Genomic DNA, 41903 nt, shown 5'->3' on the forward strand with positions numbered 1-41903 from the left:
GCCGCCGCCGGGGCTCCGCCCCGGACCCCGCGCCTCAAACGCCGGCGAGGCTGGAAATGCCCCCGCCGAGGCCGAAGCTGCCCCCGGCACGGCAGGGAGCGCCATGGCTCCGGGTGGAGGGGCAGCGGGTGCCGGGGCCGAGGCCAGGGCTGGGGCCGGGTGTGCCCCCGGCGAGGCTGAGTGTGGGGTCATGCGGTCGCCTCCGGGACGGGGGCCCAGGTGGGGGTGGTCCAGTGGCCGGGGACCCGCGCCTCCGGCGGCTGGGCGAAGGGGATCTCCCCGTCCGGCCGGGCGGATCCGCGGGCCAGCAGCCGCAGGTAGATCTCCTGGAAGGCGGCCACGTTCTGCTCGACGGTGAACAGCTCCAGCGCCCTGGCACGGGCGGCGGCGCCCAGCCGCTGGGCGCGCTCGGGGTCGCCCAGCAGCGAGAGGCAGGCCTCGGCGAGGGCCCGCGGGTTGCGCGGCGGGACCACGAGCCCCGTGCCCCCGATGACCTCGACCACCGCACCGACATCCGTGGACACGGTGGCCCGGCCGCAGAACATCGCCTCGGCCAGGGTGATCGGGAAGCCCTCGATCACGGAGGACAGGACGACGACCCGCCCGGACCCGTACGCCTCCGCCGAGGACGGCGCGTCGGGTCCGCCGATCTCCTCGAAGGTGACGGGGTTCTCCCCGACCGTGACGGCGTCGGCGGCCTCGTCGGGGAACAGCTGCGCCGCCAGGGACTTGCAGTCGGCGAGGTAGTCGGCCGCCACCGCCGTGGCGAAGATCCGCAGCCGGGTCTGCGGCGCGGCCCTGCGCACCTCCGCGAAGGCGTGCAGCAGGGCGATGAGGTCCTTGGCGGGCTCTATCCGGCCGACCCACACGAGGGTGTCGGGGTCCCCGCAGTCCGCGGCCTCCCCGACGGTGGCGAATCGGTCCGCCTCCATCCCGGGGTACACCGTCCGCACCCGGTCCCGGGTGGCCCCGCACCGCTCCTGCCAGCGCCGCGCGTGCGCGTTGCCTGGGGTCAGCAGGTCGGCCCGGTCGTAGATCTCGCCGGCCAGCCGGATGTGGAAGGCGGCGAGCAGGGCCCGTACGGCCGGCCGCGCGTCGGGCCGGTGGTCCAGGTAGTGGGCCCGCAGCTGGACCCCGTACTCGGTGACCAGCAGCGGGACCCCGAAGAAGCGTTTGGCCAGGAGTCCGGGGAGCGCCGCGACCCCGCCCGCGGCCGCGTGGCAGATGTCGGCCGCGCCGAGGCTGCCGGGCTCCTCGTACCAGTCGAGGGACAACGGCCGCAGCATCCGCTCCAGTTCGTCCACGAACTCCAGCAGGTCCGGCACCTGCGCCGCCTGCACGCCGCGGCCCGCGCCCGGCGCCCGGCAGGCGGATTCCAGCAGCCGCACCGCGGATTCGGAGCGCAGGGCCGCGTACAGCCCGCCCTGTTCGCAGGCGAGTTCGGCGAGGCCGTAGAGCCCCGACGCGAAGGATCCGGGCTCACCGGCACAGATCCCGTGGACCAGCTCCCTGAAACAGTCGGCGAACCGCCGGCGTTCGCGCCGGGAGTACGTCCGCCCGTCGTCGGCCGGGGCCCACAGCGGGGCGGTCCGGACCTGGGTGACGTGCTCGGGCAGCGGCACCCTTGTGCGTTCCTGCTCGGCGCTGCGGCTCAGTGCGTAGAGCTCGAACTCGTGCTGCGGGAGCCCGCGCACGAGCCGGTCGCACCACAGCCTCGCCTCTCCCGTGGCAAACGGATAACCACCTTCCGTGAGCAGTCCGATCCGCACGAGTGGCACCCCCGATCTCCCGTTCAGGGCGGTCGCCGTCGGTCCGGCGACCCGCCGCGGAAGAACTCAAGCGGATATGCCGAAGGCGCGACGGACGGTTGTCCGTCGCGCCACCGGAAGGGGTGAAGAGTCGTAACTTTCCCGTACGGTTCGCGTTCGAGCACGCTAAGAAGGCGTACTGGGAAGGCGTTACGCGAACACCTCCTGCCGCGACGTGCGGCGCTCGGCGGCCAGCCCGGGGTCCAGCACCGGTACGGCGGCCAGCAGCTGCCGGGTATACGGGTGGGCCGGACGGTCGTAGACCTCGTCCACCGGACCCTCCTCCACGATCTCGCCGCCCCGCATGACGGCGACGCGGTCGCTGACCTGCCGGACCACCGCGAGGTCGTGGGCGATGAAGACCAGCGCGATGCCGAGTTCCCGCTGGAGCTCGGCCAGCAGGGCGGTGACCTGCGCCTGCGTGGTCACGTCGAGGGCGGACACCGGCTCGTCGCAGACGATGAGCCGGGGGCGGGGCGCGAGCGCCCGCGCGATCCCGACCCGCTGGCGCTGGCCGCCGCTGAACTCATGCGGGTAGCGGTCGTAGTGCCCGGCCTCCAGCCCGACGCGGAGCAGCAGCTCCCCGACCCGGGCCCGGATGCCGGCCTCGTCCCGCTCCCCCGCGGCGCGCAGCGGGTCGGCGATGGACTCGCCGATGGAGCGCCGCGGGTTGAGGGAGGAGACGGGGTCCTGGAACACCATCTGCACGCCGTCCGCGATTCCGGTGACCTCGACGCCCGCGTGCCGCACCTGCCCGGCCGTCGGCTCCAGCAGCCCGACGAGCATCCGCCCGAGCGTGCTCTTGCCGCTGCCGCTCTCCCCGACGATCCCGAGCGTCTCCCCGGCCCGCACCGCCACCGACACCCCGCCAACGGCGACGACCCGCTTCTTCCCCCGCCCGAACTCCCGCCGCAGCCCAAACCCTTCGACGACGGGCACATCCAGCCCCGCCTGGGGGCCCCTCCCAGCGGTAGCTGGGGGAGTTTGAGGCGCGGGGTCCGGGGCGGAGCCCCGATCTTTGAGCCCCGCCGGCGTTTGAGGCGCGGGTCCGGGCAGAGCCCGGGAACCCCGCGGCGCGTCGAGCCTCGGCACCGCAGCCAGCAGGGCCTTGGTGTAGGGATCGGCCGGGGCGGACAGGACCCGGCCCACCGCCCCCCGCTCCACGGCGGAGCCGCCCCGCATGACCAGCAGCTCCTCCACGCTCTCCGCCGCCACCCCCACATCGTGGGTGACCAGCAGCAGCCCCAGCCCCCGCTCCTCCCGCAGCCCGTGCAGCAGGTCCAGGATCTGGGCCTGGACGGTGACGTCCAGCGCGGTGGTCGGCTCGTCGGCGATCAGCAGCCGCGGCTCGCAGGCCAACGCCATGGCGATCAGGGCCCGTTGCCGCATGCCGCCGCTGAACTCGTGCGGCCGCGCCCGTGAGCGGCGTACCGCGTCCGGGATGCCCACCCGGTCCAGCACCTCGACGGCCCGGGCCCGCGCGGCCCGCCGGGAGGCGTCCGTGTGGACCCGGTAGACCTCGGCGATCTGGTCGCCGATGGCGTAGTAGGGGTCCAGGGAGCTCAGCGGGTCCTGGAAGACCATGGCCGCGGTCCCGCCCCGCAGCCGGCGCAGCTGCGCCGCCGTGGCCGAGGCCACGTCGGTGCCGCCCACCCGGACGGTGCCGGCCAGCCGCGCGCCCGTTCCGTGGTGCAGCCCGAGCAGAGCCGCCGCCACCGTGGACTTTCCGCTTCCGGATTCGCCGACGATGCCCAGCGCGCGGCCCGCCTCCAGGGTGAAGGAGACCCCGTCCACGGCCCGTACGTACTCGCCCGGCCCGCCGACCGGGAAGTCGACCACCAGGCCGGTCACGTCCACCAGCGACTCGGTCATGCGAGGGCCACCCTTCGGTCCGCCACGGCGTACAGCACGTCGGCGATCGCGCCCGCGAGGACCACGGCCGCGCCGATGGACAGGACGATGCCCACGACGACCGGCAGGTCCACGATCTTCACGCCGTCCATCAGCGTCTTGCCGAGCCCGGGAATCCCGAACAGCGACTCCGTCAGCACCGCGCCGCCGATCATCGTGCCGAAGTCCACGGCGCTGAGCGCGATCACGGGGGCGACCGCCCCGCGCACCGCGTGCCGGGTGACGACGGCCCGCTCCCCCACCCCGTAGGCGCGGAAGGTCCGGATGTGGTCCTCGGCGAGCGTCTCCAGGGTCGAACTCCGCGTGAGCCGCGCGTACTTGGCGCTCTCGAAGAGGCCGAGCGTCACCCACGGCAGCAGCAGGTTCCAGGCCCACTGCTCGGGGTCCTTGCTCAGCGGCACGTACGTCGGGAACGGCAGCCACTGCAAGTACGCGCAAGCCCCCATGAGCAGCAGCAGGCCGAGGATGAAGACGGGGGTGCCGGTCCCGGCGAGGGTCAGGACGGTCAGCGCCCGCTCGGTGATTCCGCCGCGCCGCAGCGCGGAGAGCAGCCCGGTGCCGACCCCGATGACCAGCCAGATCACCAGCGCGCCCAGCGCGAGCGACAGGGTGGCGGGCAGCCGGTCCAGGATCAGCGCGGTGACCTGCTGGTCGTTGCGGTACGAGAAGCCGAGGCAGGGCGCGTCGCAGTGCAGTACGAGCCCGGCGCCGCCGGAGTGGTCGCGGCCCAGCAGCAGTCCCTGGAGGAAGTGCAGGTACTGCATGACCAGGGGTTCGTTGAGCCCGATCCGTTCCCGCACCTGGGCGATCTGCTGCGGGTTGCAGCGCTCTCCGCAGGCGAGGCGCGCGGGGTCGCCGGGGGCGACGTAGAAGAGGGCGTAGACGACGACGGACAGGGCGAGGAGCACGAGCAGTGCCCCGCCGAGCCGTTTGAGCACGAAGCGGGTCACGCCGTGCGCTCCTTTCTGGTGCCGACCCGCAGGCGCGAGCCTTCGCGCGGGTCGAGTGCCGTGCGTACCGCGTCGCCGAGCACGGTGAAGGCGAGCACGGTGGCGAAGAGCAGCCCGGCGGGGAGCAGGACGTACATGGGGTCGGCGCGGAACCAAGTCTGGGCGCTGGACAGCATCTGCCCCCAGGAGGGAGTGGGCGGCTTCACGCCGACCCCGAGGAAGGAGAGCGAGGCCTCGGCCACCATGGCGGTGGGCACCTTGATCGCGGCGAAGGTGATGACCGGCGCGGCCAGCGAGGGCAGCAGTTCCCGGCGGGCGATCCGCACCGTCCCGTTCCCAGCCAGCCGGGCGGCGTCCACGAAGTCCAGGCCGCGCAGGGCGAGGGTCTGGGCGCGCACCATCCGCGCGATGCCGCCCCAGTCGAGCAGTCCGATGATCAGGATCAGCAGCAGCGGGCGCGGGAAGTCGGGCGGTACGACGGCGGTGAGGGCGATCCCGAGCACCAGCATGGGCAGCGCGATCATCACATCGGTCAACCGGCCGATGACCTGGCCCACGAAGCGGTTGCCGAGCGCGGCGGCGAGTCCCGCGACCACCCCGACGAAGACCTGCACGGCGGTGGCGCCGAGGGCAACGAGCAGGGAGATCCGCGCGCCGTACACGAGCCGGGTGAACAGGTCGCGGCCGGTGCCGGGCTCGACGCCGAGCCAGTGGTCGGCGGAGATCCCGCCGAAAGAGCCGAACGGGACCCCGCCGCGCGCCGAGTCCACGAGCTCGTCGTGGTACGCGTTCGGGTCCTGTCCGCTGAGCTGGGCGAGCAGGGGCGCCGCGAGGGCGAGGAGGACGAGCAGCGCCAGGACGCCGGCGGCCAGGGCGGCCGAGGGGCGGCGGCGCAGGCGGCGCCAGACCTGGCGCGCGGAGCCCGCGCCCGGGGTGCCGATCCCGGGCGCGGTCACCGACTGCCTGACGGTGATGCTCACTTGACCGCGACCTGCGAGATGTCGAGGACGCCGGTCCAGTCGCTGATGACGACGTTCTTGACGTCCTTGCCGACGAGCCGCTTGTAGACCGGGTGGAAGAGCGGCACGTCCAGGGCCTGCTCGCCGATCTTCTTGTCGAGGGCGCCCCAGCGCTTGGCGGCCGCTGCGGTGTCGGTCAGCTTGGCGATCTCGTCGATCTCGGCGTTCACGGCCGGGTCGTTCAGCTGCGCGTGGTTGTAGTTGGAGCCGTTGGCGACGATCTGCCGGCCGTCGAAGATCGGCGCGAGGAAGGGGCCGCCGGAGGGCCAGTCGGCGCCCCACCGGGAGAGGAAGAAGCCGGGCGTGTTCTTGGCGTCCCAGCGCCGCTCGTTGAAGGCGTTGTTCTCCAGGCCCTCCAGCTTGACCGTGATCCCGGCGGCGGCGAGCGCCTGCTGCACGGCGGTGGCGACCTCGGGGCTGGTCTGCCGGTTCTGCGCGTTGGAGTGGGTCAGGGTGATGGTGAGGCCGTCGGGGTAGCCCGCCTCCTTCAGCACCTCCTTGGCCTTGGCCGGGTCGCCGGTCTTGCCCGCCGGGAAGTGGTCGTAGGGCGCGAAGCCAAAGGCCTCGTGCTCGGGCAGGAAGGTGGTGGCCGGCTCGGCCAGCGCGGAGCCGCCCGCGGCGTTGATCACGCTGGTGCGGTTGATGGCGTAGGAGATGGCCTGGCGGACCTTCGGGTTGTCGAAGGGGGCCACCTTCGGGTTGAAGGCCAGGTAGTTGATGTAGCCGAAGTGGCCGGTGCCGACGCGGGAGGAGAGCTCCTTGTTGTCGCCGATCTGGGCGAGCTCGGCCGGGCCGAGGTTGGTGTCGGTGGTGATGGCGGCCGCGTCGGGGCCGGAGCTGGTGGTCAGGCGCTGGTTGACGACCGCGGCGTCGAGGCCGGCGCGGACGTCGATGGCGTCCGGGTAGGCCTTGCGCTCCTCGTCGGTCTTCGGGTCCCAGTGCTCGTTGCGCTCCAGGGTGAGGTGCTCGCCGTCGTTCTCGTTCTTGACGACCTTGTACGGGCCGGAGGAGATCGGGTGCTCCTCGTACTTCACGCCGGTGTCCTTGGCCTTGGGCACGGGCGCGAACTGCGTCTGCGTGGCGACGAAGGGGAAATCGCCCTCGGGCTTGCGCAGTTTGAAGACGATCGTCTTCGTGTCGGGCACGACGATGGAGTCGAGCCCCTTGCCGCCGTCCTTGTACGGGCCCTCGTAGGTCTCCCCGCCGACCAGCCAGTCCCGCAGGTAGGGGGCGCCGCCCGACAGCTCGGCGGCGAAGGACCGCTCGATGCCGTACTTGATGTCGGCGGTGGTGATCGGGCTGCCGTCCTCGTACTTCAGCCCGTCCTTGAGGGTGAAGGTCCATTCGGTGGCGTCGGCGTTGGGCTTGCCGATGTCGGTCGCGAGGTCGGGCACGACCTTCGCGCCGGCCGCGCCGCCTTCGCGGTTGCGGGTGGTCAGCGTACGGAAGACCAGCGAGGGGACGTTTCCGCCGCCCGAGGTGTAGAGCCGGGCCGGGTCGAAGTCCTCCTGCGGCTCGGTGTTGAGGACGGTGAGGGTGCCGCCCTTCTGCGGCGCACCCCCGGCTGCCCCCGCCTTGTCGCCGGCACCGGCCTGGTCCGCGCCGTCCTTGGGCCCGCAGGCCGCGGCGCCCCCGGCCAGGACGAGGCTGACGGCGACCGCGGCCACGCGGCGCGATATGTGGGACTGACGGAACTTCGGACGGGACATGGGAAGGACTGACCTCTCGGCGTGAAGGAAGGAAGGAAGTGCCACGCGAGGGGCAGCGGTCAGCGGTCGGAGCCGAAAAGAGGGAGCCGAACGGAAGAAGCCGCGCCCGCGGGCATACGTACACCCGGGCGCGGCGGAAGAAGGGAAAGGTCGCGGCGCAGACGGGCAGGCGTCAGCGACAGAAGATGTCGGCCACGCTGTGCGCGGTCACACCAAGCAGCGCCAGCTCAATGGCGGCGCTCGCGGTCATGGTGTGGTGGTGCGACATGCGGAGAACCATTGCCGATGATCGGACACGTTGTCAACGCCGATCCGGTCCGTCCGTCAACTGCCCGGAAACACCCACGGGTTGGGCTTGCACTGGATGCCGTCGACATCGAGAGACTTGGTCTGCTGCTGCATGATCGGGGCGAGCGCGCCGGGTGTGCGGCAGCTGACGTGGCCGTGTCCGAGGCGGTGGCCGACCTCGTGGTTGATGAGCATCTGGCGGTAGGCGAACATCTGGTCCGGGCCGTACGTCGGCGAGCCCTGCGCCCAGCGGAACGCGTTGATCATCACGCGGTCGGTGGACGCGGAGTCGCAGGAGACGTTGTCGACGGTGGTGTCGAGCCCGGACTTGGCGCACCAGGCCCCGGTGGTCCCCGGGCTGGCCAGGGTGATCACGAAGTCGGCCTCGCCGCCCGGCACCCGCTCGAAGGTCTTCGTCCCGCCGTGGCCCCAGCTGCGGTCGTCGTTGAGGGTGCGGTGGACGGCCTCGGCGAAGAGCTGCGCGTCCAGGCCCAGCCCCTGCTCGACGTCGACCCGGTAGCGCACGAGCTTGCCCTTGCCGGGGGCCTTGGCCACGCCGGGCACGGTGTCGAAGGTCCCGGGCCCGGTGAGCTTCGCGTCGATCGGCAGCTGCTGGGCCATCTTCTGCTCGTACGTCGGCTCCTGCGCGGGAGCGGGCGCGGAGGCCGGCGCGGACACCGAGGGCGCCGCGGCGGCCCCGTCCGGCGTCGGTGTGCCGTCGGGGCGGTGCGCCGCGGCGTCGGCCCGGCCGTCGTCCTTGGCGGCGAGCGTGCCGTGCGGGGCACCGTCCCGGTCGTTGACCACCTGGACGGCGACGACGACGGCGAGGACGGTGGTGACGGCCGCGGCGGCCATGCCGGTGTAGGTGCGGACCTTCGAGCCGCGCCCGGAGCCCGGGGGCTCCGCCACCGGCTGGGCGGCATCGGCCGGCTTGCGCGGCCCGGGCACCCGGCGGTGCGAGCCGGTGGAGGTGACGGCGTCGGGCGCGGGCCGGCCGACCCGCCGGGGCGCCGGCGGGATGTAAGCGGGGGTGGGCGCGGGCGGGTCCAGGGTGATCTGCGGGAATCCCACCGCGGGGGTGCCGAAGGCGGGGGTATCGGTGTCCAGGACGGGGGCGGTGGCGGCCGGGTGCGCGCCGCGCGTGCGCGGGACCCCGCGCCAGTCCCCGTACACGGAGTCGGCGCCGGTCCCCCAGGCGCCGCCGGGCTCGTACTGCTCGGGGTGGCCGCCGGGAAGGAACGGGTCCTGGGCCACGTACCCCTGGTGGGTGACGGTGGGTTCCGGCCAGGACCGGACGCGCGGTTCCCCGTACGGCTCGTACCGCTCGTACGGCTCGAACGCCTCGAACCGTTCGTACGGCTCGTACGCCTCGAACCGTTCGTACGGAAGGGGGTCGGGCTCCGCCGGAGCCGGCTCGGGCGCGGGCCGGGCGGGAGCCGGGGCAGGGGCGGGGTCCTTGCGACTATGTCGTCCCACGGTCCTCAGCCTCTGCCGTCTTCGTCGGTATCTCGCAGCAGCTCCCGGAAGGCCGCGGCCACCACCTCGGGGTACTCCATCATCGCCACGTGCCCGGCCTCGGGCAGGCTCAGCAGCCGCGAACCCCGGAAGGCCGCGGCGGCCTTGCGCGCCATACGGTACGAGACGAGCTGGTCCCTGCCACCGTAGACGAGCAGGGTCGGCGCGAGGACGCGCTGTGCCTGGCGCCACAGCCCGTGCTGCCCGCCCAGGGTGTAGGCGTCGACGATGCCGCGCGAGGAGCGGGTCATGGCGTCCCAGAAGTACGGCAGGGACATCCGCCGCTCCATCTCCTCCACGGCGTGGCGGAAGCCGTCCGGTGTCACCCGGGCGGGGTCTCCGTAACAGAGGTCCGTCACTCCTCTGGTGCGCTGTTCGGCGGTCAGGCCGCGCGTCAACCGGCCGAAGAGCGCCGCCACTCCGGGCACGGCGAGCAGCGCGGTCGGCACGGCCGACTTCTGCACGCGCAGCTCGGGCAGGGCCGGCGAGACCAGCGTCAGGGTGCGGACGAGGTCGGGGCGGACGGCGGCGACGCGGGTGGAGACGGCGCCGCCGAGGGAGTTCCCGAACAGGTGGACCGGGCCGCGCCCGGCGGCGTCGAGGTGCCGGATGACGGCGCGGGCGAAGGCGGTGACGGAGTAGTCCCGGTCGGCGGGCGGCGGGGACCAGCCGAAGCCCGGCAGGTCGACGGCCTCGCCGTCGACGGTGTCCGCGAGCTGCGCCATCAGGTCGGACCAGTTCTGCGAGGAACCGCCGAGTCCGTGGACGAACAGCGCGGGCGGCAGGCCGGTACGGACGGGCGGGCGCACCCGGACCGCGAGTTCCAGCCCGGGCAGCGCGGCGGTGCGCAGCTGCTCCCCATCGGCCACCCGGACCGCCCCCACCAGGGAGGACAGCTCGGTGGTGGACCGTACACCCGGCAGCTCGGTCGAAGACATGCGGGCAATGTTACGAGAGGATCACGTCGGTCTTCTTGTGTTCGCGGTCACAGACGCATACGGATCCCTATAGCGGGGTATCCGCGATCCTCCTAGGCTCATAGTGAGCACAAGGAAGCGAGGGGAGCGGAATGACTGTCGACCCTGCGGAGCCGGATACCTTCCGGGAGCCTTTTCCTGAAGCTGTGGACGCGGAGGCGCCCGAGGCGGATGTGGCGGAGCAGCTGGCGGAACTGCAGCCGCACGAGGACGACCCGCTCACCGGTCGGACACGGGACGACGCCGCTGACGGTGACGCGGCCGAGCAGGCGCGGGTGGTGCCGTTGGACGAGGACGACTACCGCTGACCAGCGCCTCCGGCGGTCCGTACCGCGAGAAAACTCGGCTTGAACCCTACAGATTCGGTTACCGAAAAGTACGATGGCGGCGCGGCGCAGAGCGCACTGTGTTCTTAGAGAAAGTGGGAGGCGGCGTGACAGCCATCGAGCAGACCGAAGCAGCGCGTCCGCGGGGCACGCGACTGCCGCGCCGAGCCCGACGCAACCAGCTGCTGGGCGCGGCCCAGGAGGTTTTCGTCGCGCAGGGTTACCACGCGGCGGCGATGGACGACATCGCCGAGCGTGCCGGAGTGAGCAAGCCGGTGCTGTACCAGCACTTCCCCGGCAAGCTCGACCTCTACCTGGCGCTGCTGGACCAGCACTGCGAGGCCCTGCTGCTCGCCGTGCGCACCGCGCTCGCGTCGACGACGGACAACAAGCTGCGTGTGGCCGCGACGATGGACGCGTACTTCGCGTACGTGGAGGACGAGGGCGGCGCCTTCCGGCTGGTCTTCGAGTCCGACCTGACGAACGAGCCGGCCGTGCGCGAGCGCGTCGACCGCGTCTCGCTCCAGTGCGCCGAGGCCATCTCGGACGTCATCGCCGAGGACACCGGCCTGTCGAAGGACGAGTCGATGCTCCTCGCCGTGGGTCTGGGCGGTGTCTCCCAGGTCGTGGCGCGCTACTGGCTTTCCAGCGAGAGCCCGGTGGCCCGCGACACGGCGGTCGGCCTGCTGACCTCGCTCGCCTGGCGCGGTATCGCGGGCTTCCCGCTGCACGGCAGCGAGGGCTGACGGGCCGCGGGTTCGCGCCGGCCGGTGTTCGCTGCCAGCGTGTCCGCTCCGCGCGGTTCCCATCCCCTCTCCGGGCTAATGTGGACCGCGTACGGCGCGGCTGATCGCGCGAACCGGATCGTCGGAGGGACAAAGCCGTGGAGGTCAAGATCGGCGTGCAGCACGCACCCCGGGAGATCGTGCTGGAAAGCGACCTGAGTGCGGAGGAGCTGGAGAGCATCGTCGCCGCCGCTCTGAACGGTTCAACGCCGCTGCTGAGCCTCACCGACAACAAGGGCCGCAAGGTCCTGGTGCCGTCCGACCGCCTGTCCTACGTGGACCTGGGCGAGCCGAGCGCGCGCAAGGTCGGCTTCGGCGCGCTCTGAGAACAGTCGGAAACGGCCCGGTGGTTGATTCCACCGGGCCGTTTCCGTGTCTTCCGCTTCGGGTAGGACGGCAGTGACCCGGTTTGCCCTGACGTATGGGAGAGACCTCATGCTGCTGATGGAAGTGCTCGGCTCCGCTCTGCTGGGCCTCGCCCTGTCCGCGACAGCCGCCCGAGTGCTCGCGCGTCGGCTGCCTTCCCTCAGGGTCGTGCTGGTCAGCGGGGTCTTGGGAGCGCTGTTCGGGGCGTACCTCACCCACTTCGCGCTGGGCCCCGGGCACAACACCCTGACGGCCACGTTCGTCGGCGCGGTGCTCGTCGCGGCGGTGGTGCTGTCCCTGTTGCTCCGGCCGGCCGCGGGGCCCCGCAGGTCCTCCCACCGGACTCCGTTTTCACTCCCGTCGCGGGGCTGACCCGTAGGCCCGTAGACCTGTAGACCCGTAGACGCAAGGCGGCCCCGGAGCGCGATCACGCACTCCGGGGCCGTCGTACATCCGGGGTCCGGCTCAGGCGGCGAGGCCGAGGGCCGCCATCCGCTTGGTGTGCGCCTTGGTGATGCGGGTGAACATCTCGCCGACGGCCGCCAGGTCGAAGCCCGCCGCCATCCCGTCGACGCCGCCCACCAGCATGGTGGAGAGCGCGTCGCGCTCGGCGACCACGCGCTGGGCCTGCGAAAGGGCCTCGCCCATCAGCCGGCGCGCCCACAGCGCGAGCCGGCCGCCGACGCGCGGGTCGGCCTCGATCGCCGCGCGCACCTTCTCGACGGCGAAGTTGCCGTGGCCGGTGTCGTCGAGCACGCCGAGGACGAGCGCACGGGTGTCGGTGTCGAGGTGGCTGGCGACCTCGCGGTAGAAGTCGCTGGCGATCGAGTCGCCGACGTACGCCTTGACCAGGCCTTCCAGCCAGTCCGACGGCGCGGTCTGGCGGTGGAAGTCGTCCACGCCCTTGGCGAAGGGCTGCATGGCGGCGGTGGGCTCGGCGTCGATCGCGGCGAGCCGGTCGCGCAGCCGCTCGAAGTGGTGGAATTCGGCGGAGGCCATGGCGGCGAGCTCGGCCTTGTCGTCGAGGGTGGGCGCGAGCTTCGCGTCCTCGGCGAGGCGCTCGAACGCCGCGAGTTCTCCGTACGCGAGCGCGCCGAGCAGGTCCACGACGGCGGCCCGGTACTGCGGCGAGGCAGAGGCGGTCACCCAGTCCTGGGCGGCGATGCCCACCGCTTCCGCGGGGGTGCTGTCGTCGGCGGGCGAGGCGTTTTCAACGGTCGACATGCACCGCACAATAGCCCGCCGAAAGCGGCGGCGAACCTCCTGGTCAGTCCACCTAAACACGCCGGGGCGGTGAATTCGCCCGACACACCTGCGCGATTCCGGGGTACAGTGGTAATGCGCCTGCCGAACACTCGGCGGGCCATCCGAATGAGGATGCCCGGTCGGTGGCCCGATCGGCTCCAACCGACCGCCCTCGGTGTGGTGCGTACGTTCATGCGTACCGCCTCTTACGAGGGGCCCCCTCAGCGGCAGATGCGCCTGAGCGAAGGCTAGTGGTCCCGCGCAGCTTCGTACGTAGCAGTACTGCAAGCACGGCACGGTACGACCCCCCTCGCCGCCTCGCGCCGCGTCTCACAGAAGAGGCAGCACCCTGACTACGTTCCGAGACCTCGGGATCCTTCCCGAGACGGCCGAAGCCCTTGAGGCCGTCGGCATTGTGTCCCCCTTCCCGATCCAGGAGATGACCCTCCCCGTCGCCCTTTCCGGCACGGACGTCATCGGCCAGGCCAAGACCGGTACCGGCAAGACGCTCGGTTTCGGCCTTCCCCTGCTGGAGCGGGTCACCGTCCCCGCGGACGTCGAGGCGGGCCGGGCCAAGCCCGAGCAGCTGACCGACGCCCCGCAGGCCCTCGTGGTGGTTCCGACCCGCGAGCTGTGCACCCAGGTCACCAACGACCTCCTGACCGCGGGCAAGGTCCGCAACGTCCGCGTCCTCGCCATATACGGCGGCCGCGCGTACGAGCCCCAGGTCGAGGCGCTCAAGAAGGGCGTCGACATCATCGTCGGCACCCCGGGCCGCCTGCTCGACCTGGCCGGACAGAAGAAGCTCGACCTGTCGCACATCCGCGCCCTCGTCCTGGACGAGGCCGACGAGATGCTCGACCTGGGCTTCCTGCCCGACGTCGAGAAGATCATGAACTACCTGCCGCCGAAGCGTCAGACGATGCTGTTCTCGGCGACCATGCCGGGCGCGGTCATCGGCCTGGCCCGCCGGTACATGACGCAGCCCACGCACATCCGCGCCGTCTCCGAGGACGGCGAGGGCGCGACCGTCGCCAACATCGCGCAGCACGTCTTCCGCGCGCACAACATGGACAAGCCGGAGCTGGTCTCCCGCATCCTGCAGGCCGAGGGCCGTGGCCTGGCCATGATCTTCTGCCGTACCAAGCGCACGGCGGCCGACATCGCCGAGCAGCTGGAGAAGCGCGGCTTCGCCTCGGGCGCCGTCCACGGCGACCTGGGCCAGGGCGCCCGCGAGCAGGCTCTGCGCGCGTTCCGCAACGGCAAGGTCGACGTGCTGGTGTGCACCGACGTCGCCGCGCGCGGCATCGATGTCGAGGGTGTCACCCACGTCATCAACTACCAGACGCCGGAGGACGAGAAGACCTTCCTGCACCGCGTGGGCCGTACCGGCCGCGCGGGCAACAAGGGCATCGCCGTCACCCTGGTCGACTGGGACGACATCCCGCGTTGGCAGCTGATCAACAAGGCGCTGGAGCTGGACTTCCACGAGCCGGTCGAGACGTACTCCACGTCCCCGCACCTGTTCGAGCAGCTGAACATCCCGGCCGGCACCAAGGGCGTCCTGCCGCGCGCCGAGCGCACGCGGGCCGGCCTGAAGGCCGAGGACCTCGAGGACCTGGGCGAGACCGGCGGCCGCGGTGGCCGTGGCGGCCGCGGTCCGGCCGCAGCCGCCGTGGTCACGGAGGAGCGTCCGGCCCGTACGCGGACCCCGCGCCAGCGTCGCCGCACCCGCGGCGGCACCGACCTGGGCGCCGAGGGCGAGGCCGTCACCCCGGTGACGGAGGCTCCCGACGCCCCCGCGGCGGCTCCGGCCGCCGACGAGCCGCGCAGGCCGCGCCGCCGCCGCACCCGTGTGGCCGCGGTACCGGCTCAGGCCGTGGAGGTCGTGGAGGCCGCTCCGGTCGCCGTGGCTCCGGTCGTCGAGGCGCCGGTCGCCGCCGTGGTCGAGGAGGCTCCGGTCAAGCCGAAGCGCACCCGCACCCGCAAGGCCGTCGCAGCGGTCGCCGAGGCCGCCGTCGTCGAGGCGCCGGTCGCCGCCGTCGCCGTGGTCGAGGAGGCTCCGGTCAAGCCGAAGCGCACCCGCACCCGCAAGGCCGTCGCAGCGGTCGCCGAGGCCGCCGAGGTCGAGGCGCCGGTCGCCGCCGTCGCCGTGGCCGAGGAGGCCCCGGCCAAGCCGAAGCGCACCCGCGCCCGCAAGGTCGCGGAGGCCGCTCCGGTCGCCGCCGTGGCCGAGGAGGCCCCGGTCGTGCCGAAGCGCACCCGGACCCGCAAGGTCGTGGCCGGTGTGGTCGAGGCCCCGGAGCCGGACTTCCAGATGGCCCCGCCCGTCGAGCCCGTCAAGGCCCGCCGGACCACGCGGCCCCGCAAGGCCACCCAGGCGCCGAAGGCCTAAGCAGCCGGTACGCCCGCACCGACGGCCCCGGTCCCCCTTCGAGGGGGGCCGGGGCCGTCGGCGTACCCGGGCCTTACCGTCCCGTACGGGCCGGTAACCTCTGGCCCATGAGCAAGCCGCCGCGCCTCACCCTGCCCGCCGCCGCCCGCGCGTACCGCCTCTCGACCGCCCGCGGCGACTTCGCCGTGCACGAGGCGGGTGAGCCCGTCCGCGGGACCGCCCTGCTGGTCCCCGGCTTCACGGGCAGCAAGGAGGACTTCATCGCCCTCCTGGAACCCCTCTCCGCCGCCGGCTACCGGGTCGTCGCGGTCGACGGGCGCGGCCAGTACGAGACCCCCGGTCCGCGCGAGGAGTCGGCGTACGCCCTGGAGGAGCTGGCGCGGGACGTCCTGGCGCAGGCCGCGGCCCTGGGCGGGGGCCCGGTGCACCTGGTCGGCCACTCGCTCGGCGGGCTGGTCTCGCGCGCCGCCGTGCTCCGCGATCCGGCCCCCTTCGCCTCCCTCACCCTGCTGAGCAGCGGGCCGGCCGCGATCTCCGAGGAGCAGCAGGCCCGTACGAAGCTGCTGGTCGCCGCGCTGGAGGCGATGGGCGAGGACATGCCCGGCATCTGGGCGCTGATGCGGTCCCACGACACGGAGGACGCGGCCTCGGACTCCCCCGAGCTCGCGGAGTTCCTGCGCGCCCGGTGGCTGGCCACCGTCCCCGAGCAGTTGATCGTCACCGGCCGGGTGCTGATCTCCGAGCCCGACCGGGTGGAGGAGCTGGCGGCGGTCGCGCTGCCGAAGCTGGTCCTGTCCGGGGTGGTCGACTACGCCTGGCCGATCCCGCTGCTGGATGAGATGGCCCGCCGCCTGGGGGCCGAGCGGGTCGTCGTACCGTCCGCCGAGCACTCCCCCAATGCGGAGAATCCGCAGGTCACAGCGGGTGCGCTGGCGGCGTTCTGGGACTCCTCCACCCGCTAGTACTTAGCGAGTGAAAAAATTTCCTTAGCGTAGGGAATGTTTGCCTCTTACACTTCGTTGAACCAGTGCAAGGAGAACACTGACGAAGGGAGAAGCCCCGTGCGCTTCGAAATTCTGCGCCTGGACGATGTCGACGGATCTGCCGTGGACAGCACCGTCGTGGACGCGGCCTCCGTCAACCGGATCGTGCAGCAGGCGGCCGCCGTCGGCCAGCGCATTCTGATCCGACCGGCCGAGAGTGCGTCCTCCTGACGATTCGCACCGCTACGTCGAGAACACCGACGCCCCCGCACCGATCCGGTGCGGGGGCGTTCGTCGTACGCCGGCGCGCGCGTCAGGCGCCGCGGACCACCTGGAGCACGCCGTTGATGATCTGCTGGACGGCGATCGCGGAGAGCATCATGCCGGCGAGCCGCGTCACGAGGACGACGCCGCCGTCCTTGATGACCCGGATGATCACGAGCGAGTAGCGCATGGTGATCCACAGCACGACGTGCATGGCGATGATCGCGCCCCAGACGGAGACCTGGCCGCTGACCCCGTCGGCCTTCTGCACGGCCAGGATCACGGACACGATGGCACCGGGCCCGGCCAGCAGCGGCATGCCCAGCGGGACGAGGGCGACGTTCACGTCCTTGGTCTGCTTCGGCTCGTCGGTCTTGCCGGTGAGCAGGTCGAGCGCGATGAGCAGGAGCAGCAGACCACCGGCGATCATCAGGGCCGGAACCGATACGTGCAGGTAGTCCAGGATCTGCTGACCGCAGAGACCGAAGACGGCGATGACGCCGAAGGCCACGCAGACGGCCTGCCAGGCCATGCGGCGCTGCACCTTGGCGGGGCGTCCGGAGGTCAGGGCGAGGAAGATCGGCGTGATCCCCGGGGGGTCCATAATCACAAAAAGCGTGAGAAAAAGGGATCCGAAGACAGCGAAATCAAACACAGTGAGGCCTTGCAGGAGAGAGGGGTGTTGCGAAGAAAAGGCAGGGGGACGGGAGGAGCGAGCCCGTTTCCGAAGGGGAGGGAACGGCCTAGCGCGCGCGTCCGCCGGCGCCCGGCACGGGGAAGGCCCCGGTCGCACGGCGCGTGATCTCGCCGTAGATCTCGGGGTCGGTCGTGTACTCCCCGAGGCGGCAGGTCTTGCGACTGCCGTGGTAGTCGCTGGATCCGGTGGTCAGCAGCCCGAGGTCCGCCGCCAGGCCGCGCAGCCGCGCGCGGGTGTCGGTGTCGTGGTCCATGTGGTCCACCTCGATGCCGTCCAGACCGGCGGCCGCCAGCTCGGCTATCGCGGCCTCGGGCACGCATTCGCCGCGCTTGACGGCGGCGGGGTGCGCGAAGACGGTGACACCGCCGGCCGCCTTGACCAGGCGGATGGCGTCGAAGGGGTCGAGCTCGTGCTTCTGGGCGTACGCGCGGCCGCCGTCGGCGAGCCAGTCCGGCGTGAAGGCATCCGACACGGTCGGTACGACGCCCAGCTCGACCAGCGCGGTCGCGATGTGCGGCCGCCCCACCGAGCCCTCGCCGGCGATCCGCGCCACCTGCTCCCAGGTGACGTCCACGCCGAGCGCCTGCAGCTTGCCGACCATGGTCTGCGCGCGGGGGGTGCGGTCGTCGCGTACGAGCTCGCGCTCACGGGAGAGCTCGGGCTCCTCGGGATCGAAGAGGTACGCGAGCATGTGCATCCCGACCCCGTCGAGCCGGCAGGACAGCTCGGCCCCGGTCACCAGCGTCAGCCCGGCGGGCAGCGCGGCAATGGCTTCGGCGTATCCGGCGACGGTGTCGTGGTCGGTCAGCGCGATCACGTCCAGCCCCGCCGCGGCGGCGCCCAGCACCAGCTCGGCGGGGGTGTCCGTACCGTCGGAGGCCGTGGAGTGGGTGTGCAGGTCGATACGCACAGCCTGGCTCCAGGTTTTCGAACGGACGGTGGGGGCACCGCCCAGCGGTAGCTGGGGGAGACACTCCAGGATAACCGGGGCCGAAGGGCCCCCTCGTCAGCGGTCGGAGGTCAGACCGGACCCAGGATGCGCGGGCTCAGGGCCCCGCAGGGCAGGAGCTCGACCTCGGCTCCCGCCTCGCGCACATCGGTGAGGACGAGCTCGTCGTACAGCAGGAGGCCGGACTGCTCCGGCCAGACGACGGCCCAGAGCCACAGGCCCCGCGCCTCGCCCGCGAAGACCGCCCGGTCGTCGGGGACCCCGTTGAGGTGCCACAGCGGAGTCGGCCGGCCCGCCGCGACCACCTTGGCGTGCGGTGGGGACGACACGTCGATGTACGAGCCGGGGTCGGGGCCCTCGATGCCCGCGAACCGCGCGCCCAGGCCGACGCCGAGCTCCTCGGCGATCAGCAGCATCTCGCCCATGCCGCCGAGCGGACCGGGACCCGAGCAGGCCACGACCGTCGCCCGGCCCCCGCTGCGGTCGTCACCGGCGGACGCCACGCCGGTGAACAGCCATCCCACGGGGAGCGGCCACGGCATCCACACCGGCACCCGCGCCCGGTGCACGACCACGCCCAGGCCCTCGACGCTGGGCGGGATGGGGGGTTGCAGGGGGTGGACAGCGCCGTGCACCGCGCACTGCCAGGAGTCGGAGAAGAGACCGGGCGCCCTGACCCGGCCACCGCACTTCGGGCAAGTTGGTTCGCCCCTCATAAGAAGCCACGCTCCTCCCCGCCCGGCGCCCCGTCAAGACGCGATCACCCGTCCGGGCGGCCGGTGCCCGTCTCAGTCCAGTGCGACAGCCGTACGCAGAGGATCCCGCAGATCCGTGCCGCGCGCGAGCCAGCGTTCCTGGAGGGCGGCCGCGCCGTGCACCCGCTTCCAGGCCGCCTCGTTCGCGGTCATGGGGAGGAGGGGGAGGAACCGGACCGGGTCCATGGGCTCGTCCAGCTCCAGGTCCTCCACCAGTCCCCCCGGTTCGGCCACGAGGACGGTGCTGAACGATGCCCCCTCCCAGAGCGGTTCGCCCACGTCGAGCGAGGCCCCGGGGGCCACGATCAGCCCCTCCACCTGCGGGGAGGCGGCCAGGACCGCGAGCGGCCTGAGCAGCTTGTCGGTGGGCGCGAGCCCTCCCCGTACGGTCAGCACCAGCTCGGCGCGCGGCCCGCGTACGGGGTCGGCGACGACATCGGTCGGATCGGTCATCGGGTGCGCGGACATCCCGAGGGTCGCGTACCGCACGAGGTCGCCCTCGGCGAAGCGGAGTACCTCGATGCGGTCGGTGCCCAGGAAGGTGACGGCGGCGCGTGCGTCGGGTTCGCCGAACGCGGTGCGCAGCCGGGCCTCGACGAGAGCCAGAATTTCTGCCATGGAGCGAGCATAGAACTCCTATCAGCCGGGTAAAGGGCGGGTCTTGACCATCCGTCGGCTGATAGTGTTGACAGCTGTTCGGGGCCGCACGCAGAAGCGTTGTTTCAAGGCTCCGGAGACAGGACGTCCCTCAAGGGGGACCGGCCGGAGGAGGTGGGGCTGCAATGGACCGAAGTCGATCGTGCAGTACCAATCGCTCTTCCACTTCTGTGACGGGCGTCTCCCGCCCCCATTGATCTTCTGATCAGTAGAAGAGCGACGGCAGAACGTTGTCCTCCCGTCCTGTTCCTTCCGCTTGCCCGGGCCTGCCTGCCCGCCCCCGCGGAAGGCCTCCCACCCGTACGGTCCGCAGCCGTGCGTGCGAAGGAGCCTGCCATGTCGATGCTGCCCTACCTGCGTGCGGCCGTCCGCCCGTCGCTGCGCAAGTCCACCCCCGCCCAGCCCGGCTACGACACCACCCGTGACCCGTCGGCGAGCAGCGCGGTGGTCGACTGCGCCGTGTACCGCGACGGCCGGCGCGTGCTGGGGCCGGCCTGTCTGACGCCGCGTGAGGCGATCCGCCGGGTCCGCGAGGACGGCGGCTTCGCCTGGATCGGCCTGCACGAGCCGACCGAGGCCGAGTTCGCGGGGATCGCCGCCACCTTCGGCCTGCACCCGCTGGCCGTGGAGGACGCGGTGCACGCGCACCAGCGGCCGAAGCTGGAGCGCTACGACGACACCCTCTTCACCGTCTTCAAGACGATCCACTACGTCGAGCACGCCGAACTGACCGCGACCAGCGAGGTGGTGGAGACCGGCGAGGTGATGTGCTTCACGGGCCCCGACTTCGTCATCACCGTCCGGCACGGCGGCCAGGGCTCCCTCAAGGGGCTGCGCCACCGCCTCCAGGACGACCCGGACCTCCTCGCCAAGGGCCCTTCATCCGTCCTGCACTCCATCGCCGACCACGTGGTCGACGGGTACATCGCGGTCGCGGCGGCCGTGCAGGACGACATCGACGAGGTGGAGAGCGCGGTCTTCGCCGCCCCCGCCAAGGGCAGTACGCGAGGCGGCGACGCGGGCCGCATCTACCAGCTCAAGCGCGAGGTACTGGAGTTCAAGCGGGCCGTCTCCCCCCTGCTGCGCCCCATGGAGCTGCTGAGCGAGCGCCCCATGCGGCTGGTCGACCCGGACATCCAGAAGTACTTCCGCGACGTCGCCGACCACCTGGCCCGCGTCCACGAGCAGGTCGTCGGCTTCGACGAACTGCTGAACTCGATCCTCCAGGCCAATCTCGCGCAGGCGACGGTCGCGCAGAACGAGGACATGCGCAAGATCACCTCCTGGGCGGCCATCATCGCCGTGCCGACGATGATCTGCGGGGTGTACGGGATGAACTTCGAGCACATGCCGGAGCTCCACTGGCGCTACGGCTATCCGATGGTGATGGCCGCGATCGCCGCCTCCTGCTTCACCATCCACCGCGCGCTGCGCCGCCACGGCTGGCTCTAGTTACCCTGTCCGCATGACTCTCAGCACGCTCGACCTGGCCCTCGTCGAGGAGGCCACCAAGAAGTCCGGCCTGATCTGGGTCCGCGGTGCCGGGGCCGACCGGGCCCTGTGGCACGCGTGGGTGGACGGCGCGGCCCACGTGCTGGGCGACGGGCCCGGCGAGCAGCCGTTCCCCGGCCTGGCCGACGGCGCCGTCGCCGAGGTGACCGTACGGAGCAAGGACAAGGGCGGCCGGCTGGTCGCCTGGACGGCGACCGTACGGGAACTCGCGCCCCGCGGCGAGGAGTGGGCGGCGGCGGTCGCCGAGCTCAAGGGCAAGCGGCTGAACGCGCCCGACTCGGAGGAGATGACCGAGCGCTGGGCGCGCGAGTGCCGGCTGCTGCGGCTGGAGCCGCAGGCGGTCTCCGCCCTGCCCGGCGGCTCCCTGTCCGCGGCCCCCCTGGACTCCCCCGCGATCACCCGCCGCCCGATCCCGGCGCACCTCCCGAAGCTCCTCCTGAAGCGCAAGAAGTCCACCCGGGCCTAACGCCCGCCCACCGGCTGCGCCGGGCCGCCCCCCGCAGCGCCCGACGCCGCCGGTTTCGGTGGGGCCGGGTGCGTGCCGGGGCGCCCCCGCAGGGCGCCGAACGGAACAAGCCCGTCACTCTCCGACCCCTGGCCACGTTCGGCGCCCGAGGAGGTGCCCCGGCGCGCGCCCGGCCCCGCCGGAACCGCCCCCGCGCCCGGAGCTGGGAAGCCCGGCTCCGCCGGGACCTGGGGCTCCGCCCCAGACCCTCCCCCAGACTCCGTCCGGGGGGACCCCCACGCCTCAGACGCCGGCGAGGCTGGATATTGCCGGGCTACGGCTTTGTCGGGTTCGACCCCTGGCCCGAGCCCTTCGACGGCGCCGGGGCCGGCTCGCCGTTCTGGTCCTTCGTCGTCGGGAGCTGCGTGCCGTAGTCCACGGTCTGGTCCTGCGCGGGCGGGTCCAGCGGGAAGGTCTTGCCCCACTCCGCGAGCTCCACCCGCCCGGCGCCCCCCGCACGCTCCATGAGCAGCGGGTACGGGGTCCCCTCCAGGGACACCGAAAGCTTGCCGCCCTTGCCCGCGTCCGCCGTGACCTGGACCGCGCGGGTGTGCCCGACCTGGGTGTAGGAGCCCTTGGCCAGCTTCCCCTCCAGCCCGAGCAGCCCGTCCAGCAGCACGTCCATGTCGGTGAAGCCGCGGAACTGCTTGTACGAAGGGTCGGCCTCCGGCACCTTCACGTACTTGTCGCCGAGCTTGCCGGCCGAGTCTGACTTGCCCCAGAAGGCCGCGTTGGCCTTCAGGTACAGCTGCTCCCCCACCCGCAGCAGCTGGAACGTGTCGTCCTGGGACTTCACCTCGCCGGAGCCGCCGTCCGACTTCAGCCGCATGTCGAGGGTGAAGGTCTTGCCGCCGCTCACCAGCGTGCCGGACAGGTGCACCGAGTCCGCCCCGGTCACGGCCGCCTTCGCCTTCTCCTCGATCTTGTCCGCGGAGAGCTTCCCGACCCCGTTCGTCCCCTCGTCCGGATCCTCCCCGCAGCCCGTGCCGGTGACGGCGAGTCCCGCGCACAGCGCACCGATGAAGGCGGCCCGGCGCAGCCTCGCGGCGGGGAAGTAGGCGGTCACGTGCGGGTGCCTCTCGTCGTCGTCTTCGAGCAGCAGGCAGCGTACCTGTCCGGGGCCCGCGGCCCTCAACCCCCCATGGAGACCCCGGCCGGACGCCCCACCAGGACGCTTGCCCGCCCCACGGGCTAGCCTGAGGGGCGGCAGGACTGTTGATTGACGCGTCTGGAGGCGCTCGGATGGCTGCAGGCGCCCCACGGATCTTCGTTTCGCATCTGTCGGGTGTGCCCGTCTTCGACCCCAACGGCGACCAGGTGGGCCGCGTCCGCGACCTCGTCGCGATGCTGCGCGTCGGCGGCCGTCCGCCGCGGCTGCTGGGCCTGGTGGTCGAGGTGGTCAGCCGGCGCCGGATCTTCCTGCCGATGACCCGGGTCACGGGCGTGGAGTCCGGGCAGGTCATCACCACCGGCGTCGTCAACATGCGGCGCTTCGAGCAGCGCCCCACCGAGCGGCTGGTCCTGGGTGAGCTGCTGGACCGGCGGGTGAAGCTGGTCGCCGACGGCGAGGAGGTCACCGTCCTGGACGTGGCCATCCAGCAGCTGCCGGCCCGCCGGGACTGGGAGATCGACAAGATCTTCGTACGGAAGGGCAAGTCGGGTGCGCTGCGCCGGCGCGGCGAGACCCTGACCGTGGAGTGGTCCGCGGTGACCGGCTTCTCCCTGGAGGAGCACGGGCAGGGCGCCGAGAACCTCGTCGCCACCTTCGAGCAGATGCGCCCGGCCGACGTGGCGAACGTCCTGCACCACCTGTCGCCGAAGCGGCGCGCCGAGGTGGCCAACGCCCTCGACGACGACCGGCTGGCGGACGTCATGGAGGAGCTGCCGGAGGACGAGCAGGTGGAGATCCTCGGGAAGCTGAAGGAGGAGCGCGCCGCCGACGTCCTGGAGGCGATGGACCCGGACGATGCGGCCGACCTGCTCTCCGAGCTGCCGGAGGACGACAAGGAGCGGCTGCTGACGCTGATGCAGCCGGACGACGCGGCCGACGTGCGGCGCCTGATGTCCTACGAGGAGCGGACCGCGGGCGGTCTGATGACCACCGAGCCGATCGTGCTGCGGCCCGACGCGACGGTCGCCGACGCGCTGGCCCGCGTACGGCAGGCGGACCTGTCGCCGGCGCTGGCGGCCCAGGTGTACGTGTGCCGGCCGCCGGACGAGACGCCGACGGGCAAGTACCTGGGCACCGTGCACTTCCAGCGGCTGCTGCGGGACCCGCCGTTCACGCTGGTGAGCTCGATCGTCGACACGGGCCTGGCGCCGCTGCGGCCGAACGCCTCGCTGCCCGTGGTGACCAGCTACCTGGCCGCTTACAACATGGTCGCCGTGCCCGTGGTCGACGAGAGCGGCTCGCTGCTGGGCGCGGTGACGGTGGACGACGTACTGGACCACCTGCTGCCGGACGACTGGCGCGAGACCGACTTCCACTCCGAGGAGGTCGTGAATGGGCACTGACCGGGGGCGCGGCGACCAGTCGCGCGAGCGGCGGCAGCTGCGGGAGCGGCGCGAGCAGATCCGGGAGCGGCGCGAGCAGGCGCGGCAGCAGGCGCGCGATCACGGGCTGGCCGAGGCGGCCGCGGAGCGGGTGGAACGTTCTTCCTTCGAGCGCGGCGAGCGGGCGAGGGCCGGTCAGTTCGGCCCGTCGACCGGTTCGAGCGCGCTGACGCGTTCGCGGGTCCGGCTGGACCTGCCGCGCCCGGCGCGCCGGCGGCTGCTGCCCGAGTACGACCCGGAGGCGTTCGGGCGGCTGTCGGAGCGGGTGGCGCGGTTCCTCGGCACGGGCCGGTTCATCGTCTGGATGACGGTCGTCATCATCGTCTGGGTGCTGTGGAACATCTTCGCGCCGGACGACCTGCGGTTCGACCAGTACCCGTTCATCTTCCTGACGCTGATGCTGTCGCTGCAGGCCTCGTACGCCGCTCCGCTGATCCTGCTGGCGCAGAACCGGCAGGACGACCGCGACCGGGTCAATCTGGAGCAGGACCGCAAGCAGAACGAGCGCTCCATCGCCGACACCGAGTACCTGACGCGGGAGATCGCGGCCCTGCGGATGGGCCTGGGCGAGGTCGCCACGCGCGACTGGATCAGGTCCGAGTTCCAGGACTTGATCAAGGAGATGGACGAGCGGCGGCTATTCCCGTCGGAACGTGACGAAGGCGACCGCTGACGGGCTTACCTGCGGCGTGCTACCGAGCCGTACCATCGGGGCATGGCTATCGACACAAGCTCCGCGGACGCCGCCGCCGTGCCTGAGCAGGACGCGATCCTGGACGCGCTGGCGACCGTGAACGACCCCGAGATCCACCGGCCGATCACCGAGCTCGGCATGGTGAAATCGGTGGAGATCGGCGACGGCGGCGCGGTCGCCGTCACCGTGTACCTGACCGTGTCGGGCTGTCCCATGCGCGAGACCATCACCACGCTGGTCACCGAGGCCGTCGAGAAGGTCGCGGGAGTCACCTCCGTCGCGGTCACCCTCGACGTGATGAGCGACGAGCAGCGCAAGGAGCTGGCCGCCACGCTGCGCGGCGGCACCGCCGAGCGCGAGGTGCCCTTCGCGAAGCCGGGCTCGCTGACCCGTGTGTACGCGGTCGCGTCCGGCAAGGGCGGCGTCGGCAAGTCCTCGGTCACCGTCAACCTGGCCGCGGCGATGGCGGCCGACGGCCTGAAGGTCGGCGTGGTCGACGCGGACATCTACGGCCACAGCGTGCCGCGCATGCTCGGTGTCGAAGGCCGTCCGACCCAGGTCGAGAACATGATCATGCCGCCGTCCTCGCACGGCGTGAAGGTCATCTCGATCGGCATGTTCACCCCGGGCAACGCGCCGGTGGTGTGGCGCGGTCCGATGCTCCACCGAGCCCTCCAGCAGTTCCTGGCGGACGTGTTCTGGGGCGACCTGGACGTGCTGCTCCTGGACCTGCCGCCGGGCACCGGCGACATCGCGATCTCCGTGGCGCAGCTGGTGCCGAACGCGGAGATCCTGGTCGTGACCACCCCGCAGCAGGCCGCGGCCGAGGTCGCGGAGCGGGCCGGCTCGATCGCCGTGCAGACCCACCAGAAGATCGTCGGCGTCGTCGAGAACATGTCGGGCCTGCCGTGCCCGCACTGCGACGAGATGGTGGACGTCTTCGGCTCGGGCGGCGGCCAGAAGGTCGCCGACGGCCTGACCAAGACGGTCGGCGCGACGGTCCCGGTGCTGGGCTCGATCCCGATCGACGTCCGGCTCCGCGAGGGCGGCGACGAGGGCAAGCCCGTCGTCCTGTCCGACCCGGACTCCCCGGCCGGCGCGGCCCTGCGCTCCATCGCCGGCAAGCTCGGCGGCCGCGCCCGCGGCCTCTCGGGCATGTCCCTGGGCATCACCCCCAGGAACAAGTTCTGACCCCGGTTGTGGGCAATCGTCCCGCAGGGCGGGACGGGTGGGCACAACCCCGCCACCGGCCCGCACCGGGGCGCGCAGCGTGAAAAGGGCACCGCCGACCAGCGGTGCCCTTTCCCGTACCCGTACTCGTACCCGCAGGGCTACTCGTACGCGCCGAGGTCCGAGATCACCGAGAACCCGAGCCCGTACGCACTCATCCCCCGCCCGTACGCACCCAGGTGCACCCCGCTCCCGGTGGACCCGGCGAGCACCCACCCGAACTCCGACTCACGGTAGTGAAACGGCGTCGGCTCCCCGTCCACCGGCAGCGACAGCGTCGACCAGTCCGGCCCCCCGAGGTCGTCGGCGAGTTCCCACGCGGCCTCGGTCTGCTGGTCGAGCCAGTCGCTGCGCAGGGAGTGGTCCATCTGGCCGGGCCAGCTGTAGGCCAGCAGCCCCGAGCCGGCCAGCCAGGCGGCCGAGGAGACCGAGGTGGCCTCCAGGGTGCCGGTGCCGTCGCCGCTGCGGCGGAGGGGATTGTCCGCGATGGTGATGACCACCGCGAAGCGCTCCTTCTCGCCGGTCGCGATCTCGCCCCGGGCGGACGGCTCGTCGCCGTGGCCGGTGGAGCCGTGCTCGACGGTCCCGTCGGCGGCGGTGCCCACCTGCATGAGCCAGCGGGGGCCGGTGAAGGCCCCGTCCAGCCCGTACCAGGGGAAGCCGGCCGCCTGGAACCCCTCGGCCGTCCGGCGGGTCGCCGGGACGGGCCCGGTGCCCTCCTGCGGCTGCGCGTCCGCGGGTGTCTGCGCGGCGGGCGTGGGCGTGGGCGTGGTCTGCGCGTCCTGCGCGGGTCCTTCGGCGGCCGGGGCGGGTGCCTCGGCGGTCTGCGCCCCGACCCGGCTACTGCTCGTCGTCTCCATCTGAGCGGCCTCTCGTTCCGTGGGGTCCGAACCGACCCTCCCCCTAGCTGTGCTGGGGGGACCCCCACCTCGGGCGTCCTGGATCCGGACTCATGGAGGATAGCCACCCGACCGCGGATCGCCGGGCAGGCCGCGCCTCAGGTGGCGTCGGCGTCGAAGCGTGCGGCCTGGTTGGAGGCGGGAGCCGCGGGCTTCTTCAGCAGGTCGGGACCGGTGCCTTCGGCGGGCGTGGCGCCCGGGGCGGGGTCCGTCTCCTTGCTGTTGACGGCGTCGGTGACGTCGTTCAGCTCCTTGCGGAGATCGAAGCTGCTGCGGATCTCCTTGAGGTCCTCGTTCTCCGTCAGCTGCTTGCGGATGAAGGTCTTCGGATTCAGGTCCTCGAACTCGAAGTCCTTGAATTCCGGGCCGAGTTCGGAGCGGATGTCAGCCTTCGCACTGTCCGAGAACGCACGGATCTTCCGGATGACGCCCGTGACGTCCTGAATCACCTTGGGCAGCTTGTCCGGCCCGAAGACGAGAATGGCGAGCACCACGATCGTGACCAGTTCGAGTGCGCCTATGTCGTTGAACACCTTGCCGCTCCTCGGCTCTCTTCACTGCGGGCCCGGACACACGGTACCCCAGGGCTCTCACGAGCCGTTCGCCGATCCGAGCACCACTTCCAGCGTTCGCTCACGGCCCTCGCGCAGCACCGTGAGGGTCAGCGGATCGCCCGGCCGGTGGGCCCTGATCTTGATGATCAGCTCGTCGCCGCCGTGCACGCGCACGCCGTCCACCTTGGTGATCACATCGCCGGCCTTGATCCCGCCGCGGGCGCCCGGCCCGTCGGCGACCACCGCCGGCTTTCCGTCCTCGCCCTTGTCCCCGACCCGGGCTCCGTCGCCCGTGTACTGCATGTCGAGGGTGACGCCGATGACGGGGTGCGTGGCGCGGCCGGTGGCGATCAGCTCCTCGGCGACGCGCTTGCCCTGGTTGATCGGGATGGCGAAGCCGAGGCCGATGGAGCCGCCCTGGCGGACGCCCTCGGCGCCGTCGTCGCCCTTGTCGGCGCCGCGGATCGCGCTGTTGATGCCGACCACGTGGGCCTTGGAGTCGAGGAGGGGGCCGCCGGAGTTCCCGGGGTTGATCGGAGCGTCGGTCTGGAGGGCGTCGACGTAGCTGATGTCGCTGCCGTCGCCCTTGTCGCCGCCCGCGGTGACGGGCCGGCCGGTGGCGCTGATGATGCCGGCGGTGACGGTGTTGGAGAGGTCGAACGGCGCGCCGATGGCCACCACCGGGTCGCCGACCTTCACGTTCTCGGAGTTGCCGAGGCTCAGCGGCTGGAGCCCGCGGACCCCGCTGACCTTGACCACGGCCAGGTCGTATCCGGAATCGCGGCCCACCAGCTCGGCGGTGACGCTCTCGCCGGTGCTGAAGGTGACCGCTATCTCCTTGGCGTCGGCGACCACGTGGTTGTTGGTCAGGATGTGCCCCTGCGGGTCGAGTACGAAGCCGGTACCCGTCCCGCTGCTCTTCTCGCCCCGTACGTGCAGGGTGACCACCCCGGGCAGTGCGGTGGCCGCGATGCCCGCCACGCTCTCGGGCGCGCGCCCCTTGTCCGCGGCGACCGCGGCCTGGGGCAGCTCCAGCCGGGTGCTGCTCTCCCGCTCGGCGAGCACGCCGAGGTACCCGCCGACCCCGCCGGCGAGCAGGGCCGTACCCAGGCTGAGGGCCGCCACCTGCCACAAGCGGAATCCGCGGCCGGGCCGGCCGCGGTCCACGACCTGCAACGGCTGGGCGCCCCAGGGGTCGTACTTCACCTCGCGGGCGGCCGGCTCCCGGTGCTGCTCCTCCGCCCCCTCGGCCCCGCCGTCAGCGCTCCCTTCGGGCCTCGGGGCGGGAACCCCTTCGCCGCGGGCGTCCGCCGTGCCCTCGGGCCGGCTCCACCACTGCGGAGCCGGATCGGTCTGCTGCCTGTCGGCCATGGGCGCTCCCCGCGTACTCGTGCGCATGTGCCGCAGATTCAATCAGGTCCCGGGTCAGCGCAGCAGGGAGACCGGGCGGGCCGTACTCGGCGGGGAGGGGTGGAGCGGTGGAAGCGGGGTCGCGACGGTCGACAGGAGACTCGGTACGGCCGCGGGCGTGGGCACGCGGTCGCGGACGGACGCGTCCGCCACGGACACGGCCGGGCCCGGGCCGGGCCGGGAGGCGGGCGCCGGGGAGTCCCCCCGCGCGTTCGGATCCACGGTCTCCAGCGGCAGCGAACCGCCCAGCGCGAGCGCGGCCAGCGATACGGCTCCCGCCGCGACGAAGGCGAAGCGGCGGCGTGGACGGCCGACCTCGTGGATCCTGAAGCCCTCCTGCCGCGGACGCGCAGCCGGCAGGCCGTACGCGAACGAGGCGAAGGGATCGGCGCCGACGGAACCCTGCTGCCCCCGCGGTCCTGCGGGACCCGCGGGACCGGAAGGTCCGTCGAGGCCACCGCCCGGGAGGCCCTGCAAGCGTGCCAGCAGCCCCTCGGACAGCGGTGGCGGCGCGCTCTCCACGAACATGGTCTTCAGACGGCGCTGGGCATCGGCCTCGGCCTTGCACTTGGCACAGGTGGCCAGGTGGGCCAGGACCCGCTCGCGCGCGTCGTGATCGAGCTCGCCGTCCACGAGGGCGGCAAGCCGGTCGCCCAGGTGCTGTTCGGCGGGGGACGGACTGACTCCGCTCACTCGGCTCCGCCCTCTCCCCCGGCGCCCGGCGCGCCCACCGCCACCCCGGCCAGCGCACGCTGCTCCGCACGGGCCTCGGGAGAACGGTGCTTGAGCGCCTTGCGCAGGTGCGAACGGCCCCGGTGGATACGGCTGCGCACGGTGCCGAGCTTCACGCCGAGCGTGGCGGCGATCTCCTCGTACGACAGGCCCTCGATGTCGCACAGCACCACGGCCGCGCGGAACTCGGGAGCCAGGGTGTCCAGCGCCTGCTGCACATCCGCGTCGAAGTGCGTGTCGTGCAGGACCTGCTGCGGGGACGGCTCACGGCTCGGCAGCCGCTCGGCGGCGTCGTCGGCGAGCGCGTCGAAGCGGATCCGCTGCTTGCGGCGGACCATGTCCAGGAACAGGTTCGTGGTGATGCGGTGCAGCCAGCCCTCGAACGTGCCGGGGGTGTACGTGGACAGCGAACGGAAGACGCGGACGAAGACCTCTTGGGTCAGGTCCTCGGCATCGTGCTGGTTACCCGTCAGACGGTAGGCAAGGCGGTAGACCCGCGCGCTGTGCGTGCTGACGATCTCCTCCCACGAAGGAGGGGTCCACGCCTGCGAGCCCGCATCGGCGGCAAAGGTCGCGGTGGTTGCGGTGTCGGCGGTGTGGAAGCGGTCAGCAATGTAGGTCACGGATTTCGGCTCACCCGCCGACCAGAAGAGGCGTCTCAACACGCCCCCACGATCCACAGGCGCAGCCGCACCTCCCCTGTCGGCTCTGGTGGTGTCCAGTGGAGTCCCTACCATAGCCACCCCCTCCGTCAGCTCCGGATAAGCATTTTTGCAGTAACTTTGCACGGATCTTGAGGCCCGGAAGGGTCCTTGCCGCCGATCTGCCCGGCGCCGTCCCTTCTGATCCCGCCTCCACCCTTCACAACGCCCGGTCCCATCTGCGGGTTCCCGACGTCAACGGATACAGTCACCGTTGCGCCAACTATGGGGACAGGAGAGGGTCATTACCGGCAACCGGCAGACGAGCTGGGCGTTCGCCGACGCGTTTGTCGCCGAGGACGACGCTCTGCGATGGGCCCGCGACCGGTCCAGGGAAGCGGGCCTGCGCTCCGTCTCCCCCGGCACCGGGGCCGCGCTGCGCCTGCTGGCCGCCACCGCGGACGCCAAGGCGGTCGCCGAGATCGGCACCGGAACCGGCGTTTCCGGCATCCACCTGCTCCACGGAATGCGCCCCGACGGGGTGCTGACCACGGTGGATCCCGAAGCCGACCGGCAGGCCTTCGCCCGCCAGGCCTTCCGCGCCGCCGGCTTCGCGGGCAACCGCGCCCGCTTCATCCCCGGCCGCGCACTCGACGTACTGCCCCGCCTCGCCGACGGCGGGTACGACCTCGTCTTCTGCGACGGCGACCCGGCCGAGTCCCTCGACTACCTCGCCGAATCGTTGCGCCTGCTGCGCCCGGGCGGACTCGTGTGCTTCGAAGGGGTCTTCTCCGACGGCCGTACGGTCGACTCCGCGGCCCAGCCGGTGGAGGTGCTCCGGGTCCGCGAGCTGCTGCGCAGCGTCCGGGAGAGCCCCGCCCTGGAGGCGGCCCTGCTCCCGGTGGGCGACGGGCTGCTGTGCGCCGTGCGGCGCTGACCTCGGCGCAGCAGGGCGCAGACGGGCAGACGGACAGACGGCCTCCGGCGACAGCCGGGGCGGGCCCGTACGCGGACACAACGCTGCCCCGGCCGCTTGTAGCGGTCGGGGCAGCGCAGAGAATGCAGAATGCAGATGGTGCCGACGCTGTTAGCCGACGACCTTCTTCAGGGCGTCACCCAGGGCGTCCGCCTCGTCCGGGGTCAGCTCGACGACAAGCCGACCGCCGCCCTCGAGCGGTACGCGCATGACGATGCCCCGCCCCTCCTTGGTGACCTCGAGCGGGCCGTCGCCCGTCCGCGGCTTCATGGCCGCCATGCTCGTTCCCCTTCCTGAAACCAGCTCATCGTCAGCCGACGGCCCCATTCAGGCGCCTGGAACCCGGCATCGAACACATTGCTTCCCGGCCATTATCCCGCATGTCAGGACCCGATGACCAACATCGGCAGGGAACGCTTGCGCAACGCGCTCGGCCAAAACCACTCATTTCGGGGACCCGCCTGCGATACTTCGCCGCCGCACCCGGAGTACGGCATCCGCTTTCTTTGACGCACATCACATGTGCACGTGCGGCCGGGTCCGCCATGCTGGCCCTTGCACCGGCCGGTACCGGCCGGTAGTAATCCCGCGACGAAGGGGGACTCCCTGCCATGGCCGACAGCGTGCTCTACGAAGTGACCGACGGACTCGCGACCGTCACGATCAACCGCCCGGACGCGATGAACGCCATGAACACCGAGGCCAAGGTCGCCCTGCGCGACGCGGTCCAGGCCGCGGCCGCGGACCCGGCGGTACGGGCCGTCCTGCTCACCGCCGCCGGAGACCGGGCCTTCTGCGTGGGCCAGGACCTCAAGGAGCACATCGGAAACCTCGCGGCGGACCGCGAGAACGGCTCCTCGCTCACGATGAGCACGGTCGCCGAGCACTACAACCCGATCGTGCGGGCGCTCACCGAGATGCCGAAGCCGGTGGTGGCCGGGGTGAACGGCGTCGCGGCCGGGGCGGGCTTCGGATTCGCGCTGGCGGCCGACTTCCGGGTCGTCGCCGACACCGCCTCCTTCAACACCTCCTTCGCCGGGGTCGCACTGACCGCCGACTCCGGGGTCTCCTGGACCCTCCCCCGCCTGATCGGCGCCTCCCGCGCCTCCGACCTGCTGCTCTTCCCGCGCTCGGTCAAGGCCCAGGAGGCGTACGAGCTCGGCATCGCCAACCGCCTGGTCCCCGCGAACTCCCTGCACGCCGAGGCCGAGGCCGTGGCCCGCGCGCTGGCCTCGGGCCCCACGGTCGCGTACGCCGCCCTGAAGGAGTCCCTGGCGTACGGGGCCTCCCGCTCCCTCTCCGAGGCCCTGGCCCACGAGGACACCCTCCAGAGCCGCGCAGGGGCCTCCGAGGACCACTCCATCGCCGTCCAGGCCTTCCTCGCCAAGCAGCCGCCGAAGTACCTGGGCCGCTAGCCGCCGGCACCGCCGGCGCGCCCGCCCCGCCCGGGGCGGCCGCCGGATCAGGCCGGGTCGCGCGAGACGCAGTCGGCCAGGTGGTCGTTGACCAGCCCGCAGGCCTGCATCAGGGCGTAGGCCGTCGTGGGCCCGACGAAGCGGATGCCCGCCTTCTTCAGCGCCTTGGCCAGGGCCGTGGACTCCGGGGTGACCGCCGGGATCTCGGTGATCGCCCTGGGGGCCCGCCCCGGCTTCTCCGGCGCGTACGACCAGATCAGCTCGTCCAGCTCGCCCGGCTGCCACCCGGCCAGGACCTTCGCGTTGGCCAGGGTCGCCTCGATCTTGGCCCGGTTGCGGATGATCCCCTCGTCGGCGAGGAGCCGCTCGGCGTCCCGCTCGTCGAAGGCGGCGACCTTGGCGATCCCGAAGTCCGAGAAGGCCTTACGGAATCCCTCCCGCCGCCGCAGGATCGTCAGCCAGGACAGCCCCGACTGGAAGGCCTCCAGGCACAGCCGCTCGTACAGCGCGTCGTCGCCGTGGACCGGGCGGCCCCACTCCGTGTCGTGGTAGGCGACGTAGTCCTCCGTGGCCAGCGCCCAGGGGCAGCGCGGCCGCCCGTCCGGGCCCGCCAGTGTGCCGCTCATCGCTCACCGTGCTTGGTGAGGTCGACATGGGCGTCGGCCGGCGCGCCCGCGGCGGAGGCGACCGCTCCGGCGGTCAGCTGCGCGATCCGCGCGTCCCGCTCGGCCAGCTCCGCCGCCAGCCGCTCCAGTACGTCGTCCACCTCGGCCATCCGGTAGCCGCGCGGCGCGACCGGCAGCCGCAGCGCGTCGACGTCCGCCCGCGTGACGGGCCGGGTCTCCGGCAGCCCGTCGGCCACCCGGTCCGGCTCCGCTTCCGGCAGGACGGCCTCCGAGCCGCCCCCGATCACCGCCAGGGTGACCGCTGCCACGACCACGACCAGCGCGATCATCAAGAAGAAGAACACGATCAACTCCCCTGAGAGACTCCGGCCACCAGGTTAAGGTCGCAAGCGAGGCGCAAGGGCCGCCGAAGGAGGAAAGAGCAGGATGCTGCGACTGGGCAGGCGCGAGTTCGACACCCACGAGCCGGTGATCATGGCCATCGTGAACCGGACTCCGGACTCCTTCTACGACCAGGGCGCGACGTTCCGCGACGAGCCGGCACTGGACCGCGTCGAGCAGGCGGTCGCCGAGGGCGCCGCCATCATCGACATCGGCGGGGTCAAGGCGGGCCCGGGCGAGCACGTGGACGCGGCCGAGGAGGCCCGGCGCACGGTCGGCTTCGTGGCCGAGGTGCGGCGCCGCCACCCGGACGTCGTGATCAGCGTGGACACCTGGCGGCACGAGGTCGGCGAGGCCGTGTGCGAAGCCGGGGCCGATCTCCTGAACGACGCGTGGGGCGGGGTGGACCCGAAGCTCGCCGAGGTCGCCGCCCGGCACGGCGTGGGCCTGGTGTGCACGCATGCGGGTGGCGTGGAACCGCGTACCCGCCCGCACCGGATCGCGTACGACGACGTCATGGCCGACATCCTGCGCGTGACGGTCGGCCTAGCGGAGCGGGCCGTGGCGCTCGGCGTCCGCCGCGACGCGATCATGATCGACCCGGGCCACGACTTCGGGAAGAACACCCGCCACTCGCTGGAGGCCACGCGCCGCCTCGACGAGATGACGGCGACGGGCTGGCCGGTCCTGGTCTCCCTGTCCAACAAGGACTTCGTCGGGGAGTCCCTCGACAAGCCGGTCAAGGAGCGCCTGCTGGGCACCCTGGCCACGACGGCCGTCTCGGCCTGGCTGGGCGCGCAGGTCTACCGCGTCCACGAGGTCGCGGAGACCCGCCAGATCCTGGACATGGTCCGCACGATCCAGGGCCACCGGCCGCCTGCCGTGGCCCGCCGCGGCCTGGCCTGACCCCGGCCCGCGCCCCGGCGGTCACCCGCCGGGGGCCGGCCGAGCCGGGGAGGCTACTTCCCGACCACTACTTCCCGACGCTACTTCCCGACTTCCTTCGTCACGAGCGCGATCGCCTCGTCCACGTCGTCCGTGACGTGGAAGAGGTAGAGGTCCTTCTCCGAGGCCTTGCCCTGGGCGATCACCGTGTTGCGCAGCCAGTCGATCAGGCCGCTCCAGTACTCCGTGCCGAACAGCACGATCGGGAAGCGGGTGATCTTCTGGGTCTGGACCAGGGTCAGCGCCTCGAACAGCTCGTCCAGCGTGCCGAGACCGCCCGGCAGGACCACGAAGCCCTGGCTGTACTTCACGAACATCGTCTTGCGGACGAAGAAGTACCGGAAGTTCAGCCCGAGATCGACGTGCTGGTTGAGCCCCTGCTCGAAGGGGAGCTCGATGCCGAGGCCGACCGAGATGCCGTTGGCCTCGCGGGCGCCCTTGTTGGCCGCCTCCATCGCACCGGGCCCGCCGCCGGTGATCACCGCGAAGCCGGCGTCGACGAGCGCGCTCCCGATCCGTACGCCGGCCTCGTACTCGGGCGTGCCCGCCGCGGTCCGGGCGGACCCGAACACGCTGATGGCGGGCGGCAGCTCGGCGAGCGTGCCGAAGCCCTCGATGAACTCCGACTGGATGCGCAGGACCCGCCAGGGATCGGTGTGCACCCACTCGGAGGGCCCGGCCGAATCCAGCAGCCGCTGGTCGGTCGTACTGCCCGCCTTGATCTGGCTCCGCCTCCTCAGCACCGGCCCGAGCTGCTGCTCCTCGGGCCGCCGACGAGCGTTGCCTTCGGGGTTGCCCATGATGTGCTCCCTCCTGCTGATCGTTGGATCAGGGTAGGCGCACAAAGGTGACGGGAAGCGGAATTCAGGAGGTCAGCCAGGCGCGGAGTCGTTCTTCGCAGTGGAGGATGGCCTTCGTTTCGACGCGTTCGTCGACCTTGTGGGCCAGGAGGGCGTCGCCCGGGCCGTAGTTGACCGCCGGGACGCCGAGGGCGCTGAAGCGGGAGACGTCCGTCCAGCCGAACTTGGGCATGGCGCGGCCGCCGACCGCCTCCATGAAGGCCGCGGCCGCCGGGTGGGAGAGGCCGGGGAGGGCGCCGCCGGAGGAGTCGTCGATCACGAACTCGGCGATGTCGCAGTCCGCGAAGACCTCCCGGACGTGGGCGATGGCGTCGGCCTCGCTGCGGTCCGGGGCGTAGCGGAAGTTGACCGTGACCGTGCACGCGTCGGGGATGACGTTGTTGGCGACGCCGCCCTCGATGCGGACCGCGTTGAGGCCCTCGTGGTACTCCAGGCCGTCGATGACCGGCTTGCGGGGCTCGTACGCCGCCAGCCGGGCCAGGATCGGGCTCGCGGAGTGGATGGCGTTGGAGCCCATCCAGCTGCGCGCGGAGTGGGCGCGCTCGCCCTTCGTGCGGAGCAGGACGCGCAGGGTGCCCTGGCAGCCGCCCTCGACCTCGGCGTTGGAGGGCTCCAGGAGCACCGCGAAGTCGCCGGTCAGCCAGTCGGGGTGGGCTTCGGCGACCTTGCCGAGGCCGTTGAGGTCGGCGGCGACCTCCTCCTGGTCGTAGAAGACGAAGGTGAGGTCCCGGTTCGGCTCGGGCACGGTCGCCGCGATGCGCAGCTGTACGGCGACACCGGACTTCATGTCGGTCGTGCCGCAGCCCCACAGGACGTCGTTCTCGTCGAGGCGGGAGGGGACGTTGTCGGCGATCGGCACGGTGTCGAGGTGGCCGGCGAGCACCACGCGCTCGGCACGGCCGAGGTGCGTGCGGGCGACGACGTTGTTGCCGAAGCGGTCCACGGTGAGGTGCGGCAGGGCGCGCAGCGCGTGTTCCACTAGGTCGGCGATTACCTTCTCGTCGCCGCTCACGGAGGGGATGTCGACGAGCCGGGCGGTCAGCTCGGCGGCGTCCAGGGTGAGGTCCAGCTCGGATTCGGGCATGAACCGACCCTAACGCCCCGGGCTGGGGCGCAGCCGCGTGCGTCCGGCCGGTGGACGCGTCATATGCCTCAAGTACGGTGGGCGGCGTGTCCGAGACCCGTGATCCACGCCCCCGTCGCCGCAGGCCGTTCCGTATGGCCGTCGGTCTGCTCGTCCTGATCGCGGTGATCGGTTATTTCGCCGTGCAGCGGTACTCCAACGGCGGCATGGGCGCCCCGTACTGCACGGCCACCGCGACCGGGGCCGGTTCGGCCGGGCAGGACACCGTCCAGTCGTACGAGATGTCTCCGGAGCAGGCGGCCAACGCGGCGACGATAGCCGCGGTCGGGATCGCCAAGGGCCTGCCGGACCGGGCCGTGACGATCGCGCTGGCGACCGCGATGCAGGAGTCGGCGCTGCGCAATCTCGACCACGGGGACCGGGATTCGCTCGGGCTGTTCCAGCAGCGTCCCTCGCAGGGTTGGGGGACCCCGGAGCAGATCATGGACCCGGTGTACTCGGCCGGGATCTTCTACGACCGGCTCGTCGAGATCAAGGGGTACACGCGGCTCCCGCTGACCGTGGCCGCGCAGAAGGTGCAGCTCAGCGGTTTCCCGCAGGCGTACGCGAAGCACGAGACGGACGCGACGGTGGTGACGGCGGCCTTCGGCGAGAACGGCACGCGGGCCACGCTGGCGTGCTCCGGGCCGGCCCCTTCCGCGCCGGGCGATCCGGCCAAGGTGAAGGCGGCGCTGGAGCGGGCCTTCGGCAAGGCGGCGCTGCACGAGGTGCGGGACGGTGCGCCGGGCGGCCGGTCGGCGCCGGGCCGGATCCGGGAGGCCGAGGTCAGCGTCCGGCTGAAGCCGGACGGCGGCCCGGCCGAGGCGCGGCTGGGCCGGGCGATGGCGCACTGGGCGGTGGCCCAGGGGCGGGAGCTGGGCATCGCCCGGGTCTCGTACGGTACGTCCGCGTGGATCGCGGGCAAGGACGGCGACGCGTGGAAGTCCAAGGGCGGCAGCGGCGCCAAGGACGGCGACGGCGACCCGCACAACTCGGGGCCGGGCGAGGTCCGGATCTTCGTCGCTCGCTAGCGATCGGTCGGGCGTACGAGGGGTCACTCCTGCGGGGGTGGTCGCGAGGGCGTGCCACGGGGCCCCTGGAGGGACAGAAGGCCTGGTCGGCGCGCATCCAATGCGCTTGTCGCGGAAGCCGATTAAAGGATGCGTTACCCATCCTTTACCTACCGGCTCCGCAACTCCACCCGCCCCACGAGCGGTTGTACACGGCGTACTCAGCCGCTACCGCTTAGGAGCAACATGTCCCTCCCCCTGACCCGTCGGATCGCCCGTGCCGCGCTGCTCCTCGCAGCCGGGGCAGCGCCCGTGGTCGGTGCGGCCGGCGCGGCCAGCGCCGCGGACGCCCCCGACGCCGCGGCTGCCACGGCCGCGACGGCCGCGGACACCGCGAGCAGCGCCGTCGAGGCCGTTCCTGCGGCCGCTCCGGCCGCCGGCGTGGCCGACCAGGCGGGCGGCCTGCTGGGTGGTCTGCCCGCCACGAAGGACCTGCCCGTGAGCCAGCTGCCCGCGCTGGGCGACGGCCTGCCCACCGAGCTGCCCGGTGGCGCGCCCGAGGGCTTGACCGGTGGCCTGACCGGCGCCCTGCCGGGTGGCCTGCCCGGTCTCGGCGGCTGACCACCGTAGGGCCGCAGGAACCGCAGCAAGGCCGAAGGGGCCGGGAGCACGAACTCCCGGCCCCTTCGGGCTGTTCGGACCGTCAGCCGAGGCGCTTGACGGCGGCCTCGACCCGCTCGTCGGTGGCGGTGAAGGCCACGCGCACGAAGCTCGCGCCCGCCTCGCCGTAGAAGTCGCCCGGCGCGACCAGGATGCCCAGCCCCGCGAGGTAGGCGACCGTGTCCCAGCAGGGCTCGTCGCGGGTCACCCACAGGTAGAGGCTCGCCTCGCTGTGCTCGACCCGGAAGCCGTGCGCCTCCAGGGCCGTGCGCAGCGCCGTGCGGCGGGCGGCGTAGCGGGCGCGCTGCTCCTCGACGTGCGCGTCGTCGCCGAGCGCCGCGACCGTGGCCGCCTGCACCGGGGCGGGGGTCATCATGCCGCCGTGCTTGCGGATCTCCAGCAGCTCGCCGAGCACGTCCGCGTCACCGGCGATGAAGGCCGCCCGGTAGCCGGCCAGGTTGGACCGCTTGGAGAGGGAGTGGACGGCGACGATGCCCTCGTACGAGCCGCCGCAGACGTCGTCGTGGAGGACGGAGACGGGCTCGGCCTCCCAGCCCAGCTCCAGGTAGCACTCGTCGCTGAAGAGCAGGATCCCGTGCTCGCGCGCCCAGGCCACGATCCGGATCAGGTCTTCCTTCGGGATGACCTTTCCGGTGGGGTTGGACGGGGAGTTGAGCCACAGCAGCTTCACGCCGGCCGGGTCGAGCTCCGTAGGGTCGTCGTAGACGACGGCCTCGGCGCCGCACAGCCGCGCGCCGACCTCGTACGTGGGGTAGGCGAGCCGGGGGTAGGCGACCTTGTCTTTCAATGTCCCGGTTCCGGCGCCCAGGCCCAGCTGGGTCGGCAGCCAGGCCACCAGCTCCTTGGAGCCGACGACCGGCAGGACGTTGCGGTGTTCGGCCGCGCTCGCGCCCAGGCGGCCCCGCAGCCAGCCCGTGATCGCGTCGCGCAGGGCGGGCGTGCCCCACACCGTCGGGTAGCCCGGGGAGTCGGCGGCCGCGACCAGGGCGCGCTGGATCAGCTGCGGCACCGGGTCCACGGGCGTGCCGACCGACAGGTCGACGATGCCGTCCGCGTGGGCCGCCGCCGTCGCCTTGTACGGCTCCAGCTTGTCCCAGGGGAAGGCGGGAAGACGGTCGGATACTGCGGCCACGGTGGTCTCTGCTCTCTCTGAGTGCTGGGTGCGGGGGCGGAAAACGCCTCGGTCCCGTGCGGCGGGAAGGCCGTACGGGACCGAGGGGCGCGTCTGCCTGGAAGGTCAGTGCTCGCCGTTGATGCCGGCGGGCAGCGCAGCGATGAAGGGGTGATCGCGCTCGATCAGGCCGAGCTTGGAAGCGCCACCGGGCGAACCGAGCTCATCGAAGAACTCCACATTCGCCTTGTAGTAGTCCTTCCACTCTTCCGGAGTGTCGTCCTCGTAGAAGATGGCCTCGACCGGGCAGACCGGCTCACACGCACCACAGTCGACGCACTCGTCCGGGTGGATGTACAAGGACCGCTGGCCCTCGTAGATGCAGTCGACGGGGCACTCTTCGATGCATGCCTTGTCCTTGACGTCGACACAAGGCTCCGCGATGACGTAGGTCACGCTCTCGTTCCTCCTCGGTAGGGCTTTCCATATCGCGCGGGAGCGCGGCGTCGTCGATGCCCGCACCTAGTATCTCCGTTCCCGGGCACGATCCGAACAGGAGGGGCGGACAGAGCTGTGGAAATCACTGCCGGTGGGCTGCTGGAGGTCCGAATTACCCCAGCTGACGTGGGTAAACGAGTCTCTGTACGACGGGTGGAGGCCGGGCTGGGTGGATCACCCGAGTTCACGGACACGGTAGGTGTTCTCACATCCTGGAACGAGGGTGTGCTGCTGATCACAAAGAAGAACGGCGAGTCCGTCCGCATCGCGGAATCCGCGCTGGTGGCGGGCAAGGTCGTGCCCCCGGCGCCGGCCCGCCGGCGGGGTCCGGCGGCGTCCTTCGAGGAGCTGGCGCGGGTCGCCGCGCGGTCCTGGCAGCCGCTGGAGAGCGAACGGCTGGGCGAGTGGACGCTGCGGGCGGCCGCCGGATTCACCCGGCGGGCCAATTCGGTGCTGCCGCTGGGCGAGCCCGGGATACCGCTGGACGATGCACTCGCGCGAGTGACCTCCTGGTACGCGGAACGAGATCTTCCGGCCTATGTGCAGGCCGCGACGGGGGCCGTCGGCACCCAGGAGCTGCTGATCGCGGAGCTGGAGCGGCGCGGCTGGGCGGCCGAGGTGTCGGCGGAGGTACGGATCGGGGCGCTGGCGCCGGTGGGCGACGTGGACGCGCCCGCGGCCGAGGCCGTACGTCTGACCCGTGTCCCGGACGAGGAGTGGCTGGCGCGCTACGGGAAGGTCACCGACCCGGATCTGGCCCGGCGGATGCTGGTGGCCGGGCCGTCGGTGTGGTTCGCGTCGCTGGCCGGCGGCCGGGCGATCGGGCGGTGCGTGGTGGACGGCCGGTGGGCCGGTTTCGCGGCGGTGACCGTCGATCCGGAGCACCGGCGGGAGGGGCTGGCGACGGCCGTGATGGCCGCGCTGGCCCGCAAGGCCCTGGAGGAGGGCGCGTCGGCGGCGTGGCTCCAGGTGGAGACGGACAACGCGGGGGCGCGGGGCCTGTACGACGGGCTGGGCTTCGCGACGCACCACGCGTACCACCACTACCGGGCGGCGCGGTGAGCCCGTCCTCGCGGGAGCGGTTCGCGGCGGAGGCCCGCTCGGAACGGCCAGACCTGTCGCTGCTGTGCCTGCTGCTGGCGATGGAGGCGGACCCGGACCTGGACGAGCGGGTGCTGGACTGGGCGCAGATCGAGCTGGACCGGCTGGCCGGGATGCTGCCGTACGGGCTGCGGGGCGGGCGGGCGTGGGCCTCGGCGGTGACCCGGCTGCTGGGCGGGAACCTCGGCTTCCACGGCACCCCGGCGGACTACGACCGGCTGTCGTCCTCGCTGCTGCACGAGGTGCTGCGGCGGCGGCGCGGCCTGCCGATCCTCCTGTCGGTGGTCTGGCTGGAGGTCGCCCGGCGGGCGGGGGCGCCGGTGTACGGGCTGGGGCTGCCGGGGCACTTCGTGGTGGGCTTCGGGGACCCGGAGGAGGGCGTGGTGGTGGACCCGTTCGCGGGCGGCGCGTCTCTGGGGGCAGGGCCGGCGGAACTGGCGTCGGGGCCGCGGACCCCGGCCCGCACCCTGGACATCGTGCTGCGGATCCTGAACAACATCCGTGCGTGGGCCTCGGCGCGGCCGGAGCAGTCGGGTGCGGCGCTGTGGGCGCTGGACCTGTCGCTGCTGCTGCCGTCGCATCCGGCGTCGCTGCGGTACGAGCGGGCGCGGCTGCTCATCGAACGCGGGGCGTTCGTGGAGGGGGCGGCGGAGCTCGACGCGTACGCGACCGTCGTGGACGCGGTGGACGCCGCCTCGGCGGCCCGAATCCGCGGCGAGGCCGCGGCGGCCCGTGCCTTGCTGAACTGACCGGTCCCGTCCCGCAGGTGCGGCGCCGTTGCCGGGGGCCAGCCCCCGGACCCCCGCGCCTCAAACGCCGGCGGGGCTACGGATAGCCTCGCCGGCGT

The 41903-nt window shown here is 72.3% G+C and carries 45 protein-coding genes; 19 read left to right on the top strand and 26 right to left on the bottom strand.

Annotated elements, in window-relative coordinates; genetic code table 11:
* Positions 1 to 188 precede the first annotated feature (188 nt).
* The 8 genes from ACFWBN_RS33900 to ACFWBN_RS33935 all read right to left on the bottom strand — a co-directional run bounded on the left by ACFWBN_RS33900 (position 189) and on the right by ACFWBN_RS33935 (position 10138).
* Entirely contained in the window at positions 189 to 1769 is a 1581-nt protein-coding gene (locus ACFWBN_RS33900; RefSeq protein WP_385183771.1) for a DUF3492 domain-containing protein, read from the bottom strand.
* A gap of 189 nt (positions 1770 to 1958) precedes the next feature.
* Positions 1959 to 3680: a dipeptide ABC transporter ATP-binding protein gene (locus ACFWBN_RS33905; protein WP_385183660.1), complete on the bottom strand. Its 1722-nt coding sequence runs from the start codon at positions 3678 to 3680 to the stop codon at positions 1959 to 1961.
* The gene (locus tag ACFWBN_RS33910) at positions 3677 to 4669 is read right to left on the bottom strand and encodes an ABC transporter permease (protein WP_385183663.1); all 993 of its coding nucleotides are present in this window, start codon (positions 4667 to 4669) and stop codon (positions 3677 to 3679) included. The genes ACFWBN_RS33905 and ACFWBN_RS33910 overlap by 4 nt, the downstream gene beginning before the upstream one ends.
* Positions 4666 to 5649 carry an ABC transporter permease gene (locus ACFWBN_RS33915; RefSeq protein WP_385183667.1) on the bottom strand — a complete coding sequence of 328 codons (984 nt, stop codon included), beginning with the start codon at positions 5647 to 5649 and terminating at the stop codon, positions 4666 to 4668. The genes ACFWBN_RS33910 and ACFWBN_RS33915 overlap by 4 nt, the downstream gene beginning before the upstream one ends.
* Entirely contained in the window at positions 5646 to 7397 is a 1752-nt protein-coding gene (locus tag ACFWBN_RS33920) for an ABC transporter substrate-binding protein (RefSeq protein ID WP_385183670.1), read from the bottom strand. The genes ACFWBN_RS33915 and ACFWBN_RS33920 overlap by 4 nt, the downstream gene beginning before the upstream one ends.
* A 172-nt stretch (positions 7398 to 7569) precedes the next feature.
* A complete protein-coding gene (locus ACFWBN_RS33925) occupies positions 7570 to 7665 on the bottom strand; it encodes an Ms4533A family Cys-rich leader peptide (protein WP_314243733.1) in 96 nt (31 codons plus the stop codon).
* A gap of 56 nt (positions 7666 to 7721) precedes the next feature.
* On the bottom strand, positions 7722 to 9161 hold the full coding sequence (locus ACFWBN_RS33930) for a DUF3152 domain-containing protein (RefSeq protein WP_385183673.1): 1440 nt from the start codon (positions 9159 to 9161) through the stop codon (positions 7722 to 7724).
* A 5-nt stretch (positions 9162 to 9166) separates the two neighbouring features.
* Positions 9167 to 10138 (bottom strand): alpha/beta fold hydrolase, encoded by a 972-nt coding sequence (locus tag ACFWBN_RS33935; RefSeq protein WP_385183676.1) that lies wholly within the window; start codon positions 10136 to 10138, stop codon positions 9167 to 9169.
* A 131-nt stretch (positions 10139 to 10269) separates the two neighbouring features.
* Between ACFWBN_RS33935 and ACFWBN_RS33940 the strand changes: the two genes are divergently transcribed.
* The 4 genes from ACFWBN_RS33940 to ACFWBN_RS33955 all read left to right on the top strand — a co-directional run bounded on the left by ACFWBN_RS33940 (position 10270) and on the right by ACFWBN_RS33955 (position 12026).
* Complete coding sequence (locus ACFWBN_RS33940) at positions 10270 to 10485, top strand: hypothetical protein (RefSeq protein WP_385183679.1); 216 nt, start codon at positions 10270 to 10272, stop codon at positions 10483 to 10485.
* Between the two features lie 125 nt (positions 10486 to 10610).
* Entirely contained in the window at positions 10611 to 11249 is a 639-nt protein-coding gene (locus ACFWBN_RS33945; RefSeq protein ID WP_215011841.1) for a TetR/AcrR family transcriptional regulator, read from the top strand.
* Positions 11250 to 11386: 137 nt separating this feature from the next.
* Positions 11387 to 11614, top strand: a complete 228-nt coding sequence (locus tag ACFWBN_RS33950) for a DUF3107 domain-containing protein (protein WP_385183684.1) — start codon at positions 11387 to 11389, stop codon at positions 11612 to 11614.
* Between the two features lie 109 nt (positions 11615 to 11723).
* Entirely contained in the window at positions 11724 to 12026 is a 303-nt protein-coding gene (locus ACFWBN_RS33955; protein ID WP_385183687.1) for a hypothetical protein, read from the top strand.
* A gap of 93 nt (positions 12027 to 12119) precedes the next feature.
* Here the strand turns inward: ACFWBN_RS33955 and ACFWBN_RS33960 are convergent, their stop codons facing one another.
* Positions 12120 to 12878 (bottom strand): ferritin-like fold-containing protein, encoded by a 759-nt coding sequence (locus ACFWBN_RS33960; protein ID WP_385183690.1) that lies wholly within the window; start codon positions 12876 to 12878, stop codon positions 12120 to 12122.
* A 460-nt stretch (positions 12879 to 13338) separates the two neighbouring features.
* On the opposite strand from ACFWBN_RS33960, the gene ACFWBN_RS33965 reads away from it, so the two are divergent.
* The 3 genes from ACFWBN_RS33965 (at position 13339) to ACFWBN_RS33975 (ending at position 16508) form a co-directional block, all read left to right on the top strand.
* A complete protein-coding gene (locus tag ACFWBN_RS33965) occupies positions 13339 to 15294 on the top strand; it encodes a DEAD/DEAH box helicase (protein WP_385183693.1) in 1956 nt (651 codons plus the stop codon).
* A 107-nt stretch (positions 15295 to 15401) separates the two neighbouring features.
* On the top strand, positions 15402 to 16256 hold the full coding sequence (locus tag ACFWBN_RS33970; RefSeq protein ID WP_385183696.1) for an alpha/beta fold hydrolase: 855 nt from the start codon (positions 15402 to 15404) through the stop codon (positions 16254 to 16256).
* A 99-nt stretch (positions 16257 to 16355) separates the two neighbouring features.
* Positions 16356 to 16508, top strand: a complete 153-nt coding sequence (locus ACFWBN_RS33975) for a hypothetical protein (protein ID WP_166663124.1) — start codon at positions 16356 to 16358, stop codon at positions 16506 to 16508.
* An 82-nt stretch (positions 16509 to 16590) separates the two neighbouring features.
* On the opposite strand, the gene ACFWBN_RS33980 is transcribed toward ACFWBN_RS33975, so the two are convergent.
* The 4 genes from ACFWBN_RS33980 to ACFWBN_RS33995 all read right to left on the bottom strand — a co-directional run bounded on the left by ACFWBN_RS33980 (position 16591) and on the right by ACFWBN_RS33995 (position 19560).
* Positions 16591 to 17196 (bottom strand): MarC family protein, encoded by a 606-nt coding sequence (locus ACFWBN_RS33980; protein ID WP_385183700.1) that lies wholly within the window; start codon positions 17194 to 17196, stop codon positions 16591 to 16593.
* A gap of 88 nt (positions 17197 to 17284) precedes the next feature.
* Positions 17285 to 18148, bottom strand: a complete 864-nt coding sequence (locus ACFWBN_RS33985; protein ID WP_385183703.1) for a PHP domain-containing protein — start codon at positions 18146 to 18148, stop codon at positions 17285 to 17287.
* Between the two features lie 110 nt (positions 18149 to 18258).
* Positions 18259 to 18903 carry a DUF6758 family protein gene (locus ACFWBN_RS33990; protein WP_385183706.1) on the bottom strand — a complete coding sequence of 215 codons (645 nt, stop codon included), beginning with the start codon at positions 18901 to 18903 and terminating at the stop codon, positions 18259 to 18261.
* A 72-nt stretch (positions 18904 to 18975) separates the two neighbouring features.
* Positions 18976 to 19560 carry a suppressor of fused domain protein gene (locus tag ACFWBN_RS33995; protein WP_385183711.1) on the bottom strand — a complete coding sequence of 195 codons (585 nt, stop codon included), beginning with the start codon at positions 19558 to 19560 and terminating at the stop codon, positions 18976 to 18978.
* A 375-nt stretch (positions 19561 to 19935) separates the two neighbouring features.
* On the opposite strand from ACFWBN_RS33995, the gene ACFWBN_RS34000 reads away from it, so the two are divergent.
* Positions 19936 to 21051: a magnesium and cobalt transport protein CorA gene (locus ACFWBN_RS34000; RefSeq protein ID WP_385183714.1), complete on the top strand. Its 1116-nt coding sequence runs from the start codon at positions 19936 to 19938 to the stop codon at positions 21049 to 21051.
* 13 nt (positions 21052 to 21064) lie between these two features.
* A complete protein-coding gene (locus tag ACFWBN_RS34005) occupies positions 21065 to 21577 on the top strand; it encodes a hypothetical protein (protein WP_385183717.1) in 513 nt (170 codons plus the stop codon).
* A 313-nt stretch (positions 21578 to 21890) separates the two neighbouring features.
* Here the strand turns inward: ACFWBN_RS34005 and ACFWBN_RS34010 are convergent, their stop codons facing one another.
* Positions 21891 to 22682: a hypothetical protein gene (locus ACFWBN_RS34010; protein WP_385183719.1), complete on the bottom strand. Its 792-nt coding sequence runs from the start codon at positions 22680 to 22682 to the stop codon at positions 21891 to 21893.
* Between the two features lie 176 nt (positions 22683 to 22858).
* On the opposite strand from ACFWBN_RS34010, the gene ACFWBN_RS34015 reads away from it, so the two are divergent.
* From ACFWBN_RS34015 to ACFWBN_RS34025, 3 genes are all read left to right on the top strand, one after another.
* Positions 22859 to 24130, top strand: a complete 1272-nt coding sequence (locus ACFWBN_RS34015; RefSeq protein ID WP_385183723.1) for a magnesium transporter MgtE N-terminal domain-containing protein — start codon at positions 22859 to 22861, stop codon at positions 24128 to 24130.
* 58 nt (positions 24131 to 24188) lie between these two features.
* Positions 24189 to 24842, top strand: a complete 654-nt coding sequence (locus tag ACFWBN_RS34020) for a DUF1003 domain-containing protein (protein WP_385183774.1) — start codon at positions 24189 to 24191, stop codon at positions 24840 to 24842.
* Positions 24843 to 24938: 96 nt separating this feature from the next.
* The gene (locus ACFWBN_RS34025; protein WP_385183776.1) at positions 24939 to 26054 is read left to right on the top strand and encodes an Mrp/NBP35 family ATP-binding protein; all 1116 of its coding nucleotides are present in this window, start codon (positions 24939 to 24941) and stop codon (positions 26052 to 26054) included.
* Between the two features lie 140 nt (positions 26055 to 26194).
* Here ACFWBN_RS34025 and ACFWBN_RS34030 read toward each other — a convergent pair whose 3' ends face one another.
* The 5 genes from ACFWBN_RS34030 to sigE form a co-directional block, all read right to left on the bottom strand.
* Positions 26195 to 26953 (bottom strand): hypothetical protein, encoded by a 759-nt coding sequence (locus ACFWBN_RS34030; protein ID WP_385183725.1) that lies wholly within the window; start codon positions 26951 to 26953, stop codon positions 26195 to 26197.
* A 137-nt stretch (positions 26954 to 27090) separates the two neighbouring features.
* Positions 27091 to 27525 carry a sec-independent translocase gene (locus ACFWBN_RS34035; RefSeq protein WP_385183727.1) on the bottom strand — a complete coding sequence of 145 codons (435 nt, stop codon included), beginning with the start codon at positions 27523 to 27525 and terminating at the stop codon, positions 27091 to 27093.
* Between the two features lie 57 nt (positions 27526 to 27582).
* Positions 27583 to 28917: a S1C family serine protease gene (locus ACFWBN_RS34040; protein ID WP_385183730.1), complete on the bottom strand. Its 1335-nt coding sequence runs from the start codon at positions 28915 to 28917 to the stop codon at positions 27583 to 27585.
* A 54-nt stretch (positions 28918 to 28971) separates the two neighbouring features.
* On the bottom strand, positions 28972 to 29649 hold the full coding sequence (locus tag ACFWBN_RS34045) for a zf-HC2 domain-containing protein (protein WP_385183733.1): 678 nt from the start codon (positions 29647 to 29649) through the stop codon (positions 28972 to 28974).
* Complete coding sequence (gene sigE, locus ACFWBN_RS34050; protein ID WP_385183736.1) at positions 29646 to 30425, bottom strand: RNA polymerase sigma factor SigE; 780 nt, start codon at positions 30423 to 30425, stop codon at positions 29646 to 29648. The genes ACFWBN_RS34045 and sigE overlap by 4 nt, the downstream gene beginning before the upstream one ends.
* 178 nt (positions 30426 to 30603) lie before the next feature.
* Between sigE and ACFWBN_RS34055 the strand changes: the two genes are divergently transcribed.
* Positions 30604 to 31266 (top strand): O-methyltransferase, encoded by a 663-nt coding sequence (locus ACFWBN_RS34055; RefSeq protein ID WP_037919526.1) that lies wholly within the window; start codon positions 30604 to 30606, stop codon positions 31264 to 31266.
* Positions 31267 to 31416: 150 nt separating this feature from the next.
* Here ACFWBN_RS34055 and ACFWBN_RS34060 read toward each other — a convergent pair whose 3' ends face one another.
* The gene (locus tag ACFWBN_RS34060) at positions 31417 to 31584 is read right to left on the bottom strand and encodes a DUF3117 domain-containing protein (RefSeq protein WP_003966491.1); all 168 of its coding nucleotides are present in this window, start codon (positions 31582 to 31584) and stop codon (positions 31417 to 31419) included.
* Between the two features lie 332 nt (positions 31585 to 31916).
* Between ACFWBN_RS34060 and ACFWBN_RS34065 the strand changes: the two genes are divergently transcribed.
* Positions 31917 to 32720 (top strand): enoyl-CoA hydratase/isomerase family protein, encoded by an 804-nt coding sequence (locus tag ACFWBN_RS34065; protein WP_385183739.1) that lies wholly within the window; start codon positions 31917 to 31919, stop codon positions 32718 to 32720.
* Between the two features lie 47 nt (positions 32721 to 32767).
* Here the strand turns inward: ACFWBN_RS34065 and ACFWBN_RS34070 are convergent, their stop codons facing one another.
* Both ACFWBN_RS34070 and ACFWBN_RS34075 read right to left on the bottom strand, forming a co-directional pair.
* Positions 32768 to 33346, bottom strand: a complete 579-nt coding sequence (locus ACFWBN_RS34070) for a DNA-3-methyladenine glycosylase I (protein WP_385183741.1) — start codon at positions 33344 to 33346, stop codon at positions 32768 to 32770.
* Positions 33343 to 33696, bottom strand: a complete 354-nt coding sequence (locus ACFWBN_RS34075) for a DivIVA domain-containing protein (RefSeq protein ID WP_385183744.1) — start codon at positions 33694 to 33696, stop codon at positions 33343 to 33345. The genes ACFWBN_RS34070 and ACFWBN_RS34075 overlap by 4 nt, the downstream gene beginning before the upstream one ends.
* A gap of 76 nt (positions 33697 to 33772) precedes the next feature.
* Here ACFWBN_RS34075 and folP point away from each other — a divergent pair, with 76 nt between their 5' ends.
* Positions 33773 to 34633 carry a dihydropteroate synthase gene (gene folP / locus ACFWBN_RS34080; RefSeq protein ID WP_385183747.1) on the top strand — a complete coding sequence of 287 codons (861 nt, stop codon included), beginning with the start codon at positions 33773 to 33775 and terminating at the stop codon, positions 34631 to 34633.
* An 80-nt stretch (positions 34634 to 34713) separates the two neighbouring features.
* On the opposite strand, the gene ACFWBN_RS34085 is transcribed toward folP, so the two are convergent.
* Both ACFWBN_RS34085 and dapE read right to left on the bottom strand, forming a co-directional pair.
* A complete protein-coding gene (locus ACFWBN_RS34085) occupies positions 34714 to 35472 on the bottom strand; it encodes a TIGR00730 family Rossman fold protein (RefSeq protein ID WP_385183750.1) in 759 nt (252 codons plus the stop codon).
* Between the two features lie 64 nt (positions 35473 to 35536).
* Positions 35537 to 36616: a succinyl-diaminopimelate desuccinylase gene (gene dapE, locus ACFWBN_RS34090; protein ID WP_385183753.1), complete on the bottom strand. Its 1080-nt coding sequence runs from the start codon at positions 36614 to 36616 to the stop codon at positions 35537 to 35539.
* An 86-nt stretch (positions 36617 to 36702) separates the two neighbouring features.
* Between dapE and ACFWBN_RS34095 the strand changes: the two genes are divergently transcribed.
* Positions 36703 to 37686 carry a hypothetical protein gene (locus ACFWBN_RS34095; protein WP_385183756.1) on the top strand — a complete coding sequence of 328 codons (984 nt, stop codon included), beginning with the start codon at positions 36703 to 36705 and terminating at the stop codon, positions 37684 to 37686.
* Positions 37687 to 37911: 225 nt separating this feature from the next.
* Positions 37912 to 38286 (top strand): ATP-binding protein, encoded by a 375-nt coding sequence (locus tag ACFWBN_RS34100; RefSeq protein ID WP_385183759.1) that lies wholly within the window; start codon positions 37912 to 37914, stop codon positions 38284 to 38286.
* Positions 38287 to 38368: 82 nt separating this feature from the next.
* Here ACFWBN_RS34100 and dapC read toward each other — a convergent pair whose 3' ends face one another.
* Both dapC and fdxA read right to left on the bottom strand, forming a co-directional pair.
* Positions 38369 to 39478 carry a succinyldiaminopimelate transaminase gene (gene dapC / locus ACFWBN_RS34105; protein WP_385183762.1) on the bottom strand — a complete coding sequence of 370 codons (1110 nt, stop codon included), beginning with the start codon at positions 39476 to 39478 and terminating at the stop codon, positions 38369 to 38371.
* 105 nt (positions 39479 to 39583) lie between these two features.
* Positions 39584 to 39913 carry a ferredoxin gene (gene fdxA, locus ACFWBN_RS34110; RefSeq protein ID WP_030713714.1) on the bottom strand — a complete coding sequence of 110 codons (330 nt, stop codon included), beginning with the start codon at positions 39911 to 39913 and terminating at the stop codon, positions 39584 to 39586.
* 117 nt (positions 39914 to 40030) lie between these two features.
* Here fdxA and ACFWBN_RS34115 point away from each other — a divergent pair, with 117 nt between their 5' ends.
* Together ACFWBN_RS34115 and ACFWBN_RS34120 are read left to right on the top strand one after the other, a co-directional pair.
* Positions 40031 to 41017, top strand: coding sequence for a GNAT family N-acetyltransferase (locus ACFWBN_RS34115; protein ID WP_385183765.1), 987 nt, complete (start codon positions 40031 to 40033; stop codon positions 41015 to 41017).
* Positions 41014 to 41805 carry a transglutaminase-like domain-containing protein gene (locus ACFWBN_RS34120; RefSeq protein WP_385183768.1) on the top strand — a complete coding sequence of 264 codons (792 nt, stop codon included), beginning with the start codon at positions 41014 to 41016 and terminating at the stop codon, positions 41803 to 41805. Before ACFWBN_RS34115 ends, ACFWBN_RS34120 begins: the two co-directional genes overlap by 4 nt.
* The last annotated feature ends 98 nt before the right edge of the window (positions 41806 to 41903 follow it).

This window comes from Streptomyces sp. NPDC059989, assembly GCF_042736975.1.
GTDB lineage: Bacteria > Actinomycetota > Actinomycetes > Streptomycetales > Streptomycetaceae > Streptomyces.

What these genes read in the sequence shown, in the direction of transcription:
- ACFWBN_RS34100 (WP_385183759.1), top strand. Translation starts at nt 37,912, where the DNA reads ATGTCCCTCCCCCTGACCCGTCGGATCGCCCGTGCCGCGCTGCTCCTC.
- ACFWBN_RS33995 (WP_385183711.1), bottom strand. Translation starts at nt 19,560, where the DNA reads ATGGCAGAAATTCTGGCTCTCGTCGAGGCCCGGCTGCGCACCGCGTTC.
- ACFWBN_RS34070 (WP_385183741.1), bottom strand. Translation starts at nt 33,346, where the DNA reads ATGAGCGGCACACTGGCGGGCCCGGACGGGCGGCCGCGCTGCCCCTGG.
- ACFWBN_RS33905 (WP_385183660.1), bottom strand. Translation starts at nt 3,680, where the DNA reads ATGACCGAGTCGCTGGTGGACGTGACCGGCCTGGTGGTCGACTTCCCG.
- ACFWBN_RS34000 (WP_385183714.1), top strand. Translation starts at nt 19,936, where the DNA reads ATGTCGATGCTGCCCTACCTGCGTGCGGCCGTCCGCCCGTCGCTGCGC.
- ACFWBN_RS33970 (WP_385183696.1), top strand. Translation starts at nt 15,402, where the DNA reads ATGAGCAAGCCGCCGCGCCTCACCCTGCCCGCCGCCGCCCGCGCGTAC.
- ACFWBN_RS33925 (WP_314243733.1), bottom strand. Translation starts at nt 7,665, where the DNA reads ATGTCGCACCACCACACCATGACCGCGAGCGCCGCCATTGAGCTGGCG.
- ACFWBN_RS34060 (WP_003966491.1), bottom strand. Translation starts at nt 31,584, where the DNA reads ATGGCGGCCATGAAGCCGCGGACGGGCGACGGCCCGCTCGAGGTCACC.
- ACFWBN_RS34085 (WP_385183750.1), bottom strand. Translation starts at nt 35,472, where the DNA reads ATGGGCAACCCCGAAGGCAACGCTCGTCGGCGGCCCGAGGAGCAGCAG.
- ACFWBN_RS33940 (WP_385183679.1), top strand. Translation starts at nt 10,270, where the DNA reads ATGACTGTCGACCCTGCGGAGCCGGATACCTTCCGGGAGCCTTTTCCT.
- ACFWBN_RS33955 (WP_385183687.1), top strand. Translation starts at nt 11,724, where the DNA reads ATGCTGCTGATGGAAGTGCTCGGCTCCGCTCTGCTGGGCCTCGCCCTG.
- ACFWBN_RS34005 (WP_385183717.1), top strand. Translation starts at nt 21,065, where the DNA reads ATGACTCTCAGCACGCTCGACCTGGCCCTCGTCGAGGAGGCCACCAAG.
- dapE (WP_385183753.1), bottom strand. Translation starts at nt 36,616, where the DNA reads ATGCCCGAATCCGAGCTGGACCTCACCCTGGACGCCGCCGAGCTGACC.
- ACFWBN_RS33965 (WP_385183693.1), top strand. Translation starts at nt 13,339, where the DNA reads ATGACCCTCCCCGTCGCCCTTTCCGGCACGGACGTCATCGGCCAGGCC.
- ACFWBN_RS34065 (WP_385183739.1), top strand. Translation starts at nt 31,917, where the DNA reads ATGGCCGACAGCGTGCTCTACGAAGTGACCGACGGACTCGCGACCGTC.
- ACFWBN_RS34030 (WP_385183725.1), bottom strand. Translation starts at nt 26,953, where the DNA reads ATGGAGACGACGAGCAGTAGCCGGGTCGGGGCGCAGACCGCCGAGGCA.
- ACFWBN_RS34015 (WP_385183723.1), top strand. Translation starts at nt 22,859, where the DNA reads ATGGCTGCAGGCGCCCCACGGATCTTCGTTTCGCATCTGTCGGGTGTG.
- sigE (WP_385183736.1), bottom strand. Translation starts at nt 30,425, where the DNA reads ATGGTAGGGACTCCACTGGACACCACCAGAGCCGACAGGGGAGGTGCG.
- ACFWBN_RS33990 (WP_385183706.1), bottom strand. Translation starts at nt 18,903, where the DNA reads ATGAGGGGCGAACCAACTTGCCCGAAGTGCGGTGGCCGGGTCAGGGCG.
- ACFWBN_RS33935 (WP_385183676.1), bottom strand. Translation starts at nt 10,138, where the DNA reads ATGTCTTCGACCGAGCTGCCGGGTGTACGGTCCACCACCGAGCTGTCC.
- ACFWBN_RS34040 (WP_385183730.1), bottom strand. Translation starts at nt 28,917, where the DNA reads ATGGCCGACAGGCAGCAGACCGATCCGGCTCCGCAGTGGTGGAGCCGG.
- folP (WP_385183747.1), top strand. Translation starts at nt 33,773, where the DNA reads ATGCTGCGACTGGGCAGGCGCGAGTTCGACACCCACGAGCCGGTGATC.
- ACFWBN_RS33960 (WP_385183690.1), bottom strand. Translation starts at nt 12,878, where the DNA reads ATGTCGACCGTTGAAAACGCCTCGCCCGCCGACGACAGCACCCCCGCG.
- ACFWBN_RS33920 (WP_385183670.1), bottom strand. Translation starts at nt 7,397, where the DNA reads ATGTCCCGTCCGAAGTTCCGTCAGTCCCACATATCGCGCCGCGTGGCC.